Below are 57,671 nucleotides of genomic sequence, written 5' to 3'. Positions count from 1 at the left end.
CCAGCCAAACCCTTGAAAGTGAAGCCTGCCTGGTGCCTCCGGCAACCCAGGGGCAGCGCCAGTTTTCTTAACTTCACTCAAGTGACGATGGACATGGACAGTACTCACATTCAAGACGATCAAGCGGCGAGCACGCGCAGGCCGGTTCCCCATCTGGGGCCGGCATTCGTCACCGACCACGATGCCGCCCATTGGGCGCATCAACAGATCGGCAACCGGCGCGAGACGGTATTTGGCGGGCTGGTTTTCAAGCGTGATGACGGGATGTACCTGCCAACCGTACCGGTGGCCGGGACCGCCACTGCGTTCGACTTTCAGAGCGACCTGCTCACGGTTGATGCCAACAGGAACTTCCTGGCGTACGAGGGCCACAGCGTTCACGCCCTGTACAGTTCACGCGCCGGGGATGGCACCCGGCGCGCCACGCAGATCCAGCACTGGACAGACGCGCAGCGCCGCCTGGATCGCAGCTTTTTTCCCATCAATATCCTGCGCATCATTATTCAGCTGCGCATGCTGTGCACCCGTTACTACTTGTCCGGGTTCTATGGCTCGCTCATCCAGTATGAAAGCAGCGGTTCTGCGACTGAGGGCACGTTTTTGAGCAGGCTGATGGCGGCCAAGCCTGCGGCCGATTTCGACGACTACATCGCCTTTATCAATGAGACGGCCAGAGCCGGTTACCTGCGGGTCATCGTTGCCAACGCCGAGTTGGGTGGAAAGCCTGGCCAACTGCTGACGCCGTGGACACTCAATCAAACCCTGTCGCAGATCGGGCAGGAGGCACTGGCGCCCCTCGCCAGCCCAGTCAGCCGCCGGTGGCAGGACGCGGTGCGAGCGGTTTTGCCGCCGCTGGGGTTCGCACGGCAGGAGAGCCACTTTGGCTATCTGTACAAAAGCGCGTCGAACCAGTTCGTGGCCGAATTTCCGTCGGACGAACTCAAGGCGGCGTTTGCGCTGACCAGTGGCAAGTTGTTGCTGCCTAAAGTGCACAAGGCGGACAGTGAGTTTTTAACCTTCGGTATTTACTGCTCCCTATCGCCGCAGGCGAAACCCACCGTGGCGAAGGAGTCGTGGCTGGCCGAAAATTTCTTCCCGGCTTCTGCGTTGGCTGCCGTGGCGATGATGGCGGGGACCGACGACCTGGGCTTGCACTTTTACTTGCGTGCCAACGACGGCGCGCTGCTGATGTACCACTGCACAGGCTCGCAGGCGCAGTCCCGGTTGTTCGCCAATTACGGTGCGGAGATCGACAGGCGCTTGAAGGACGGTACCTTGAGCCCTTCCGAGTTTGTCCGGCAGGTGGCCGCTGTGGGTACGCTGACGGTGGTTGAGCCCGGACGGGTATGGGACAAGGCCGGAGTGGTAGGACCGCAATGGCGGGCCTTCGCGAAAGTCCATGCGTCGCTGAGCCCTGCCTTCGTCACCGCCGATGACGCTGCACGCTACCTGCATTACACGGTGGGTTCACCCCACGGCTCTTTTCTCCAGGCTTACATCTTCAAGCGCAGCGATGGGCTGTTTGTGGCCTCCAGGCTTTCAGACCCTGACACGTGGCGGTCGTTGTGGGGTGGGGCATTGCCCGCCGACAACGCTGTGACGCGGGTCGAGCTTGAAGGCCACCAACTGGTTGGCGAGTTCAATCGACCTGTCTACGACCTGGCCGAGGTGCGTGCCAACTATCCTCAAAAAACCTCGCGACAACTGGCGCTCCTGATCAGTACACCGTCGACTCAAGCAATCGACATGACGCTGGTTTTTTCCGATCAGATCAAGGTGCTTTACACCAGCGGAACGAACGGTACGTTGATCAAATACGCTGTCAGCGGCTCTCGGGCCGAGCGTGAATTCGGCGAGTACCTGGCGCGAGTTGAGCGCGATGGCCAAGGTGTGGCCCGCGTACAAGGTTTTGACGGCACTCGTGAAGGGCTGATCAAAGAGCTGGTAAAACTCGGTGAGTTGACGGTGCTGCTGGCGGATGAGACCTGGTACAACGTCCAGGGCCGAGTCCCGGCCACCTGGGAACCCGAAACGCCTTTCGCCGCCGCAGCCCCCATTAATGCGCCCCTGAGCTGGGTTTTCACTGACCTGGCAACCGCCGCCCGTTATGCCCATGACCGTATGCAGGCAACGGCGGATGGCCGGCGAGTCGGCTGCATCCTCAAACACTCGAGTGCAGAGCAGTATGTGGCCAGCGAACCTTCCGCACCGATACCCGCCGGCGAAGCCCTTTTCGAGTTGGCGAATGTTTTTCGCAATGCCGGCCTGCCGCCAGGCTTCGCCCTGCGTGGCTGGTACTGCCGCAGCGAACCGGACGCCACCGGCATCGCCGCCGAACCCTGGCTGTACGAGGCGTTTATCGACACCACGGATTTTGCCCAGGGGATTGCCGCGCTGCGCATCCACCCCGAGAGCAATCCGGCCTTCTACCTCAGCACGGCGGACGGCGCTCAGCTGGCTTATGACGCTTCCGGCTCGGCCGAGGAAAGCCAGCTCTACCAGGTGCTGCCCGATGGCCGGGTAACGGACAACGGGCTGGGAGATGAGTTGCGAGCCGCTACCGTGACGCCCCACGAGATGATCCAAAAGGTCGCCGGCGCCGGGGCGCTGTCGGTGTTGCAACCGGGCACGTTGTGGGATGTGGCGGGGCTGGTCGCCGACACCTGGCGACCTTACGCCCTGGCACCTCGCCCGCAACTGAGCCGCGGTTTTCTCCAAATAGAAGACGCGGCACGCCACGCTCACGGGCAAATCGGCAGCTGGCGTGAGGGCGAATACTGCGGCTATATCCTGCAGCGTCCGGACGGCCTTTATGTGGCCACCGAGCCATTGCCGGCCAGTGACGCCGGGCGCTTTGCCCAGGGCGTTGTCTACCCCCAGGACGTCAAGGGCCGCTCACTGCTCCCGCCCCGTCACGTGCTGAAGGCCGTATACGGTTCCAGCCGAGGGGTTTCGCTGCTGGAACCCGAGCGCCTGCAGCGCCCGGGCTGGTCGCGGGACGATGCCTGTCTGGAGGCGCAGATGTTCAGCGCCCTGGACGTGCACACGCTGATCCGCAAACGCCAGCAGGTGTCCGTGGCCTACCTGTCGGGCGCCGAAGATTGTTTGCTGGCGTATGACCTGATCGACTCACCCGCCCAGGCGAGCCTGTTCAAGGCGCTCGACCCCTCGCCCCAACGCAGCCCGGCGGCCCTCAACCTGGCCAACGGCACATTGACGGCGATGGAGTGGATTCGGCAAGTAGCGGCGGCCGGCAGTGTGCGGGTGGTGCTGGGCAACCCGTTGTGGGGCGCGCCGGGGCTGATCACCGAGCACTGGCAGCCACGCCTGCCGATACTCCGGCGCGAACGGCCGGAGCTGGTTGCCTATGGTCCGGTCTGCGCCAGTGCCGCCGACGCGGCTCAGGCACTGCACGCGCGCCTGGACCGTGAAGCGCCGACGCAAACCAGTTTCGGTTTCATGCTCAAGCATCGCGATCAGGACGCCTTTGTCAGCGCCGAGCTTGTACCGGCCTGGGATAAGGCCGGGCTGTTCGCCCTGAGCGCTGTGTTCGCGGTGGATGACGACGGCGAGTTCATTTACCCGGCGGGTTATCAACTGCACGCCTTGGTTTACCGGCGCAACTGGATGCCACCGGGGCTGACCACCGCCGAACATTGGCTGGCGCAGCATTTTATTTCGGCGGCGGATCTGGCCAGTGCAACGGTCGAGGCCAAGCGCCAACGGGAGACAGGCGCACTGACGGGCTTGCCGGTGTTTATCTCGACACTGGACCAGGCGTTGCTGCTGGTACAAACGCCGGTGGCATCGACGCTGTTCAACCCGGTGCGTCAGCCGTCGGGGGTCTTTGAAGACGTGCAGACCTTGATGACCAGCGGGCAGCTTTCGGCGGTCGGGTTTGTCAACGAAGTGGCGAAGTTGAGCTGGTTGAGCGTTTTGGTGCCGAGCGAATGCTGGGGGTTGGCGGGTAAGCTGGATGTCAGCCAAACCCCATGGACCGCTTTCGCCAACTTTATGCGCCGCTCATTGAGCCCGCTGTTCAGCAACCAGGCCGATGCGGTGCGTTACGCCCACCAACAACTGGGCACACAGCGCGACACGCTGCATGGCGGGCTGGTGTTGCAGCGCAACGGCAAGTTTGTCGCGACCCTGGCGGTGCCGGTGTCGAGTGAAGACTTCGACCCGAACGTCATCCTGCCGGGCCTAGACGTCAGCCAGGCGCTGCTGGCCCCCGGCTGGAAAATGGTCGCGCGCTACCGGTCACGTCCCGCCCGGGTGCTGGGGTTCTGGTTGCCCTCTGAAGAAAACGCGGTGTATCAAAACCTGTTCTCGACCAACGTGCTGGGGACTGCCCTGAAGTCAGGCCACCTGTGGACCCACGAATACCTGCTGACGCCCGATGGCTCACTCATCGGTTTCAGTACCCAGGACGTGGAGCGGAGCTTGCTCGCCCCGGCCCAGCGCAACGAAGCGACACAGTTGCTCAGCCACCTGGAAACCTCCCTGGCCCCCAACAGCCTGGCGCTGCACGACCCTTACAGCAATGCCGTCGAGCAGCAGATGCGCAGCGGCCGCAAGAGCCCCACCGAGCTGGTCAATCAGCTGGCGCGGGTGGGGACTTTGCAGGTACTGGAGGGCGGCCCGTTGTGGGGCACTGCCCAGCGTGTGCTGCCGGGCTGGATGCCCGGCCTGGCCTATGTTGCACCGCAGACGGCGGTCCATGCCGTGGCGGATCGGCAGCTGGGCCCGGTGTTCAAGCATGCCGACGACGCGGCACGCCATGGTCATCAATACGCCCAGGCGCGCACTGAACTGAGCTTCGGCGTGATTCTCAAGTCCTCCGACAATGGGCATTTTGTCGCCTGCGCGCCGGTCAAGGGGGATGACCTGGGCTTTGCTCTCGACCGGGCGTTCCTGCGCGGCCAGTTGCCCATCGGGTACAGCCTGCAAGGCCTGTATCTGAGGCTCCCGCAGCGCGCGGCGCCCGAGTTGCCCCAGGCCGAAGGCTACGCGCAACTGATGGCTCCGGCCGTGGTGCTGGCGGCGCTGAGCTTTTCGCGGGTGGCACAGAGCGAGCGTTTCCTGGCGTTGTATGTGTCGTGCCCCGATGGCTCACTGTTTCGGTATCAGGCAGTGCAGATCGATCCGGATTGGGATTCCAGCCGTCGGCAGGCGGCGTATCTGAAACACCTTAACAGTCGTGGCAGCATCGACAGTCATGTGCTGAAACTGGTGGAGTCCGGCGAGCTGCGGGTACTCGACAGCCGCCCGTTCTGGGACGCCTTGTTGCCACGCATAAAGCGCCTGGCCACGACACTGGCAGTGCTCGATACCCGCCTGGCCCTTGGCCCGTTGTGCGCGCACCCGGACGATGCGGCGCGCCTGGCGTGGCAACAGGTTGTGCCGCTGGCGCACCAGCCGCGGCTGGGGGCGCTGCTGGGCAACGGCGACAGCGACACCTTCATCGCCGTGCAACCGGTGGCAGACCCGGGCCCCTCGGTGGCCGTGGGACTGCGGCCGGATACACCGGCCTACAAGGCACTGTTCGAGGGCATCATGAACCTCGGCTATCCCAGCACATCGACCCGCTACCCGGCGGGCTACAAGGTGATGGGCGTCCAGCAGTTGTTCAAACTCGACACCGAGCGCCAGCATCTGGGGGATCGCTACGAAGAAGGCCTGGCCCACAACTTCATTGCCCAGAAGGAAATTCGCGGGTTCATCGAGATGCTGCGCCAGGACAAGATCGCGGGGGCGCGTTACTACTTCACCCCGGTGCACGGCGCGTTGATTGTCTATGAGCCCAGCTATCACGCGGACGAAAGCCAGTTGCTGCGGGATGACTGGATCGATGAAGACACGGGTGTGATGAAGGTCAAGCCCAGCGAGGTGATCCGTCGGTTGGCGACCTCGGGCAAGCTGACTATCCTGGAAACCGACCGCTTCTGGCAACCCCGCAGCCAGGTGGCGCGGCGCTTGTTGCAGGCTTTCAAGCAGGCCGACCAGGGTGTTTAACGCCGGCGCATCAAGCCGATAAAAAACAGCCCGCCGATGGCCGCCGTGGCCACACCGATGGGCAGGTCTTCGGGGGCGATCATCGTGCGGGCCGCCACATCGACCCAGACCAGGAACACACTGCCCAACAGTACGCACACCGGCAGCAAACGCCGGTGTTCGGCACCCACAAGACGCCGGGCAATGTGCGGCACCATCAGCCCGACAAAGCCGATGGAACCGCTGATGGACACCAGCACGCCGGTCATCAGCGAGGCGATCAAAAACACCTTGAGCCGCACATTGCGCGCGTTCAGGCCCAGGGTCACGGCGGTCTGTTCGCCGGCCATCAGCGCGTTCAACGGGCGTGCCATCCCCAACAGCAACACCAGCCCCAGCAACACCGTGGCGAAGGGAATTGTCAGCAGTTCCCAACGCGCCAACCCGAGGCCGCCGAGCATCCAGAACATCACCGCCGAGGCCGCGCGATGGTCGCCCATGAACAACAGCAAATTGGCCACCGCCATCATCACGAACGACACCGCCACCCCGCATAGCAGCAGGCGGTCACTCTCCAGCCGACCGTTGCGACTGGCCACCGCCAGCACCACGATCATGCTCAGCAACGCGCCGATGAACGCCGCGATGGGCAGGGTCAGCAGGCCGATCACTTCACCCACATGCAACACCACGATCACCGCGCCGAGGGTGGCGCCGGAGGTCACGCCCAGCAGGTGCGGATCCGCCAGCGGGTTGCGCGTCACCGCCTGCAACACCGCACCAATCAACGCCAGCCCGGCGCCCACCAGGGCACCGAGCAACATGCGCGGTACGCGGATCAGCCACACGATATGTTCCTGCCCGGCGCTCCAGTCCACCTCGCCCATGCCGAAGGCTTTATGCAGCAAGATCCGCCACACCACGTCCACCGGCACCCGCGCCGAGCCGAACCCCAGCGAGACCACGCATGAGATCAGCAACAACGCGCCAAGGGCACTCAGCAGCAGGGCGTAGCGACGGGTAATCATTCGCCGTGGAACCCCTTGGCCAGGGTTTCAACCGCCAGCACGTTGTCGATGCCCGGCGTGGCTTGCACGTAGGGGATCACGATAAAACGCTGGTTCTTGATCGCGTCCACCGATTGCAGCGCCGGGTTGTTCAGGAGGAACTGCTCTTTTTGATCGGCGGTGATTTCGCTGTAGTCGACGATCACGATGACTTGCGGATTGCGCTCCACCACGGTTTCCCAGTTGACCCGGGTCCAGCTGGCGTCCACGTCATCCAGAATGTTGCGGCCGCCGGCGGCATCGATCAGCGCCTGGGGCATGGCCAGGCGGCCGGAGGTCATGGCGCGGTCTTCGCCGCTGTCGTAGAGGAACACGCGAGGTTTGTCGACCGGCAGGTTTTTCTGCACTTCGGCCACCTGTGCCTGCATCTGTGCAATAAGCGCATTGGCGCGGTCCTGCACGTCGAAGATCTTGCCCAGGTTGCGCAGGTCGTTATAGGTGTCTTCCAGGGTGGCCGCCGGGCGCTTCATCACGAAGGCACAGGACTCCGTCAGCTCATAGACGTTGATGCCCAACGGTTGCAGGGTTTGCGGGGTGAGGTCGCCACCGACACGCATGCCGTAGTCCCAGCCGGCGAAGAAGAAGTCGACGTTGGCGTTGAGCAGGGTTTCCACCGACGGGTATTTGCTCGCCAGTTCCGGCAGGCCGTCGAGGATCTGCGCCATTTCCGGCGTCACGGACTTCCAGCCGGTCACGCCGCTGTAGCCGGCCATGTGCGACTTGAGTCCCAGGGCGAGCATCATCTGGGTCATGTTGATGTCGTGGCTGACCGCGTGTTTTGGCGCCTCGGCGAAGGTCACTTCGCGGTTGCAGCTCTTGATTTTCAGCGGGTAATGGGTCGCTTCGGCGAACGCTTGAGCAGTGCCGAGCAGCAACGCGAGAGACAGCAGGGAGCGCAGGATCATGGTTGGGTTATCCAGGTAATTCGGGGGTAGCCGGACAAGGGGTGAGTGTCGATCAATGCTTCAACGCCGAACACTTCGCGCAGCAATTCGGCGGTCAGCACCTCGTGAGGTGTGCCGCTGGCGACGATGCGCCCGTGGTTGATCACGTACAGCCGGTCACAGAACGCTGCGGCCAGGTTCAGGTCATGAATGCTGGCCAGGGTGCCGATGTTCAGGCGTTTGACCAGTTGCAGCAACTGCAGCTGGTAGCGTGGGTCGAGGTGGTTGGTCGGTTCGTCGAGGATCAGCAGTTGCGGTTGCTGGGCCAGGGCGCGGGCCAGGATCACCCGCTGTTTTTCTCCACCCGAGAGAGTCGCGAAGGCGTGGTCTTCAAAGCCCAGCAGGCCGACGGATTCGAGGGCCTGGCGGATCAGGTTGCGGTCTTCAACAGTGTCGCTGTCGAACAGCCCCTTATGAGGCGTGCGGCCCATGGCGATCACTTCATCCACCCGCAGGCCGAACGCATCGGGAAATTCCTGGAGCACCACGGCGATACGTTGTGCGCACCATTTCGAGGATTGCTTCCAGACGTTCTGGTGGTCCAGCAGCACCTCACCTTCGGCCGGTTTGCTGAACCGGTAGGCGCATCGCAGCAGGCTGGTCTTGCCGCTGCCGTTGGGGCCTATCAGCCCGACAAACTCACCGGCACTCACCCGCAGGCTGGCATCACGCAGTTGGAACTGGTGATGGCAGTGCTCGTGGCCGGGAGGGGCCCAGGCGAGGTCGGTGAGGTTGAGTGAGGTCATCTTTACTCTCAGGTCCAACACAGGACAAATGTGGGAGCGGGCTTGCTCGCGAAAGCGGTGTGTCAGGCACTGTATCTGTTACTGATCCACCGCATTCGCGAGCAAGCCCGCTCCCACATTTGGACAGTGTTGCGTTCAGTTAGAAGGTGTAGTCCGCCGTCACAAAGAACGACCTGGGCTCGCCCAGGATCCATTGCTGGCCGTCATTGTATTGGCTGACGGCGTAGGTGCGGTCAAACAGGTTATTCAATTGCAGGCCCAATGTCGTGTTGCGCATGGCTTTCCACGACACGCTGGCGTCGACCACGGTGTAGCTCGGCACTTCGCTGGTGTTGGCGGCGTTGGCGAAACGCGAGTCTACATAACGCACGCCGGCACCGGCGCGAACGTCGTCAGTGATGGCCTTGCTCAGCCACAGGTTGGCGGTGCGGCGCGGTACGTCGGTGGGGCGGTTGCCGTTGCGGGACACGGCCTGGCCGTTGACCACTTCAGAGAAGTCGTCGTACTGCGCACGTACGATGGCTGCGTTGGCTTGCAACTGCCAGGCGTTCGGCAATTGCAGGTCGAGGCTGGCTTCCAGGCCGTTGGAGGATTGCTGGCCGACTTGTTCCTTGAGGGTGGTGCCTGGGATGCTCACCAGCAGCTTCTTTTTGACGATGTGGTAGGCCGCCAGCGTCCATTCACCCCGCGAGTCCCAGAACGCCTGCTTGAGGCCGATCTCGGTCTGCTTGGCGGTGGACAGGCCGAACTGCTGCTGGCTCGGGCTCAGGGTAATCAGGCTGCCGACGCCGTCGGTGCTGGTGGCGTACTGGCCGTATACCGAGGTGTCCGGGGCGATCGCGTAGACCAGGCCGGCTTTCCAGTTGTTGCCGGTAAAGGTCTTGTTTGAGTCGCTGCCATCCACCAGGGAGTCACTGTCGATGTGCACGTAATCGCGGCGCACGCCGGTGATCAGTGACAGTTGATCGGTCAGTTGCAGGCGGTTTTCGGCGAACGCAGCCAGCTGTTTGGTGGTGCTGACGGACTGCGGGACGAAGGGGCTGGCGCTTTCAAACGGTTGCGGTACCGGGTGGTTGATGTCCACCGGTTGGCCGGCGTTCGTCAGGTCATCGAACGGCGAGTTGCTGGCCAGGCGAAAGCGAATGCGGTTGTACTCCACCCCCGTCACGGTCTGGCTGTCGAGGCCGAACAGGGTGTGTTTGAAGGTAAAGGTCTGGCGGTCGCCGACCTGTTCCTGGTTGTGCTTGATGCCCAGGTAGCTCTGGCGCACCAGGCCGCCGTCGACGTAGTTGTAGCTCTCGGCGTTCTGCCAGCGGCGCTGGTTTTTCAGGTAGGACAGTTCGTTGGTGGCGGTAACGTTGTCGTTGATCTGCCACTCGCTGGTCAGGCGTGTCCACTGGTCGTTGTAGTGCTGAATATCGTTGCTGACGTTGTAGTTCTTGTCCCGCAGGCCCTTGTGCAACTGGCCGTTGATCAGCGGTGTGCCGTAGTCGTTTTGCGGGGTCTGGTCGCCGTAGTCGGAGGCCAGGGTGAAGCTCAGGTTGTCCGCCGCCTGCCAGCGCAGGGCGCCGCTGACGAAGTCGCTGCCGGAGTCGCCACGGTCGATGAAGCCGTTGCTGCGCAGGCGGTTGATGTTCAGGCGATAGCTCAGGGTGTCGGTCAGCGAGCCGCCGCTGTCGAGGGCTTGCTGCTGGCGGTCATAGGAACCGTAGCCCAGGCGGACATGGTTCTCGATCTCGCCCTCGAAGGGTTTCTTCGCGATGGTGTTGATCACCGCGCCGGTGGCGCCCTGGCCGTACATCACCGAGGCCGGACCGCGCAGTATGTCCACCCGCTCCACAGACCAGGTGTCCACCGGGAAAGTGGAAGTGCCGGCGCCATCGAACATGCGGGCGCCGTCGTACAGTTGCAGCACCGAACTCTGGCCAGTGAAACCGCGTGCCGACAACGAGGTGCCGCCGTCGCCCGGCGTGCCGGTACGGCTGATGCCGGTGGCCCGGGAAATGGCGTCCTGCACCGTGGCATCGCCCCGTGCGCGAATCTGCTTGCCGGTCTGGCTTTCAACGCTGCCCGGGGTTTGCAGGGCTGTGAGGTTCAAGCGCGAACCTGCGGTGGTCGGGGTTTGCAGGTCGACGCGCTCGTCGTCGACGGCTGGGGCGGAGACGGCACTGGCGGGAAGCGTCAGGGCCTGGGCAGTGTTTTGCAGGGCGAGCAGGCACAGGCCGGACGCAAGGTACTTGTTCATCGGACGATAAATCGCTTCTTCGAGGCGGTACTCGCCGCTGGGCGCGGCGAGTGGGGGAACGCGTTAAGTGTTACAACATAACACTTTGTGCGATGTGGGCGAAAGCCCGCGTAAGACTACATAACGCCTCTAGGTAGGGCATCTCGTCTGTTTCACGCTGAACCTGAAGCAGATTCACGTTGGCCAAACAGACGTGAAAGCACCAGGCGATCCAACGCCCAGACCACGATCAATGAGGCGCCCACCAGCGGAAAGACAATCGCCAGCCCGAGCATGATCACCATCGCGGTTTTCCATTTCGGCAGGTCATGGCGCAGCGGTGGAACCCCCAGCCCACCCTGCGGCCGGCGCTTCCACCAGATCACCACACCGCTGATGGCACTGAGCAGGATCATCAGGCAAATCAGCAGCACGATGATCTGATTGACCACGCCAAACATCTTGCCTTCGTGCAGCATCACGCCGGACTCGGTAACCCGCGCCACGGTGTTGTAGTGCTCCCAGCGCACATCGGCCAGGACCTTGCCGGTGTATTGATCCACATGCAGGGTCGCGTCGTTGCGCGGGTCATTGGCGAACACCGAGAGGGTGAACACGCCTTCGGCGGTGGTGGGGAAGGTGACGCTGTAGCCGGGCTCGACCTTGCGTGAGTTGGCGAGGTCGACCACTTGCTGCAGGCGGATACTCGGGGCTGCCGGGCCCTGGCTCATGCCGGCGTGCTTCATGTGCTCGGCATGCTCGCCAGACATCGGCATCGGCGTGTTTTCCATGGCCCACGGCACGGTCTGTTGGCTCGCGGTGTTGAGGCTGCGGGCCTGCTGGTCGGACTGCGGTACGTTGTTCCACATCGCCGCCGGGAATTTATTCCACAGTTCGGCATATTGCTTGCCCCAGAAGCCGGTCCAGGTCATGCCGCTGAGCAGCATCACCAGCAGGAACGCCGCGCCCCAGAAGCCGGCGACTGCGTGCAAGTCCCGCCAGAACAGCCGGCCACGGCTGCCCAGCCGTGGCCACAAAATGCCCGCTGCCGACTTGTTTCGCGGCCACCACAAGTACAGGCCCGAGATCACCAGCATCACGCCCCAGCCGGCAGCCAGTTCCACCAGGCGATCGCCGACGGTGCCGATCATCAACTCACCATGCAGCGCACGTGCTATGGCTTGCAGATTGTATTTGGAATCCTGTTCACCGAGCACGGTGCCGCTATACGGGTCGACGAATACAGTCACTTCGTGCCCGTCGTTACGCATCACGAATTGCGCGCTGCTGGTGGTGTCGGCAGGCGGCAGGTATTTGCTGATCTTGCCTTGGGGATACGCGGCCTGGGCGCGTTGCAGTTGCTCGTCGGCACTCAGTGCGTGTTCGGCGCTTTGCACCGTCAGCAGGTTGCCGTACATCAGCGGGTCGAGCTGAGGCTTGAACAAGTAGATGATGCCGGTCAGGGCCAGCAGCACCATGAATGGCGCAACAAACAGCCCGGCGTAGAAATGCCAACGCCAGGCCAGGTTGTAGAAGGAAATCTTGGGTGGGTTCATCAGGGTGTGCTCCGCAAAGGCTTGGATTTTTTGTGTTATCGAGGACGCCATCGCGAGCAGGCCAGCTCCCACAGGGGAATGCATTTCCACTGTGGGAGCGGGCTTGCCTGCGATGCTCTTAGAAGCTCATGTCCACCTTGGTCCAGAGCGTACGCCCCGGTTCCTTGATGGCTTGCGGGTCATTGGCCGGGTAGCCGAACCCGGCGTTGCCGGCCAGGTTGAGGTGCTCGGCGTAAGCCTTGCCGAACAGGTTGTCGACGCCCGTGCTGACCTTGAAGTTTTTGTTGATGCGATACGCCGCGTTCAGGGAGAACACGCCAAACCCCGAGCTCTTGTCGAAGTCCTTGCCGACCACGTTGCCCTTGTTCTGGTCGATGCGGTTTTGCGCCGCGACCACCCGCCACAAAGCACCGGCACTCCAGTCGTCCTGGCTGTAGGTCAGCCCGAAGCGCGCATCCAGCGGCGGGATTTGCGGCAGCGGTTTGCCGTCGCTGCTGTTCTTGCCCCAGGCGTAGGCGAAGGTGGCATCGGCTTTCCATTTGTCGGTCAGCTTGTATGCCGCGCCCAATTCACCGCCCATGATTCGTGCGTCGACATTGCGCGCCTGGGAAGTGGTGCCCATCATTCCCGGCCGGTAGTCGAACAGGATGAAGTCGCGTACCTGGCCGACGTAGCCCGAGGCCCAGGCGTCAAGGTCTGCGGATTTGTATTGCAGGCCGAAATCCAGCTGGGTGGTTTTCTCGGGCTTCACACCATCAAAGGCATTCACTGAACCGACCGCCCCAGTGTTGGGGGAAAACAGCTCCCAGTAGTCCGGGAAACGTTCGGAGTGTCCTAGGCCGGCGTACAGGGTGGTCGGGCTGTCGGCCAGGTCGTGCTCGTAGCGCACAAAGCCCGACGGCAGGGTATCGGCGCGGGTGTTGCCGGCGGTGGGGTTGGGGCTGCTCATCATCCCGGAGCTGATGGTTTGCCGGAAATCCTTGGCTGAAGCGCGGTCGACGCGGGCGCCGGTGATCAGGCGGTCGCGGTCGGCGGCGTACCAGGTCAGTTCGCCGAACACCCCGTAGTTGTGGAAGTTGGCGTCCTTGCTGCGGGGCAGGTCCTTATAGGTGTCGACGCCCATGGCGCTGCGTTGGCGGTGCTCGTTGGTTTGCGCATCAAGGCCGCTGATCAACTGCACATCGGCCCAACGCCAGGTGGCCTTGATACGGGCCCCCAGAGTACGGCGATCGACGTTGGCCGCCATGGGACCGGCCATCATCCCGGTGCCTGAGGGGACGCGCAGGGTGTAGTTGTCCATCACATGGTCGGCGTAGTTGTAGTAGACCTGTGCCTCGACCTTATCCAGCACCTCGCCGATATTCGATTTCTCGAATCGCAATCCGAGGCTCTCGCGCAAAAACTGCGAACCGTCCATGCCACGCCCGGCGTAGCGGGCTTCGCCATCGCCACGGCCGGCGGTGAGTTCCAGCAGGGTGTCGGCGTCCGGGGTCCAGCCCACGGCCACGTCGCCGTTCCACTTGTCGTAGCGCGAGGCGACGGTGTCGTTGTTGCCGTCCTTGTAGTCATCGGCGTGGGCCTGGTTGCCTATCACCCGCACATAACCCAGCGGCCCGCCGGCTGCTGCGTCGACGACTTTGTCGAAACGCCCGTTGGAGCCCGCCAGGATGCTGGCGTTGACCCGCGTGCCCAGCTCGCCGAATTGCTCGGGCTCGCGCTCGAACAGGACCGTGCCGGCTGAAGCGCCCGGGCCCCAGAGCACGGTTTGCGGGCCTTTGATCACGGTGAGCTTGTCGTAGGTTTCCGGTGAGATATAGGAGGTGGGCGCATCCATCCGGCCGGGGCAGGCGCCGAGCATCATGCTGCCATTGGTGAGGATGTTCAGGCGTGAGCCGAACATGCCCCGCAGCACCGGGTCGCCGTTGGTGCCGCCGTTGCGCACCAGGGCGAAGCCGGGGATGGTCTTGAGGTAGTCGCCGCCATCGCTGGCGGGCACCGGTTGGCGCGGGTCTTTCGGGTTGGTGACGACGGTCAGCGGCGAGCTGGGGGCGATCGCGGTGATCACCGTCGGGCTCAGTTCGTTGTGGTCGGCATGTTCGTCGGCGTGGGCCTGTGGAACCAGCAGCGCGCCACACAGAACGGCGAACACGGGAGTACGTCCCAAACGGGTGTCAGCAGAAAACCTGGACATGAAAAATTCCATCAATCATTCGTAAACAACACGGCCAGCAGCCTGCGGCTGTCTGTCTAAAGTCGGCCGGGGTGAAGTAACGGTGTGAAGTGCTTACGCGATGACGGGCGGGGCGCGGCTACGGGCGCCGGGGAAGACGGTTTGCCGGGCATGGCCCAGGCGTGGGGCGGGGGTGAGGGCATTGGCGGGTGGCGGGCTGCCAAGGGTGACAAACGACACACTGCCCGGCAGCGCCGGGCAACTGAAAAGCAGGCTGCAATAGCCGCACTTTTCCCAGAGCACGTGGTGTTCGTCGGGGGCCTTGTTGTGGTCGGTCGCAGGCGATGCGTCGCCATGGCAGCTCGGCGCGTCCATGGACATTTCCATGGACATACCGGCGTGATGATCCATCGGCATCGCTTGGGAAATCAGCGGACCGATAAAGATCATCAGCATGGCGAACAGGCTGATCCAGCTGCCGCGCATAAGGCTCACAGGCTTACGGCGGTGCGGGGACAACCTGGCGCGTGGGGCGCCCATCAAGCGTTATCTATTGGGCGTGCATGTGCTCGTGGCCGGCCATGGGCGGTTGCTTCTGCACCGACACTTCCACCTTCACCGGCCCGGCCTTTTCAAAATTCAGGGTCAGCGGGAAATGCTGGCCGTCACGCAATGCGCTACGGTCCTTCAGGTCCAGCAGCATCACGTGGTAGGCCATGGGGGCGAACGTCAGGTCGCCTTTGGCCGGCACCGCGACGCTGGTCACCTGCTGCATCTTCATCAGATCGCCCTGCATCACATGCTCATGCAGCTCGGCCTTGGCGGCCACGGGCGTGTCGACGCTGAGCAGCCGGTCAGCGTTTTCGCCCTGGTTATGAATCACGAAATACGCCGCGACGGTTGGCGCGTTGGGCGGCAGTTCTTGGGACCAGGGTTCGCTGACCACCAGTTCGCCGACCTTGAAGTCTTCGGCATTGGCAGCAGCACACACCGGCAGCAACAACGCAGCCAGAAGCAGGGAAGATTTGAGCATGGCAGTTCTCCAGAACGGTTCTAAACGCAGTTCACTTGCGAAGAAATCAGACCGTTGGAGACGCGCGGGGGTTAAGGCTCGGCCATTGCTGGCGCGGGGTGGGGGATTGCAATGACGGCGGTGGCAAGTCTTGCACCGCGTCGAAACGAGCAAAGAACAGGCTTGGTGTGTGCCCGGGCAGCGCGACCAGAGGCGCCGAGCCCGAGCAACACCAGCAATGCTGCATGGTGGAGTGATCGTCCTGCTGCGGCGCCGGAATCTCCAGCTTGCCCAGGGCAATGGCTGTCAGTTTCGTGCCATTGGAGGAGCAGAAACTGCCCCAGAGCAGTTGGTCGAGGGCATTGTTCGAACGCTGCATCGCCCCGGCCATCGGCATGGCAAACGCATTGAACAGCACTGCAAAGCAGGCGATCCAGGCAAATGCAAAGCGTTGACGGGCCATGGCGGACAATCCGTAGGGTTAAGCGATCAGGTGGGTATTTAGCCTGATCGGGGGGGATAAGTAAAAAGGAGCGGTGTGGTTTGGTGTCGCAGTGCTGGATTCAGGATAGACGGGAATCAAGGATTTCCATTTTTTTCAAATGGGCTGCAATGTTCAGTGCGACAGCTGAACGCTGTGCCCGATTCGAATGTGGAGGTCATCCGCAGAAATTTCCGGCTGATCAGTGCGACGAATACAACTCATCAAAACAAAGAATTGGCGCCGACAAACCGATCACCGTAAAACTTCAAAAAAAAGGAAAGTACACTCCATGACCTTACTGATGTTTGTCCTGCTCAGCTTATTCGCCGGCTTCGCAGTGCCCTTGCAAGCCGGGACTAACGCAAAATTAGGCAGTCTCCTGGGCCACCCTTTGTGGGCAACCGCAGTTTCCTTGTTGGTCAGCCTGGTCGTTCTCATCGTTGTCATCATTGTTGTAAAAGCACCCCGTCCGAACTTGTCGGCGGTACAAGAAGGTCCGTGGTGGATTTGGATGGGCGGTGTCGCGGGTGTGTTTTACATCACCGTCGCCTTATTGATGGCCCCCCGGCTCGGCGCGCTGAACTTCATCATGGCGGTATTGGTCGGCCAGCTTATCGTTTCAATCGCGATTGACTATTTTGGCCTGATCGGCTTTCCCAAGCAGTCTCTTAATATTAATAAACTGGTCGGCGTAATCGTCGTCATTGGAGGTTTTCTTATTACTACGCGCACTTGAAAGCAAACGACGGGGTCACCGAAACAGAAGACTTCTTCATGTTCCCGAGTCAGGGATTGACGACAGCTATTATTTTTAAAAAGGTGAGGCAATGACTAACCAATCTGCAACTGCTACGTATGACGCCATTGGCGAACGCTTCGAGGCGTTCACGGACACGGCTTCCCAGCGCTCAGTAGAAACCGCGACGTTTTTCCATATGGTCGGTGATGTCAAAGGCAAATCCGTACTGGACCTGGCCTGCGGCTTCGGCTTCTTTGGTCGTGAGTTGTATCGCCAGGGCGCAAGCAAAGTGGTCGGGGTGGATATTTCCGCCTCGATGATTGACCTGGCTCGCAAGGAATCGGCGCGTAACCAGGAAGCGATCGAGTTCCACGTCAGCGATATCTGCGACCTGGGCATCCTCGGCAAATTCGACCTGGTGACCGCCGCCTGGCTGTTCAACTACGCCGACTCGCCGGCAAAACTGGACAAGATGTTCCAAGTGGTGGCCAAGAATCTCGCCCCTGGCGGCCGCGTCGTGGCCTACACCGTGGAGCCGACGTTCCAACTGCAACGCGGCAACTTCACCAAGTACGGCGTGCATGTGCTGACCGAAGAAGCCCACGAAGGCGGCTTTCGCCACCACGCTGAATTCGTCACCCAGCCGCCCAGCGCCTTTACCTTTCATCGCTGGAGCCGTGAGCGTTATGAACTGGCGATCATGAAGGCCGGCTTCTCGCGTCTGCAATGGCAAAAACCCCTCATCTCCGAAGCCGAGCGGGCCAAACATCCTAAAGGCTATTGGGATGATTTCGAGCGCAACTGCCTGCAAACCGGGCTGATCTGCACCCTATGAAAGCCGGGCACGCGGCACCTGGGTGCGCGTGCCTTTTCTTTACAGCAGCAGGAAACCAAGCGTTATGACTTCCAAGGGTTTCAACCATTGGCCGGTGTTCGACGGCCCCCTGACCGCCGAGATGACCGACCGATTTTTGATGGGCCTGCCTGAGCACTTCCAGGACGCGCTTAACCTGAAGCTGCCCCTGGCCGCCTGGCGCCAGGTCTCGGAAGAGTCCATCGAACAGTTGGCTGAACGCGTGGAAAACCCGGTCTCGCCACTGGCCTGGCGCTATGCCGCCGCCCAACTGCTGGCCCTGACCATGGACCCACGGCTCGACGTGCTCAACCCGGCAATGATTCACATCAGTGGCGGCCAGGTCGAAATCGGCCTGCCGGAATCGGCGGTGGATCAAGTCATGCACGACCTGCAGGGCCTCGGCCTGGACCGCGACTGGATCGCCAAGGAAGTACCGCGACATCCGGTACACCTGCAACCCTACGCCATTGGCAAATACCCGGTGACCAACCTCGAATACCGCGCCTTCCTCGAAGCCTCGGGCCAGGCGCGGATTCCCGAAAGCTGGGCGTTCGGCCAATATCCCAACGCGCGCGCCAATCACCCGGTGTTCGGCATCACCGCCGAAGACGCCGACGCCTACGCCGCCTGGCTCAGCGCAGCCAGTGGCCAGGCCTTCCGCCTGCCCACCGAAGCCGAATGGGAATACGCCGCGGCCGGCCCGGAAAACCTCGAATACCCCTGGGGCCCGACCTTTCTGCCGCAGCACGCCAACACCGCCGAAATGGGCCTGTTCGACACCACCCCGGTCGGCTTGTTGATCGAAGGCGCCTCGCCCTTTGGCTGCCTGGACATGGCCGGCAACGTCGAAGAGTACGTCAGCGATGACTATGCCCCCTACCCAGGCGGCACGGCTATCACCGACGACCTGGTCACCGTGGTCGGCAACCATCGGATCGCCCGCGGCGGCAGCTTCACCCGCTTTCGCGACCTGACTCGCAATTGCCGACGCCACGGCAAATACCCGCGACAGATTTATGTAATGGGTTTTCGCCTCGCCAAGACCCTGTAGACCCCTCGCTGTTTTACAACGAATAAATTCAAACAAAAACGCGTTAATCATTCAGCATGGAAGGAACCGCAAATGACCCGCCTAAGCGTACGCAATCACGTTGATATTCCCTTGGATGACACGTCGCATCCCGGTACTTTTTATACGTTCAGTGGATTGGAAACCGCCCTCGAACATATTGTCATTAAACTGGGGCCGGCTAATCCGGTCAGTCCGTTAGTGCGGATTCATTCCGAATGCCTGACGGGTGACGTATTCAGTTCACAGCGCTGTGATTGTGGCCCTCAATTAAATGAGTCCATCGACCGTATGCGAGAAGTTGGTGGCTATTTGATTTACCTGCGCCAAGAAGGTCGCGGTATTGGCTTATATGCAAAGTTGGATGCTTACCGCCTGCAAGATTCTGGCATGGATACCTTCGAGGCGAATGCACACCTTAACTTCCCCGAAGATGATCGCGACTTTTCCATGGCCGCCGGCATGTTAAAAGCGTTGGATATCAAGCGTTGCCAATTGATAACTAATAATCCGGAAAAAGTTCAGGCCTTGGTTGATAACGGCATTATCGTCGATAAAGTCATTCCCACCGGCGTATTTGTCACGCGCCATAACACCCATTACCTGCAAGCCAAAGTCGATAAAAAAAATCACGTGATCAAGCTGGTGAAATAACTCGCTTGCGCGGCCGAATCATTCAGGTCGCCCGCAATAAGCCAACCTCAACATTAAGGATAATGACGCATGAGACATTTTGGCCCTATCAGCGGTATTGCAACGTTCAACGATACCTACGTCGCCACCGCTGGCTATGACAACCAGGTCATCCTCTGGGACGCAAAAACCAAAACCCCGATCCAACGCGTACTCCACGACCACCTGGCCAACCAATGCGCGTTCAACGCCAGCGGCACGTTGCTGGTCAGTGCCAGCAGCGACTACACCGCCCGCGTCTGGGAAATTCCTTCGCTGCGCCTGAAGAGCGTGCTGGTCGGCCACGATGACGACATCGAAATGGCGGCCTTCTCGCCGGATGGCCAGACCATCGCCACTTGCTCCCGCGACCACACCATCCGCCTGTTCAACCTCAGTGGGCAAACCCAGAAGATCCTGACAGGCCATGAGGCCGATGTGATCTCGGTGTGCTGGTCCGCAGACGGCCAGACCCTGGTGTCGAGCAGCGATGACGGTTCGATCCGCCGCTGGGACGCCGCCTCCGGCGAGCAACTGGACATCATCGACCTCGGCGGTGTCGAGACCGACACCGTGGCCTTGTCCCGCGAAGGCATCATCTTTGCCGGTGACGACGAGGGCAAGATTTCGGTGATCAGCAGCAGCGGCACCTACCTGCAACCGGCCCACGCCGCCGGGATCAAACGCATTGTGTGGAACGACGCCCAGCGCCTCCTGGTCAGCCTGAGCTACGACCGCTGCGTAATGCTATGGAAACTGACTGCCGACAACCGCCTGGAAAAAACCGCACAGACCTCACTGCCAAGCATCATCTGGCCGCGCAGTTGCGCATTGCTCGGTGACCAGCGCATCGCCTTCGTGACCTTTGGTTCCACCTACGCCACCTGGGATTTCACTACCCAGCAATGGGACGTCAGCGGCATCGAGCCGGCCATCAGCCTGAACGCGGTGACGGTGGTCGGCGACGACATTTACAGCATCGGCGACGCCGGCATCCTGCAGATCAATGGCCAGCCCAGCACCAAGGCCGGCAGCCTGTGCAATTTCCTGCTGCCATTCGGCGACAGCGTGTTGACCGGCGGGCAAATGGGCACGGTGTTCGACGCCAAGACCGGCGACGTGATCTACCAGCACCGCTCACCGCTCAACTGCGGCACGACCTTTGAAAAGGACGGTGAGCTGCACGCCGCGATTGGTACTTACACCGGCGAAGCCTTGATCTTCAACCTGAAAGATCAGCAGCCGCAGTTCCTGCGCGAAGTGCGCATGCATGAAAATGCGATCAAAGGCATCGCGGCGGATGAACAGTATTTGTTCAGCGTGTGCGCGACGGCGGCGGCGGCGTTTTTCCGCATTGCCGACTTCGAGCTTGAGACCTACCTCGATAAAGCCCACGACCGCATTTCCAACGGTTGCACACAGATCCAGGGCGGCTTTGCCAGCATCGGTCGGGACCTCAAGCTGCGCCTGTGGCAGGCTGGCAACAGCGAAGTCTATGACACACCCCACAGCCACTCGATCAAGTGCATCGCCATCTCCAAGGACCGCAAGATGATCGCCACGGGCAGCTACGGCGGTACCGTGGCCGTGTTCGACCTGGCCAAGCGCAGTTGGGCAAAGGTGGAGAAGATTACCGCCAGCGGTATCTCCTGCCTGACCCACGACGCCGAAGGCAGCGGCTTCCTCGCCAGTGCCTATGATGGCCGCATCTACCCGATCAGCGCCCAGGCGTCGGCACGGCAAACGCGCCCATGACCCACTTCAGCGAAATCGACTTTCAACATATGCAGCATGCATTGTCGTTGGCCGAGCGCGGCAGTCACTCCACCTGGCCCAATCCTCGGGTCGGGTGTGTCATCGCCCACGGTACGCATATCGTGGGTGAGGGCTGGCATCGGCGTGCGGGTGGCCCGCACGCCGAAGTGTTTGCCCTGCGCCAGGCCGGCTCCCTGGCCAAGGGAGCCACCGCTTATGTGACGCTCGAACCGTGCAGCCATGTCGGCCGTACGGGGGCCTGCCATCAAGCGCTGATCGAGGCCGGCGTGGCGTGCGTGATCGTGGCCCATGAAGACCCGTTCAAGCAGGTCGACGGGCGCGGCATCGCCGAACTTCGCGCCGCCGGGATCGAGGTCAAGGTCGGCTTGCTCAACGTCGCGGCGTGGGAACTGAACCGGGGTTTCTTGTCCACGGTCAAGCGCAAGCGGCCCTGGGTGCAGTTGAAGATGGGCATGAGCCTGGACGGCCGCACCGCGTTGAACAATGGCAGTTCGCAGTGGATCACTGGCGCCCGGGCGCGCGCCGATGTGCAGTACTGGCGCGCGCGCAGTGCGGCGATCCTGACCGGTAGCGGCACCGTGCTGGCGGATAACCCCTCGCTGACCGTGCGTGAAATGGCGTCCGCCGAGGCCATCGCGCCAGTACGGGTCATCCTCGACAGTCAGGCGCGCGTGCCGCAGACCGCACGGGTGTTCGACGACCGGGCGCCAAGCCTGCATGTAATGCACGAGCGCCATGTACCGCAAGACGCCAACGGCGAACGCCTGCTCGGCCTGCCGGGCAATCAGCAGGGTCTGGATCTGCATGCCCTGATGGCTCACCTGAGCGAGCGCGGCCTGCATGACGTCATGGTGGAAGCCGGCCCGACACTGGCCGGCAACCTGTTGCGCGCAGGCCTGGTCGACGAGTTGCTGCTGTACGTGGCACCGCGTCTGCTCGGCGACCTGGCACGGCCATTGGTGCATTTGCCGGAGCTGGAACACCTGACGCACTCACTGGACTTTGCCCTGTACGACGTCACCCAACTGGGGCAAGACCTGCGTTTACGCCTGCGCCCCGATCAATCGACCAGTACGGTATGAGCCACCACTTGCTTGACTTGATCGCGCAACCACGCATGTGCCGGATCGTCACAGAAACGCTGGTGCCAGATCTGCACAAACGGAAAGCGCGGAATGCTGAACGGTGGCGGCAATTGCACCAGGTCCGGGTTAAGCAGGGTGTCCTCCAGGGTTCGCGTCGCGACGGTGAGGATCAGGTCAGTGTTGTGCAACAGGCTTGGCGCGGTGCGCCAGTGCGGCACGCTCACGGCGATACGACGGCGCAAGCCCTCGGCGCGCAACACGCTGTCGACTTCGCCATTGGCGCCACCGTCCATGGACACCTGGATATGCGGGCGCTCCAGGTAGCTCTCCAGGTCCAGCATGCCTTCCTTGGACAAGGTCCGCCGGTCGAGCAGGCAGGAAAAACTTTCCTCGAACAACACTTCCATCGACACATCGGGCGTCAGGCTGGGGAACACCCCCAGGGCCAGGTCGATCTTGCCCTGCGCCACTTGCTCGAACATCCCGTGCCGACTGCCCTGGGTTACCACCAGGGTGGTGTTCGGCGCCTCTCGACGCAGTCGCACCAGCAATTTGGGCAAGATAATCGCCGCGCCATAATCCGACATCGCCAACTGGAAGGTGCGTTGAGAGCGGGCCGCGTCGAAGTCGATGGACTTGCCGAACAGCGTTTCAATCTGGCTGAGAATCTCGCGCAGCGGGTCCTGGATGTTTTGCGCCATGGCGCTAAGCATCACCTCATTGCCCTTGCGGATCAGGATCGGATCGTCCAGCAGCACTCGCAACTTACTCAGGGAATGACTGATGGCCGGCTGGCTCAAATTCAGCCGCTCCCCCGTGCGGGTGACGTGTTTTTCGGTCAGCAGTGCATGGAGCACCACCAACAGATTCAAATCGATGTTGCGCAGTAAGACGGTGACCATGCGATGAATTCCATTTCAGGGAGCAACCCTTTAAAAAGGAGCAAAACATGCCTCAAATCAAACGAATTATTGAGACCGCGCTGTACGTGGATGACCTTGAGCGCGCCAAAGCGTTTTACAGCCAGCACCTGCAACTGGAAGTGATGGTTGAGAGCAGCGTGCTCGTCGCGTTCAACGTTGGCCAACAGAATACTCTCTTGCTGTTCAAACGGGGCGCCTCTGTACACACCAAGTATTTGAGCGGCGGCGAGATCCCGCCCCACGACGCCAGCGGGCGTATTCATATCTGTTTTGCCATCGATGCCGAAGACCTGCCGACCTGGGAGAAGCGTCTGGGCGCGGCCAATATCGCCATCGAAGGGCGTACGCACTGGCCCAAGGGCGGATCGAGCGTTTACTTCCGTGACCCGGATGCGAACCTCGTCGAACTGCTGACACCGGGCTGTTGGCCCATTTACTGATTGCTCTTCAAGGAATGAAGCTTATGCCTCACGTCAGCACTCCGGGACGTGCCGTTTCCCGAACCACCGTGGCATTGCTGATCGCCGCGCTCCTGTTGCTCGCCCTGGCCTGGGGCTTATGGCGCTGGAGCCATCCGGCCGTTGCCTCCTATGCCCCGGCGCCGATAAAAGTCGCGATTGCGCCGGTCAGCGATGCACCGTTCACCCGCTACCTGGAGGCCATTGGCGAACTGGAGGCGGTGCAACAGGTGAGCGTGCCCGCCGAAGTCGGCGGGCGCGTTGTGCAATTGCCGGTAGAGTCCGGCCAGCGTGTCGAGCGGGACCAAGTGCTGGTCAAGCTCAACGACGCGCCACAGCGCGGTAGCCTGATGCGCCTGCAAAGCGAGCTGGAAAACGCCAAGGTCAAGCTGGAACGTTCGCGCAGCCTGGTCAAGGTCAGCGCTATCTCCCACGAAGCCTTCGACAATGCACAGACCGAGTACACCACGGCTCAAGGAGCCCTGCAGGAACTCAAGGCGCAGATTGATCAACTGACCATTCGCGCCCCTTTTGCCGGCACCCTGGGGATTCGCAAGGTGCACTTGGGGCAGTACGTCAATCCGGGCGACAGCCTGATCAACCTGGTCGGCGACCAAGGCCTGTACGTCAATTTCAGCGTGCCGGAACAAGCGCTGGCGCAACTCAAGGTCGGCAACCGCGTGAACGTGCAGCTCGATGCCCTGCCGGGGCAACACTACACCGCGCGCATCAGCAGCATCGACCCGTTCCTCGATCGCGCGCGCACGTTGAGTGTCCAGGCGCTGCTGCAAGCGCCGACGCCCGGCGCCTTGCCGCGCATGTTCGCCAAAGTGCGCCTGCCCCAGCCGCTGCCGAGCAGTACCCTGACCGTGCCGGAAACCGCGATCACCTATAACGCCTATGGTGAAGATGTGTTTGTGGTGCAACCCTCGCCAGACGCCAACACCCCGCCGGTTGCACGGCGGGTGCTGGTCAAGACCGGCGAACGCCGGGATGGCCGGGTAGTGATCGACTCGGGGTTGAATCCGGGTGAACAGGTGGTGATTTCCGGGCAGATCAAGCTCAGCGACGGCGCCGCCATCGAACCCCTTGAGCGCACGGTGTTGAACGACGCCAACACGCCCGCGCGGCTGAGCATGTCCGGAGAGCAACCGTGAAATTCACCGACCTCTTTGTGCGCCGCCCGGTGCTGGCCCTTGTGGTCAGTCTGCTGATCGTGCTGGCCGGCCTCAAGGCTTACCTCGACCTGCCCGTGCGCCAGTACCCGCTGCTGGAAAGCTCGGTGATCAGCGTCACCACTGACTATCCCGGCGCTCCCGCCGAGCTGATGCAAGGCTTTGTGACCCAGCCGATCAACCAGTCCCTGGCCTCGGTGGAAGGCGTGGACTACGTCAGCTCGACCTCGGTGCAGGGACGCAGCCAGATCACCTTGCGCATGGCCCTTAATCAGGATTCGGCCAAGGCCCTGAGCGATGTGATTGCCAAGGTCAACCAAGTCAAATATCGCCTGCCGGAACAGGCCTACGACCCGGTTATCGAGCGCTCCGCTGGCGACGCAACGGCCGTGGCCTATGTGGGATTTTCCAGTGATTCGCTCAGCGCTTCGGCCTTGAGCGATTACCTCAGTCGCGTGGTGCAGCCGCTGTTTTCCACCATCGAGGGTGTGGCCAAGGTCGAGACCTTCGGCGGCCAGCGCCTTGCGATGCGCCTGTGGCTCGATCCGCAGCGCATGGCAGGCCACGGTATCAGCGCGGCTCAGGTCGAACAGGCCATCCGCGACAATAACTTCCAGGCAGCACCGGGGCAGATCAAGGGCCAGTACGTGGTCTCCTCGATCCAGGTCAATACCGACCTGAGCAGCCTGGATGAATTTCGCAACATGGTCATCAGCAACAATGGTGACCACCTGCTGCGCCTGCGCGACATCGCCACCGTCGAGCTCGGTTCGGCCGCCTATGAAACCAGTGCCTTGATGGATGCCAAGCCGGCGGTACATCTGGGTCTTTACGCAACGCCCAAGGGCAATCCGCTGCTGATCGTCGCCGATATCAAGCGCCTGCTGCCGGCCATCGAGAAAACCTTGCCGCCGGGGGTCAAGGTGGCGCTGGCGTTCGAGACCGCGCACTTTATCGAGGCGTCGATCATCGAAGTGATCGAGACCCTCATCGAAGCGATCCTGATCGTGGTGGTGATCATCTACCTATGCCTGGGCTCGGTGCGCAGCGTGATCATCCCCATCGTCAGCATCCCGCTATCGATGCTCGGCGCTTTGGGGCTGATGACGTTGTTCGGGTTCAGCATCAACCTGCTGACGCTGCTGGCGATGGTGCTGGCCATCGGCCTGGTGGTGGATGACGCCATCGTGGTGATGGAGAACATCCACCGTCATCTCAAGGAAGGCCGCACGGCCCTGCAAGCCGCGCTGTTCGGCGCACGGGAAATTGCCTCGCCGGTGATCGCCATGACCATCACCCTGGCCGCCGTCTATATGCCCATCGGACTGATGAACGGCCTGACCGGTGCGTTGTTCAAGGAGTTTGCCCTGACCCTGGCCGGCGCGGTGCTGGTCTCCGGGGTCATCGCCCTGACCCTGACCCCGGTGATGTGCGCCAAGCTGCTGCCCAGCCAGGAGCACGAAGGGCGCATGAGCCGCCTGGCCGAGCGCTTCTTCCAGCGTCTGGCGCGCCTCTACCAGCGCGCGCTGCTCGGCTCGTTGCGCAGGCGAGGGCTGATCCTGCTGCTGGGCGCACTGGTGCTGATCAGTCTGCCCTGGCTGTACGGGCAGGCCAGCAAGGAACTGGCGCCGAATGAGGACCAGGGCAACCTGCTGCTGGCGATCAAGTCACCGCAACACGCCAACCTCGATTACGTGGAGCGCTATGCCTATCAGTTGAGCGAGATTCTCGGCCAACTGCCGGAGACCGTCAGTACCTGGATCATCAATGGCAACGACGGGGTGGCGGCCAGCTTCGCGGGCGTCAACTTCAGCGAGTGGTCGCAACGTTCACGCAGCGCCGCGAGTATCCAGGCCGAACTGCAACAGAGCGTGGATGCGGTGGAGGGCAACTCGATCTTTGTGTTCCAGTTGCCGCCACTGCCCGCTTCGACCGGCGGTTTGCCGGTACAACTGGTGATGCGCAGCACCGAGGACTACCGCTCGTTGTACCAGGCCATGGAAGAGCTGAAGACCCAGGCACGGGCCAGCGGCCTGTTTGCGGTGGTCGATAGTGACCTGGCCTTCAACAACCCGGTGACCCAGGTGCGCATCGACCGCAGCAAGGCCAACAGCCTGGGGATCCGCATGCAGGACATCGGCAGCACCCTGGCGGTGTTGATCGGCGAAAATTACACCAACCGCTTCGCCTTGCAGGGCCGTTCTTATGATGTGATCCCCCAGAGCCAGGCGTCGCGCCGCCTCACGCCCCAGGACCTGAATGCCTTCTACCTCGATACCGACGCCGGCCAGCAGGTGCCGCTGTCGACCGTGGTCAGCCTGCACAGCGTGATCGAGCCGAACAAGCTCAAGCAGTTCAATCAGCAGAACAGCGCGACCTTCCAGGGCATCCCGGCGCCGGGGGTCAGCCTGGGTCAGGCGGTGGCGTTTTTGCAGGCGCACAGCCAACAGCTGCCGGCCAGCTTCAGCCATGACTGGCAGGCCGATTCGCGCCAGTTCATTCACGAAGGCAATGCGTTGATGCTGACGTTCCTGTTTGCGCTGATCGTGATCTATATGGTGCTGGCCGCGCAGTATGAAAGCCTGACCGATCCGCTGATCATCCTGATCACGGTGCCGCTGTCGATCTGCGGCGCGTTGATCCCGCTGGCCCTGGGTTTGGCCACGATCAACATCTACACGCAGATTGGCTTGGTGACGTTGATCGGACTGATCAGCAAACACGGGATCCTGATGGTCGAGTTCGCCAACGAGTTACAGCTGCTATACCGCTGCACACCGGCTCAGGCGATCATTCGCGCGGCGCGAATTCGTCTACGCCCGATCCTGATGACCACCGCCGCGATGGTGGTTGGCCTGGTGCCGATGCTGTTCTCGTCTGGCGCCGGCGCCAGCAGTCGATTTGGCCTGGGGCTTGTGATCGTTATCGGGATGCTGGTGGGCACCTTGTTTACGCTGTTCGTGTTGCCGTCGGTCTACACCCTGCTGTCACGAGCGCATAAGCCGGTAACTGATTGGGAGGTGATAGAAAAAACAGCCGCAGGCTTCAAGCCTCAAGCTTAAAAGCAAACGGGCGTCCTGAGGACGCCCGTTTCAGTCAGTGCCTGTAGCCGATGGAATCTGCACCGAAGACCTGTTGATCAACCTCATTGAAGCACTGGCCTCGGCCAACGCGCTGAGTTGCGACTTGGCGTTTGTTCGTATCAGGTCATAACGACTGTAATGCTTGCAGTACCGAGTTGACGGTCGTGAACTCCCGGTCCACCTCCGGCAACACCGGCCGCTTCAACACCAGCACCGGCACCCCACGCTCCCGCGCCACTTCCAGCTTTGGCTCCGTGGCGCTGCTGCCGCTGTTCTTGCTGATCAGTACATCAATCTGCCGGCGCTCAAACAACGCCCGCTCATCCTCGATCAAAAACGGTCCACGGGCACCGATCACTTCACAACGTTCATTGCCCGGATATACGTCCAGCGCGCGCAGCGTCCAGAACTGCTCGGCGGGGATTTCGTCGAGGTGCTGCAACGGTTCGCGGCCCAGGGTGAACAGCGGCCGCTTGAAGGGTTTCAAGGCTTTGATCAAGTCCGCCCAGTCACTGACCTCGCGCCAGTCATCACCGGCCTGTGGCTGCCATGCCGGGCGGCGCAGGGCCCAGCAGGGAATGCCGCACACACCAGCGGCGCGGGCCGCGTTGGCGCTGATCTGCGCGGCATACGGATGAGTCGCGTCCACCACCCGTTCGATGCCTTCGTCGCGAATAAACTGCGCCAGGCCATCAGCGCCGCCATAGCCGCCGACGCGCACTTCACAAGTAAGGTCGGTCGGCACCCGACCAACACCCGCCAGGCTGTAGATATGCTCCGGCCCCAGTGTGCGGGCAATGGCCAGGGCTTCCGTCACGCCGCCCAGCAGCAGGATGCGTTTCATAGCGGCTTGATCACTTCCAGCAGGGTGATCGGCAGCGCCTGGCGCCAGGTATCAAAGTCCCCCAGTGGCTGGGCCTGGGCCACATGAATGCGGGTCAGTTCGCCGCCGTATTGTTCGCGCCAGGCCATCAGGGTCATTTCGCTTTGCAGGGTCACGGCGTTGGCCACCAGCCGGCCGCCGGGGCGCAGGTGTTGCCAGCAGGTGTCGAGCACGCCGTCGCGGGTGACGCCTCCGCCGATGAAGATGGCGTCGGGCGCTTCCAGGCCAGCGAGTGCGTGGGGCGCGGTGCCGCGAATCAACTGCAGGCCTGGGACGCCGAGTGCGTCACGGTTGTGTTCGATCAACAGTTGCCGACCTTCATCGGCTTCGATCGCCAGCGCGCGGCAACTGGAGTGGGCGCGCATCCATTCGATCCCGATGGAGCCGCTGCCCGCGCCCACGTCCCACAGCAGTTCGCCGGGCATCGGCGCGAGGCGGGCGAGGGTCATGGCGCGCACGTCACGTTTGGTCAGTTGGCCATCGTGCTTGAAGGCCGAGTCCGGCAGCCCCGCCAGGCGTGACAGGCGGGCTGTGTTGGCGTCGGCCACGCAGTCGATGGCCATCAGATTCAACGCGGCAATCGGTTCACCTGGCCAATCCCGGGCGATGCCGTCGATGCGCCGCTCATCCGGCCCGCCGAGGTGTTCAAACACCCTCAGGCGACTTGCACCAAAGCCACGCTCAGCCAACTGCGCCGCCATGGCCGCCGGGCTCTGGCCGTCATTGCTCAGCACCAGTAAACGCACGCCGCTGGCCAGGTGCGCATTCAGCGCCGCCAACGGCCGGGCAACCACCGACAGCGTCACTACGTCTTGCAACGGCCAGCCCAAACGCGCCGCCGCCAATGACACCGAAGAAGGCGCCGGCAGAATCAGCAGCTCATCGGCGGGCACCTGCCGCGCCAGGCTAGCGCCTACGCCATAGAACATCGGATCGCCGCTGGCCAGCACGCACATCGCTTCACCGCGCCTGGCCAGCACCGGTTCCAGGGAAAACGGGCTCGGCCACAGCTGGCGTTCGCCACGGATACATACCGGCAACAAGTCCAGCTGGCGCTGGCCGCCAACAATGCGCGAGGCGCGCAACAGGGCGTGCCGGGCGTTTCTGCCCAGGCCCTTGAAGCCGTCTTCACCGATGCCTACTATCGTCAGCCAGGGCGACATATGAATTCCTTGAACGACATCCGACGGGCAGGCTTTTCATGCCGCCGGACAAAGCAGGCATAATACCGCGCCTTTACCCGTGAACCGGTAGCCCTGTGAAACCAATACCACCGTCCAATACCTTGCGTCCCTCGGCCTGTCCGGGGTTGCTGCGTATTGTCCAGGCGTTGGACGGCGGGATTTGCCGGATCAAGTTGGCCGGTGGTTCGATCCTCGCCGAGCAGGCCCTTGCCGTGGCCGATGCGGCCCAGGCCCATGCCGGCGGCGTGATCGAGGCGACCAACCGCGCCAACCTGCAGATTCGCGGAATAGGTGCCGAACAGGACGCATTGATCGCCGCCTTGCTGGCCGCTGACCTTGGGCCCAGAAGCGCCGCCGGTGACGATGTGCGCAACCTGATGCTCAGCCCCAGCGCCGGTATCGACTGCGAGATGCTGTTCGACACACGGCCGCTGGCCGACGAAATCCTCACCACACTGGAAACCCACCCGCGTTTCCATGAGCTGTCAGCCAAGTTCGCCGTGCAACTGGACGGCGGTGAAGCCCTGGCGATGCTCGAGCATCATCACGACCTGTGGTTGTCGGCGTTCGACGCCAATGGCCAGACGCTGTTGGCATTCGGCCTGGCAGGCTGCCCGGCGCAGGACGCGCCATTGGCCGCCGTGCCTTTGGCGCAAGGGCATGCACTGGTGGTGGCGGTTCTGGAGCTGTTCCTTGAACTGGCCCGGCCCGATCAAACCCGCATGCGCCACCTGCTGGCTGAAACGTCTGTGGATAACTTTCTGCGGCAGCTAAACCTGCCCTTGCAGCCGGTTGACGGCTTTTCACGCCATTCCAACCCCGCGCCGCTGCACCTGGGAAGTTATCCACAGCGCCAAAAAAACCAGTACTACGTCGCCGCCGTCGCACCCTTGGGCCGCCTGGATTCGGCGATGCTCAGGGGCGCCGCGCAGCTGGCCGTCGATCATGGCGACGCCACCCTGCGTGTCACGCCATGGCAGGGCCTGCTGCTGCCCAATATCCGTGACGCGACGGCTGTCATTGAACGCCTCGAACGGCTTGGCTTTTTGTGCTCGGTGGACCAACCCCTGGCGCGCCTGATCGCCTGCACCGGCTCCAGCGGATGCGCCAAAGGCCTGGCCGACACCAAGGCCGACGCCCTGCAATTGGCAACGCTCGCTCCCGGCCACAGCGTGCACCTGTCCGGTTGCCCACGTTCCTGCGCCGCCGCACACACCGCGCCCGTCACCTTGCTGGCGGTAAGCCCCGGCCACTACGACCTCTATTTCCGCGACGCAGGCCAGCCCGGTTTCGGCCGCCTGAACGCGCGCACTCTTTCTATTGAAGCGGCGGGCGCCTTGCTGCGCGCCCACCCACGGAGCAACACCGATGATTGATTACATCCGCGACGGTCAGGAGATCTATCGCAACTCCTTCGCGATCATTCGCGCAGAAGCCAAGCTGGATCGCATTCCTGCCGACCTGGAAAAACTCGCCGTGCGGGTGATTCATGCCTGCGGCATGGTTGACGCCATCGACGGCCTGCAGTTTTCTGAAGGTGCCGGCAAGGCCGGGCGCGAAGCCCTGGCCGCCGGCGCGCCGATCCTGTGTGATGCGCGGATGGTTTCCGAAGGCGTGACCCGTACGCGCCTGCCGGCCAACAATCAGGTGATCTGCACCCTGCGCGATGACAGCGTGCCGGCGTTGGCCCGCGAGCTGGGCAACACCCGTTCCGCCGCCGCCCTGGAGCTGTGGCGCCCGCACCTGGAAGGCAGCGTGGTGGTGATCGGCAATGCGCCGACAGCGCTGTTCTACCTGTTGGAAATGCTCGACGCCGGCGCGCCAAAGCCCGCGCTGATTCTCGGTTTTCCGGTGGGCTTTGTCGGCGCCGCCGAATCCAAGGCGATGCTGGCGGCAGACAGCCGCGGCGTCCCGTTCGTGATCATGCAGGGCCGCCTGGGCGGCAGTGCGATGGCCGCCGCCGCGGTCAACGCCTTGGCCACGGAGGTCGAATAATGCCGGCACGCGGACGTTTGATTGGCCTGGGCGTAGGCCCCGGTGACCCGGAACTGATTACCCTGAAAGCCCTGCGCCTGCTGCGCGAGTCGCCGGTGGTGGCGTACTTCGTGGCCAAGGGCAAGAAGGGCAATGCCTTCGGCATCATCGAAGACCATTTGGTGCCCCAGCAAACCCTGATGCCGCTGGTTTACCCGGTGACCACTGAAGTGCTGCCCGCGCCGCTGTCCTACGAGCAAGTGATCAGTGATTTCTACGACACCGCCAGCGTCGACGTTGCCGCACACCTGGATGCCGGGCGCGATGTGGCGGTGATCTGCGAAGGCGACCCGTTCTTCTACGGTTCTTACATGTATTTGCATGACCGCCTGGCCGAGCGCTACGACGCTCAGGTGATCCCGGGCGTGTGCTCGATGCTCGGCGGGGCGTCCGTGCTGGGTGCGCCGCTGGTGTATCGCAACCAGAGCCTGTCGGTGCTCTCTGGCGTATTGCCCCATGACGAACTCAAACGTCGCCTGGCGGATGCCGACGCGGCGGTGATCATGAAGCTGGGCCGCAACTTCACCAAGGTGCGTCAGGTATTGGAAGAGTTGGGGCTGGCGAGCCGGGCGTTGTATGTCGAGCGCGCGACCATGGCCAATCAGAAAATCGTCGCTCTGGACCAGGTCGATCCAACGTCCTCGCCGTATTTCTCGCTGATCATCGTTCCTGGTGAAAGGTGGCAAGGCTGATGACGGCTCCCGCGATTGTCATTCTGGGGCAGGGCAGTCTCGCCACTGCCCGGGCTATCCAGCAGGTGTATCCCGACGCACTGATCCACGGCCTGGCCGGACGGGTTGAAGGTGCGGATCAGGCCTATAACGAATTCGGCGCCAGCGTGCGCCAGTTGTATCAACAGGGCACGCCGATCATCGCCCTGTGCGCGGCCGGAATTGTGATCCGCACCCTGGCGCCGCTGCTGCTGGAGAAGGGCGTCGAGCCTGCCGTGCTGGCAGTCGCCGAAGACGGCAGCGCGGTGGTGCCGCTGCTCGGTGGCCTGGGGGTGTGAACGTAATGGCGCGGGAAATCGCCGCCGCCTTGGGCGTTGCCGCTGCGATCACCACCAGTGGCGAACTGCGTTTCGGCACCTGCCTGCTCAACCCGCCCAGCGGTTATCAGCTCGGGGATCTGGAACTGGGCAAACGCTTTGTTTCCGATTTGCTGGCGGGTGAATCGGTGCGCATTGAAGGCGCGGCGCCATGGTTGGATCAGGCCAACTTGCCCCAGAACCAGCAGGCGCGTCTGGCGATTCACGTCGGCAGTGCCGAGCGTACGCCCGCCGCTAATGAACTACTGATTTATCCGAAAAACGTGTTGGTCACTTGCCAGTCGGGGCCGCAACTGGCCGCACGCATTCGTGCGGCGTTGCAGGATGCAGGGCTCGCCGTGCAGTCGCTGGCGTGTTTGCTGGCGTCTGAAACCGAGATGGCCGATTCGTCGCTGCATGAAGCTTCAATCGAGTTGGGCGTACCGTTGCGCTTCGCCAGTTTGGCGACCCAAACGGACATCGCCATCACGGTGGCCGATGCACCGCTGGACCTGTCCCTGGTCGGTCGTCCCCGTGGCCGCCTGGCGGTCATCGGTTTGGGCCCCGGTGCTGCCGAACTGATGGTGCCAGCGGTAAAGGCTGAACTGGCCCGCTGCACCGACGTGCTGGGTTACGAAACCTATGTGCGCATGGCCGGGCCGTTCCGCCCGGACCAGATCCAGCACTGCACCGACAACCGCGAAGAGATGCAGCGCGCCCGTCACGCCTTTGAGCTGGCGGCGCAGGGGCGTTCGGTGGTGGTGGTGTCTTCGGGTGACCCAGGCGTATTCGCCATGGCCGCTGCGGTGATCGAAGCCTTGCACGAGTCCAGCGACCCGGCCTGGCATCAGGTCGACCTGGAAATCCTGCCGGGTGTGTCGGCATCCCTCGCCACGGCGGCGCAGGCGGGGGCGCCGCTGGGGCATGACTTCTGCGTGATGTCGCTGTCGGACAACCTCAAGCCCTGGTCGATCATCGAGAAGCGCCTGGACCTGGCTTCCCAGGCCGACCTGGCGCTGGCGTTCTACAACCCGATTTCCCGTGCTCGGCCCTGGCAGTTGGGGCGCGCCCTGGAGATCGTCGCGCAGCACCGCACGGCCGAGACGCCCGTGGTGTTGGGCCGCGATATCGGTCGGCCGGGCCAGACCCTGCGAGTCACCACCCTGGGGCAACTGACCCCGGAGCAGGTGGACATGCGCACGATGGTGCTGATCGGTTCGTCCACCACCTGTGTATTCCCACGGGCCGGGGGCGGCGAATGGGTGTATACGCCACGTTGGTATGGCGAGAAACCCGCGTCCTGAACAGAGGTGGCCCCGCAATGGGGCCGCTTTGAAAGAGTCGCCAGGTGATGGAAGAAAGGTCTGCTTGCCGGGTGGTTCTTGCAGCGGGTCGAGTCTTATCCTTCGCTTCTGGTTGAAGAAAAATACGGCCTCTTTTCGCACCGCAGGTTGATCCCCAACGTTTACTCACCGTCGCCGCCAGCAGTGATTTTTCCTGCGCACCGCAGCGCGTTTTGCCTTCGATTTCCAGCACCTCAAAATCCCCGGCAACTCGACTAGTGTTGGCGTTAAGCCCCATGTTGGGGGTTATGGAGAAATGGCTATGGAGCGAAATAACAGACGGATCAACAGCGCAAAAAGGAGGAAGCTGATTGCCGCATACCGGCTTCCGGGCGCGTCCAGCTTGTCGCCGGGGTTGAGCGCGCCGGTGAAGCTCGAAGGTGATGATGAGCTGAACGCGGCAGTGGTGAACAACAGTGTCATGTCGTTTGTGGAAGGCATGACGAGCCTCAACAAGGAGTACACCCGCAAAAGCTATTTGCTGGCGAGCAGCTACGTCAGTGATGTATTGCGGATCGCCCGGGGAACAGAGGCCTGGTACAACGAATTCATCAAGGTGATGAGCAGCCTGGGCTGGATGCCGGTCAGGAGCAGTTTCGAGCGGGTATACACCACTCGCAAAGGGCTGTCGGTGCAGTTGGCGGCGCTGAATCTGGTGGCGGCCACGGTGGCCTCGACGTTCCTGTCCGGGCCATTGATCAGTGCACTGCCCAAGCGGGTGGGGGAGGCTATCGAAGCCTTGAAGCAACTCCCGGCTTCATTTGAGTTATTCAAACGAAATACCACGACCCATGAGGGCGGAGATTTCGGCTTGGCGTCCTGTTCGGAAACGGCGGGGGAAGTGTCGATGGTGCTGGTGACCTACAGTTCCCACGGCGTCAGCAAGCAGTGGGGCATGCCGTTTCTGGAGTGGGACAGTGCGTCCGTTGAAGCCTTCAGTGGCCGCACCTGCCTGGTGCTGAACAGTTCGGTGGTCAACGAAGCCACGATTCAACTGATGCGCGACAGCGCAGGGGACAAGGTCCGCCTGGCTATCGCCCAATACAGGATTTGACCTACGGCACCAGGTAACCGCGTACCCCGGTGAAGATGATTTGCGCTGCCAGTGCACACACAAACAACCCCATCAAGCGGCTGACAATCTGCAAGCCCTGGTCGCCGAGAATGCGTTCGATACGGTTGGACAGGTACAGCACCACACCCACCGTAAGGCTGGCCAGGGCGATGCTGAGGATGGCGGTGATCTTATCGTCCCAGTGCGGCTGGCTGACGCCCATCACCAGCAGCGCACCGATGGTACCGGGGCCGACGGTCAGGGGGATGGTCAGCGGGACGATGGTCACGTCCTGCTGCACGTTATCGGTCTGCACCGCCGACTTGCCTTGGGCCATGCCCAGGGCCGAGATGAACAGCACACTGCCGGCGCCGATGCGGAAGGCGTCGACGGTGATGCCGAACACACTGAAAATCACCCGGCCGAACAGGTAGAGCAACACGCTTGATACCAGGGTGGCGAGGGCCACTTTCCAGGCCAGGCGCCGCCGCTCCTTGCTGGAGTAACCGCGAGTCAGGCTGATAAAGCAGGAAAGCACGAAGAAGGGGCTGTAGAGCACCAGCATCTTCAGGTAAACGCTGAATAGCACATGGAGCATGGGCGCGGCTCGCGGCGGGGACGTGTGGAGAGTCTATCAGGCGCCACGGAACAAATGTGGGAGCTGGCTTGCCTGCGATGACGGTGTATCAGCCAAAAAATCAGGTGTCTGATGCACTGCTATCGCAGGCAAGCCAGCTCCCACAGGGAGAGCGTATTTCAGGTCAGGTAGGTGCGTGCTCAGGGCGCTGTTGGCGCTGCGCCACCCAGTACTCCACCAGCTCGCGCAATTGCGACAACTCCACTGGCTTGGCCATGTGCCCGTCCATCCCGGCCTGGCGCGCACGCTCTTTGTGTTCCGAAAGAATGTGCGCCGTCAGCGCCACCACCGGGGTACGAATGCGCTGGTTGCTGACTTCCCACGCCCGCAGTTGCTGGGTGGCGGAGAAGCCGTCGAGGATCGGCATTTCACAGTCCATCAACACCAGGTCATACCGCTGGGTTTTCATCGCTTGCAACGCTTCTTCACCATTGCTCGCGGTATCCGGCTGCAGGTTGAGCTTGCCGAGCATGCCACGAATCACCTTGGTGGAGATGCTGTTGTCTTCGGCCACCAGAATCCGAAAGTCATTCGGCACGGTCACCGGGACCGGTGCGCTGATCGCCGCCTGGCGTGGTTGCACAGTGCCCTTGCTGCGTTGGGTCAACTCGTCGGCAAGGGTGGTCTTGAGGGTGTAGCCGGCCACGGGTTTGGCGAGGATGCGTTTGATCCCGCAGTTGCGCGCGATGATCTTGCTCGGCGCATTGCTGATGCCGGTGAGCATGATCAGCAAGATGTCGTGGTTCAGGCTCGGGTCTTCCTTGATCTTCGCCGCCAGTTGCATGCCGGTCATGCCGGGCATGTTCTGGTCCAGCAGCACCACATCGAAGTAATCCCGCAGGTGCGCCTTGGTGCGCAGCAGCGCCAGGGCTTCCTTGCCCGAAGGCACGGCACTCACGTTCAGGCCCCAGGCCGTGCATTGCTGCACCAGCACTTTGCGGCAGGTGTCGTTGTCGTCCACCACCAGCACGCGCGCGCCCTTGAGCGGGCCGTCGAGGTCGGAGGTTGGATGCTCGAGACGTTCCGGGTCCAGTGGCAAGGTCAGCCACAGGGTGCTGCCTTGTTGGCTGCCACTCTTGATGCCGAACTCGCCGTTCATCAACAGGATCAACTGGCGGGCAATGACCAGGCCCAGATGGCCGCTCAGACGTGTGGCAGACAGGAAATTCTTGCTGTGCAATTCGCTGTGCAGCAGGGCGTCGCGCTCGGCGGGCTCCATCGGCAGGCCGCTGTCTTGCACCGCAATGCGCAGGCGCGGCTTGCTGCTGCGCTCGTCCAGCGCCACGACGATCAGCACTTCGCCTTCATCGGTTTTTTGCAGGGCGTTTTCCAGCAGGCTCAACAGTGCCTGGCGCAGACGCGTCGGGTCGCCGCTGATGACTCGTGGCACCTGGGGCTGGATAAAGCTGATCAGCTCGACGTTTTGCTGCTCGGCCTTGGCGCGGAAAATACTCAGGCAGTCTTCGATCAACGCGTTGAGGTCGAACTGCACGTCGTCCAGTTCGATCTGCCCGGATTCGAGCTTGGAAATGTCGAGAATCTCGTTGATCAGCGTGAGCAATTCGTTGCCGGCGCTGTGGATGGTTTGCACGTAGTCGCGCTGCTTGACCGACAGCGGCGTGCCCAGCAGCAGTTCGGTCATGCCCAGCACGCCGTTCATGGGTGTGCGGATTTCGTGGCTGATCTTCGCCAGGAACTCAGCCTTGGCGGCGATCTCGGCATTGCTCGCCGCCAGATCGCGGCTGAGGCTGAAGTTGTCTTCGGTGATGGCGCGCTGGCGTTCGCCCAAGGCCAGGCTCATCAACAGGCCGCTGAGGCAGATAAAACCGAGCAGGGTAACGATCAAGCCTTGGGGCGCCACCAGTGTCAGGCCCAGCAAGGCCGGCAGGATAATCAGCGTGCCGATGTTGAATATCACCATCGCCACCATGAACAGGCGCGCCGGGCGATAACCTTTTTGCCAGTGATAGGCCGAGACGAACAGCATGCTCAGGCCGGCCAACGCCACCAGGGCGTAGGTGATGATGTTCAGCGGCAACGTATTGACGAACAGCAGCAAAAGCCCGCTGAGGACGATCAACAGAATGTCGGCCATCAGCAGTTTGTTCAGCGGATGCGGGCCAAGAGGCGCAAAGAAGCGATAGGCAAACATCAGCCCGCACGGCGCCGTCAGCAGCAGGGCGAGGTACGCGCCGGGGGTTTGTACCGCGTGCCAGTTCGGCAGCCACGGGCCGACCACATTGAGCAACAGCGCCAGGCTGAGCAGCAGCAACACTTCGCAGGCGGCGAGCCACAGGCTGCTGCGGGAGCGATGGTAGGCGTAGCGGGTCAGGTTATGCAGGATCAGCATCACCAGGCAGCCGAACAGCAGCCCGTAGATCAGCGTCTGGTTCTGGTTGGCCGCGGCGAGTACGGCGGGCTCCAGGGTGATGTAGGGGCGCAGCTCGTGTTCCGAGACCATGCGCAGGTACACGTCCAGCGGCTTCTGGCTTTGGGGCATCGGCAGCATGAAGTCGCTGCTGGGCAGCGGGCGCTCGGCCTGGGGCTGGCGGGTGCCGGTGGCTTGCTGCTCCACCAGGGTGTCGCCGTCGAGCACGTACAGGTTCAGATGTGCCAGGTCTGGGGCGAATACCCGTAGCACTTGCTCGTGCTTGCCGGGTTGCAGCCTGAAGCGCACCCACAACGCACCGTCCGGTTGCGCGGCGGTAATCCGGTCCAGTTCGATGGGGCTGAATTGATTGATGTAGCGGGGCGAGCGGATGTCGCTCAGTTGCAGATCGGCCTGTTCGTCAAGCAATACCGCCCAGCCACTGCCTTGTGCCGCGGCCTGGGCCGGAAGCAAGCAGAGCAAGGTCAGCAGACTGACAGTGAAACCTATGGCGATCCTGAGCCAGCGCACGGCGAAATCCCTTCGTAGGTTGATGCATGGGTATAACTATGCGCGGGGCCACAAGCGTAGGGCAAGGGCCAAGGGCCCCTGCCTAACCGAACGGATAGCTGTTTACTGACTTTCGCCACGCTCACGGGCAATGGCGCGGTAGCCAATGTCCGTGCGGTAGAAGCAGCCTTTCCAGTCGATCTTCGCCGCCAGCTTGTAAGCCTGTTGCTGGGCGGCATCTACGCTACTGCCCATGGCGGTTGCGCACAATACGCGACCACCGGCGGTGACGACCTTGCCATCCTTGAGCGCGGTGCCCGCGTGGAACACCTTGCCTTCCAGCGTAGCAGCCGCATCCAGACCTTCAATCACATCGCCCTTGGCGTAGTCGGCCGGGTAGCCGCCGGCGGCCAGCACGACGCCAACGCTTGGGCGCGGGTCCCACTGGGCTTCGACCTTGTCGAGGGCCTGGGCCAGCGCCGCCTCCACCAGCAGTACCAGGCTCGATTGCAGACGCAGCATCACCGGCTGGGTTTCCGGATCGCCGAAGCGGCAGTTGAACTCGATAACTTTCGGGTTACCGGCTTTATCGATCATCAAGCCGGCGTACAGGAAACCTGTGTACACGTTGCCTTCATCGGCCATGCCGCGCACGGTTGGCCAGATCACCAGGTCCATCACGCGCTTGTGGACTTCGGCGGTGACCACTGGCGCCGGGGAGTAGGCACCCATGCCGCCGGTGTTCGGGCCGCTGTCGCCGTCGCCCACGCGTTTGTGGTCCTGGCTGGTGGCCATCGGCAGTACGTTCTTGCCGTCGACCATCACGATGAAGCTGGCCTCTTCGCCGTCGAGGAATTCTTCGATCACTACGCGCGAACCGGCTTCACCGAAAGCGTTGCCGGCGAGCATGTCGCGCACGGCGTCTTCGGCTTCGGCCAGGGTCATCGCGACGATCACGCCTTTGCCGGCGGCCAGGCCGTCGGCCTTGATCACGATCGGTGCACCGACCTCACGCAGGTAAGCCAGGGCTGGCTCGATCTCGGTGAAGTTCTGGTAGTCGGCGGTCGGGATCTTGTGGCGTGCCAGGAAATCCTTGGTGAAGGCTTTCGAACCTTCCAGCTGGGCAGCACCGGCGGTTGGGCCGAAGCAGTCCAGGCCACGGCTGCGGAACAGGTCCACAACACCGGCTACCAAAGGCACTTCCGGACCGACGATGGTCAGGGAAACGTTTTTCTCGGCAAAGTCCGCCAGTTGCTCAAGGGCCAACACGTCGATGGCGACGTTTTCGCATTTGGCTTCAATGGCGGTACCGGCGTTGCCGGGCGCAACGAAAACTTTCTGGACGCGCGGGTCCTGGGCAACTTTCCAGGCCAGGGCGTGTTCACGGCCACCGCTGCCAATGATCAAAACATTCATTTCAAAAACCTCGGATGACGCTGAATTCTGATCGTTCCCACGCTCTGCGTGGGAATGCCTCTTGTGACGCTCCGCGTCACGCTTTGGGACGCGGAGCGTCCCGGGCTCCATTCCCACGCCGAGCGTGGGAACGATCATCTGTTAGTGACGGAAGTGGCGCATGCCGGTAAACACCATGGCGATGCCGGCTTCATCGGCCGCTGCAATCACTTCTGCGTCACGCATCGAGCCGCCTGGCTGGATCACCGCTGTCACGCCAGCCTTGGCCGCATTGTCCAGGCCGTCGCGGAACGGGAAGAATGCGTCGGACGCCATCACCGAACCCTGTACCTGCAAGCCGGCATGCTCAGCCTTGATTGCAGCGATACGTGCCGAGTTCACGCGGCTCATCTGGCCGGCGCCAACACCGATGGTCTGGCGATTCTTGGCGTAGACGATGGCGTTGGATTTAACGTACTTGGCGACTTTCCAGGCGAAGATCAGGTCGTTGATTTCCTGTTCGGTCGGGGCGCGCTTGGTCACCACTTTCAGGTCTGCGCTGCCGATCATGCCGATGTCGCGGCTCTGTACCAGCAAGCCGCCGTTGACGCGCTTGTAGTCCCAGGCAGCGGCACGCTCAGCCGACCACTCGCCGCAGGCCAGCAGGCGCACATTGGCCTTGGCAGCAACGATGGCGCGGGCTTCTTCACTGACGGATGGGGCAATGATCACTTCAACGAACTGACGCTCGACGATCGCCTTGGCGGTCTCGGCGTCCAGCTCACGGTTGAAGGCAATGATGCCGCCGAAGGCCGACTCGGTGTCGGTGGCGTAGGCCAGTTCGTACGCCTGGCGGATACCGCCTTCAGCGTCCGGGCTCACGGCCACGCCGCACGGGTTGGCGTGCTTGACGATCACGCAGGCTGGCTTGACGAAGCTCTTCACACATTCCAGCGCGGCGTCGGTGTCGGCCACGTTGTTGTAGGACAGCTCTTTGCCTTGCAGTTGGGTCGCGGTGGCGATGCCGACTTCAGCAGGCTTGGCCTCAACGTAGAACGCCGCGCTCTGGTGCGGGTTCTCGCCGTAGCGCATTTCCTGGGCCTTGATGAACTGGCTGTTGAAGGTGCGCGGGAACTGGCTGCGACCTTCAGTGCTCAGGGTTTCAGCCGCTTGGTTCACGGTGCCCATGTAGTTGGCGATCATGCCGTCGTAGGCGGCGGTGTGTTCGAAGGCCTTGAGCATCAGGTCGAAGCGCTGGGCGTAGGTCAGGCCGCCGGCTTTCAGGCTTTCCAGTACGTTGGCGTAGTCGCTGGCGTTAACCACGATGGCCACGTCTTTGTGGTTCTTGGCTGCCGAGCGAACCATGGTCGGGCCGCCGATATCGATGTTTTCGATGGCGGTCGGCAGGTCGCAGCCTGGCTTGTTGATGGTGGCTTCGAACGGGTACAGGTTAACGGCCACCAGGTCGATCGGCTTGATGCCGTGCTCGCTCATGATGGCGTCGTCGATACCGCGACGACCGAGGATCCCGCCGTGGATTTTCGGGTGCAGGGTCTTGACCCGACCGTCCATCATTTCTGCGAAACCGGTGTAGTCCGCCACTTCCACTGCGGCCACGCCGTTGTCCTGCAGCAGTTTGAAGGTCCCGCCGGTGGAGAGAATCTCCACGCCCAGGGCTTCCAGCTCCCGGGCAAATTCGAGGATCCCGGTCTTGTCGGAGACACTGATCAAGGCACGGCGGATCGGCAGGCGGGTAGTCTGGTCGGTCATTTCAATTTCCATCAAAAGCAAAGGAGTCAGCAAAAAAGGCGTCCGTTTTTACGCGGGCGCCTTTCTGGTTTGATTGAATGCTTACAGCAAATCGTACTGCTTGAGTTTCTTGCGCAGCGTGCCACGGTTCAGACCGAGCAGCTCACTGGCCTTGGTCTGGTTGCCCTTGACGTAGTTCATTACGCTTTCGAGCAACGGCGCTTCGACTTCGGAGAGCACCAGGTTGTACACGTCCGTGACGGCAGCGCCCTCAAGGTGGGCGAAATAATTGTGCAGCGCCTTCTCGACACTCCCGCGAAGGGTCTGGCCTTCTTCGCTCGGCGTGTTGAGGTGCTGTTTCAAATTGACGTTGTCGCTCACGGGTGTTGTTCCACTCACTAAAGTCTCGGTCATCATCGTCATGCGGCCACCCCTTCTCCGTCCCCTGTCACCAGGCTCTTGTAACGCTCGGTGAAGAACTCACGAACGTTGGCGCACTGTGCTTCCGTATCATCCAAACGATTGAAGTGGGCGCGAAACTCCTTGGCGCCCGGCAAGGTTGCGAGATACCAGCCCACATGCTTGCGAGCAATGCGTACGCCCATCACGTCTCCATAGAAGGCGTGCAGGGCGGCCAGATGCTCTAGCAGAATACGTTCCACCTCGATCAGCTCCGGTGCCGGCAAGGTTTCGCCGGTACGCAGAAAATGCTCGATCTCACGAAAAATCCACGGCCGCCCCTGGGCAGCCCGGCCAATCAACAGGCCATCGGCGCCGGTCGCGTGCAGCACGCGCCGGGCTTTCTCGGCTGAATCGATGTCGCCGTTGGCAAAGACGGGAATCGACACCGCCTGCTTGATCGCGGCAATGGTGTCGTACTCGGCTTCACCGGTGTAAAGGTCGGCGCGGGTGCGGCCATGCACCGCCAGCGCTGTAATGCCCGCCTGCTCGGCGATCTTCGCCACCGTCAGGCCATTCTTGTTGTCCCGGTCCCAACCGGTGCGGATCTTCAGGGTGACCGGCACATCCACTGCAGCGACCACGGCATGCAGGATCTCGCTCACCAACTGCTCATCCTTCAACAGGGCAGAACCTGCGGCCTTGTTGCAGACCTTCTTGGCCGGGCAACCCATGTTGATATCAATAATCTGTGCCCCCAACTCCACGTTGGCCCGGGCCGCATCCGCCAGCATTTGCGCATCACCGCCGGCGATCTGTACCGAGCGGGGCTCGGGATCACCTTCGTGGATCATGCGCATCCGCGACTTGCGGGTGTTCCACAAGCTCATGTCGCTGGTGACCATTTCCGAGACTACAAGCCCTGCGCCCAAACGCTTGCAAAGCTGACGAAAGGGTTGGTCGGTGACGCCCGCCATCGGGGCGAGGATCAAGCCGTTGTGCAATGTGTATGGGCCGATGCGTACCGCCGACATAGGACTTCCCTGTTGTGGGGCCGGATCATTAGAGTTCGAAAAAGGGTTGGCATGATACCCGCTCTCGATGACTGGATAAAGGCTGAATTGGATAAAATCTGAACAGTTATTTTCTTATCGCCGCTGGTTTGGTCAAGGGCGGTGCAGTCAAGAATCCGCCGTCAAACCTTACCCCGTGTGCCGGATCACTCGGGAGAGTGGAAGCTCAGGCTGTAATTCACCGCTTTGTTGCCCGGGTCGAGGATGTCCAGGGCAATGTGGATCGGCGTCTGGGAGGGCATCTCGGTCACGCCGGCCAACTCGCCGCTGAGGTATTCGGCGGGTTTGAAGCGACGACTGGCGATCATATTCCCGTTCATGTCGGCAAAGCGTAGCTCCAACAGCGGGAACGGTTGGGAGAATGTCGCGCGGTTATAGATGATCGCGTCCACCACCAGGGCGCCCGCGAACTCCGGGTGGCTGCGCACGACCAGATTGCTGCTCTTGATGTGGGCGATATCGACCCGTGAGGGCACGGTGCAGCCCAGTTTCGGGCACAGTTCCTGAAACCACGGGCGGTAGGCGTCCTGGCGTGCCAGGTCGTCGAATTGGTAGGCGACGTATTGTCCCGCCAGGCCGGCGGCGGCCAGCAACACCAGCAAGCCCCAGAACAGGCGGCGACCCCAGCCGGAGGCGCGCTTCTGGGAGTAGAGGTGCAGCGGATCGTCTTCCAGATCCGAAAGCAGGTCGTCATGGGCGCTGGCCTCGGGGCGAGGGCGCTTGCGTTTGGGCTGCGGGCGTTCGGGTTGTTCGGCTTCCGGCTCTTCTGCTACGGCGGTTACCGGTGGATCGAGTTCGTCATCGGTGGTGTTCGCGTGCAGCACTGGTGCGTCGTCGAGCTCGACCGCTTCAAACGACATCGACGGTTCGGTGCGCTTGGGTTTGCCGGGGCTTGCCTTGGCCGGTTGCGGTTCATCATCGGCCGGTTGCGGGGCTTGCGCTCGTTCATCCCGTGGCTCACTGAACAGGCTGGCGGCCCATTGCTCTTCCTCGGCCTTGGCCGTATCGCGGCTGGCGCTGAGGGCGTCTTCCTTTTGCCGACGGTCGGTGCCGGGCTGGCGACGGTCTGCACCCACAGGCTGGGTGTGTTGAATCTCGCGACGTTCCAGCTTGGCCAGTTCTTCGTCGAGGTCCAGGTTATCCAGGTCAAGCTCTTCGGCGTTCCATTGCTTCTGGCTGATGGCCCGCGGTGCTTCGGGTGGCGGTTCTGCTGCTGGTGGTGGCTCTACCGCTGTTGGTGCCTGGGGCACGGGCGCACTGGCGCGCTGCTCCAGCAGTTGGCGAGCGGCATTGAACACTTGCAGGCATGAGCCACAGCGCACCACGCCACGGGCCACGCTCAATTGAGCGTGGTTGACGCGAAAGCGTGCTTGGCAATGTGGGCACTGGGTGACGAAACTGTCGGTCATGCGGCCATCCGATTCATGCAGGCGCTCATTCTAGCGCCGACGACCACTGATGCGTACCCAGCCATCGCGGTTGGCGATCGGATCCAGCTCGAAATCCTGGGCGTAGGCAGCGGCAACGTCTTCGCCTTGTTCGGCGAGGATGCCCGACAGCGCCAGGCGGCCGCCCGGCTTGACCAGGCTCGACAGCTGCGGTGCCAGGGCGACCAGCGGCCCGGCGAGGATGTTGGCCACCAGTACGTCGGCTTGCACCTGGGGCAATTGCTCCGGCAGGTACAGCGGGAATTTCTCTTCAGCGATGTTATTGCGCCCGGCGTTATCGCGGGAGGCTTCCAGGGCTTGCACGTCGATATCGGTACCGACGGCTTCCTTGGCACCCAGCAGCAGGGCGGCGATGGCCAGGATCCCCGAACCGCAGCCGAAGTCCAGCACGTTGCAGTCTTTCAGGTCCTGGCCGTCGAGCCATTCCAGGCACAGGGCGGTGGTCGGGTGAGTGCCGGTGCCAAACGCCAGGCCCGGGTCCAGCAGCAGGTTGACGGCGTCAGGCTCGGGGGCGGCGTGCCAGCTCGGCACGATCCACAGGCGCTGGCCAAAACGCATCGGCTGGAAGTTGTCCATCCAGCTGCGTTCCCAATCCTGGTCTTCGATGATTTCGCTGTGGTGTTCCGGCAGTGGACCGCCGGTCAGCAGTTCCATATGGGCCAGTACGCTGGCGGCATCGGTGCCGTCTTCGAACAGGGCCAGCAGATGGGTGTGGGACCACAGCGGGGTGGTGTTGAGCTCGGGCTCGAAGATCGGCTGGTCTTCGGCGTCCATGAAGGTCACCGACACGGCGCCCACTTCGAGGAACGCGTCTTCGTAGGTTTCGGCTTGTTCTGGGCTGATGGCGAGACGGACTTGCAGCCAAGGCATGGCGGGCACCTTTGAAAAAATGAGTGTGCAGCGGGGTAGGGCTGCGAAAGACGCGCAAGTTTACGCGAGCGAACAGCAGAAGACGACTGTACTGCTGGGGTACACAAAACAAAAATGTGGGAGCGGGCTTGCTCGCGAATGCGGTGTTTCAGTCATGGATGTGTTGACTGGCATACCGCATTCGCGAGCAAGCCCGCTCCCACAAGGGGAATGTATCCATCCAGGAAAGACGGGTGGGCACAAACAACAAAGCCGCCCGAAGGCGGCTTTGTTGGGTGGATCACTTCGCTTACTGATTAGCCAGCTTGTGTTCCAGGTAGTGAATGTTCACACCACCTTCGCAGAAGCCTTCATCGCGAACCAGATCCCGATGCAACGGGATGTTGGTCTTGATGCCGTCTACCACGATTTCGTCCAGGGCATTACGCATACGGGCCATGGCCTCGTCGCGGGTGGCGCCCCAGGTGATCAGCTTGCCGATCAGCGAGTCGTAGTTGGACGGAACCTTGTAGCCGCTGTACAGGTGCGAATCCACGCGTACGCCGTTGCCGCCGGGCGCGTGGAAATGCTTGACCAGGCCAGGGCTTGGGATAAAGGTTTTCGGGTCTTCGGCGTTGATCCGGCACTCCAGGGAGTGGCCGTGGATCTTCACATCATCCTGGGTAAACGACAGCTTGTTGCCAGCGGCGATGCTCAGCATCTCCTTGACGATGTCGATACCGGTGACCATTTCCGAAACCGGATGCTCTACCTGCACACGAGTGTTCATCTCGATGAAGTAGAAACGGCCGTTCTCGTACAGGAACTCGAAAGTGCCCGCGCCACGGTAGTTGATGTCGATGCACGCCTTGACGCAGCGAGCCAGTACTTCCTGGCGAGCGGTTTCATCCAGGCCCGGTGCTGGCGCTTCTTCCAGTACCTTCTGGTGACGACGTTGCAGCGAGCAATCGCGGTCGCCCAAGTGGATGGCGTGGCCCTGGCCGTCGGACAGTACCTGCACTTCCACGTGACGTGGGTTGGTCAGGTACTTTTCCAGGTAGACCATCGGGTTGCCGAACCAGGCGCCCGCTTCGGAGCGGGTCTGCTTGGCGGCTTCGATCAGGTCTTCTTCCTTGTGCACCACGCGCATGCCGCGACCACCACCGCCGCCGGCGGCCTTGATGATCACCGGGTAACCGACTTCGCGACCAATGCGCAGGGCGGTTGCCTCGTCTTCAGGCAGCGGGCCGTCGGAACCTGGAACGGTTGGCACGCCGGCCGCGATCATGGCGTCCTTGGCCGATACCTTGTCGCCCATCAGGCGAATGGTTTCAGCTTTCGGGCCGATGAAGGCAAACCCGGATTTCTCCACCTGTTCGGCGAAATCGGCGTTTTCCGCGAGGAAGCCGTAGCCCGGGTGAATACCATCGGCACCGGTCACTTCAGCGGCGGCAATGATGTTCGAGACTTTCAGGTACGAGTTCGTGGCCAGTGGCGGGCCGATGCAGATGCTTTCGTCCGCCAGTTTCACGTGCATCAATTCGGTATCGGCCGTCGAGTAAACAGCGACGGTCTTGATGCCCTCTTCCTTACAGGCGCGCAGGATACGCAGCGCGATCTCGCCGCGGTTGGCGATCAGGACTTTTTGCAGTTTCTTCGCAGGTTTCAACATCGAAGGCGCTCCGCGGTTCAAACGATGGTGAACAGCGGCTGGTCGTACTCAACCGGCTGACCGTTTTCTACCAGGATGGATTCGATAACGCCGGCTTTTTCAGCCGTGATGTGGTTCATCATCTTCATCGCTTCAACGATGCAGATGGTGTCGCCCACTTTCACGGTTGCGCCGACTTCAACGAAGGCTGGCGAGGTCGGTGCCGGGGTGCGGTAGAACGTACCGACCATTGGCGACTTGACCACGAAACCGTTCAGTTTTGGAGCAGCCGGGGCTTCGGCAGCAGCCGCAACCGGAGCAGCAGCCACTGGCGCAGCGGCCGGAGCCGGCGCTTGCATCTGAGGTGCGTAGAACTGTTGGGCCGGGGTCTTGCTGTGACGGCTGATCCGTACGGATTCTTCGCCTTCCTTGATCTCCAGCTCGTCGATACCGGATTCTTCCAGCAGTTCGATCAGTTTCTTAACTTTACGGATATCCATGAATCATCAACTCCCAAAGGGTCGGTCAGGGGCGCTTGGCCGTGTCTTCAAGCTGTTCCAGGGCGGCCTCCAGGGCCAGTCGGTAACCGCTGGCGCCAAGGCCGCAGATCACTCCTACCGCAACGTCGGAGAAGTAAGAGTGATGGCGGAAAGGTTCGCGTTTGTGCACGTTCGATAAATGCACTTCGATGAATGGGATGCTCACCGCCAGCAGCGCGTCACGTAATGCAACGCTTGTGTGCGTAAAAGCGGCTGGATTGATCAGGATAAAGTCCACGCCTTCGCTGCGCGCGGCATGGATGCGATCAATCAGTTCGTACTCGGCATTGCTTTGCAGGTAGAGCAGATGGTGGCCGGCATCACGTGCCCGTCGTTCCAGATCGAGGTTGATCTGTTCGAGGGTCACTGACCCGTAGACGCCCGGTTCGCGGGTGCCGAGCAGGTTCAGGTTGGGTCCGTGAAGAACCAGTAAGGTCGCCATCGGCTGTTCCTTGTTATTGATGTGGGCACGGTAGAACCCGGCGACTATGCCGCAAAGGCTTTGTGACTGTCCAGTTCTATGCAGTAGGCAGCACGATTAGCGAGGATTGCGCAAAATATGTGACCGCAAGACTGAATCCGGTCAGTGTGGGAGCGGGCTTGCTCGCGAAGGCGGTGGTTCAGCCGCCACATGCGTTGACGGGTGCGCCACCTTCGCGAGCAAGCCCGCTCCCACATTTTGATCTTCATAAGACAGGAGAGCCGGTTAGACGCGGAATGCCTGCACGGCGGTATTGAGTTGCCCGCCAAGTACCAGCAAGTGCTCTCCCTGGCGGCGTCCCTGGCCAATTCGCAGCAAGTTGTCCTCGCCCAGCTGGTGAATCCGCTCACTGTTATCGCGGATTTCGCTCACGGCACCACTCTGCTGGGCGGTGACATCGGCAATCCGCACCGCAGTGTCGGAAATGGTCTGGATCGCCCCGACGATTTCATCCAGTGCGCCGTCAGCCGCCTGGGCCTGCTCGGCGGTGGCTTCGGCGTGTTCGACCTGGGCGCGCATGCCTTCCACCGATTGCCGGGCGGCGGTTTGCAGGCCGGCGATCAGGTGCTGGATTTCGGCGGTGGCGCCAGCGGTGCGTTGGGCCAGGGAGCGCACTTCATCGGCCACCACGGCGAACCCGCGCCCGGCCTCACCGGCCCGGGCGGCTTCGATGGCGGCGTTGAGCGCCAGCAGGTTGGTCTGGTCGGCAATTGAGCGAATCACCGTGAGTACGCCGCCGATGGTTGCGGATTCCTCGGCGAGTTTCTCGATCATCTGCGCATTTATCTGCACTTCGCCGACCAAGGCGTGCAACCCGGTCAGGCTCAGGCCGATCACCCGTTGGCCCTGTTCCACGGCTTGGCCTGCACTGCGGCTGGCCTGGGCGGCCTGGCTGGCGTCGCCGGCAACCTGCTGGATCGTGGCTTCCAGTTCGCCCAGGGAATCGCGAATCTGCGCGGTGTCACCGGCCTGGCGCTCGGCACCGTCGTGCATGCCGCTGCTCAATTCGGCCAGGGCGCTGCTGCTGCCGGCCACTTGCTCGGCGTTGCCGCGGATGGTGCCCACCAGGTCCACCAGATAAGCACGCAGGCGATTCAGGGACTCTTCGATATCGTGCAGTTCGCGGTTGGTCTTGCCCAAGGCAATGTGTTGGCTGAAGTCGCCTTCGGCCCAGGTGGACAAGGCGGGCGCCAGGTTGGTCAGCACCCGCGCCAGGCGCCGCTGCAAGGTGTCGATCAACAGCGCGATCAGCAAAATCAGGCCGATCATGACGCCTTGCATCAGCCGCACTTCACCCTGGATCTGCGCATGCTGGGCCCGCACCACCGGCTCCAGCCCGGCAATGGCTTGCTGCACCGCGTTGATTTTCAGGTGGGTGCTACTGGCCAGTTCGGTGCGTTGCTGGATTTGTTCGCGGGTGCGTTTCAGCTCGGCGGGGTAGCGAGTCAGCAGGCTGTTGAGTTCGCGCTTGAGGTCGACGCCGGTGTCTTGGGCCACGGCTTTTTCAGTGTTTTCCAGGCCCATCATGGCCGAGAAATCGTCGGTACTGGACTCGCTGCTGGCGGTCACCCCCAGTAATGGCAGTTGCCCCAGCAGGTCAGCCTGGCTGCGGATATTGCTGACTTCGCGCTCCACATCGTCAGCCAGTTCGCTGCGCCCGCTGCTTACCAGCTTGTCCCGGGCCAGGGAGAGTTTGGCCAGGTGCTGGGACGCCGCGAGCAACGGCGGCAGATAACGCGCCGCGTCGGGGGAGGTGACACCGCTGGCGTACTGATTCATTTGCTCCAGATTGGCGCCGAGCTCGCGTTCGGCTTGCAGCAGCAAGGCCTGCGGGTCGCCCGCCAGCTTGCCGGCGGCCAGCAGGTCGGTCTTGCTGAAGTTATCCAGGTCTACCAGGCTGGGGCGCAGGTTTTGCGCCAGGTCTGCGGGTAACTCATCCAGATGCTGCAACAGGTTTTCCAGGCTCTGGCTGGCGCTGCTCAGGCGCAGGGCGTCGCCGCTGGCGAGGTAATCGTCGATATTGCGCGCGGCCTGGTTTTGAAAGGTCTGCGACAGGCCCAGGTAGCGCTCCATCAACAGATAGGGCCGCTCCAGGGCGCGTTGCGACCACCAGAGCGTCGCGCCCAGGGCCAGGCAAACGGCGACCAGAAGGAGGGTGTTCAGATTCGTCAGCAGCTTCAGGCGCATGCGTGGTTTCAACCGACAGCAGAAGTAAGTGCCTGAAGTTATTGCGTTTCTATTACAGAGTTATGACGGATTCGGTGGATTCCGGTGAAAAGGTGGCACTTTGCTTTGATGCGCGCGCCGACATCACCCGGTTACGCCCCGCATCCTTGGCGCGGTACAGCGCCTCGTCGGCCTGGGCCGCCATCATCAGGCTGTCGGAGCCATCACACAGTTCCACCACGCCGGCGCTGAAGGTGCACCACAAATCCTGGGGCTGGGCGGGGTAGTGAATCTCGGCAAAGCGCCCACGGATTTCGTCGAGCACTTTGCAGGCGGCGTCGAGATCGGTGTCGGGCATCACGATGGCAAATTCTTCACCGCCGTAACGGCCTATATAGTCGGTCTTGCGCAGGCGCTGCTTGAGAAACAGCGCGAGGCTCTTGATCACCCGGTCGCCCATGGGGTGGCCGTGGCTGTCGTTGACCCGCTTGAAGTGGTCGATGTCGAGCATCGCAAAGCTCAGTGGCTTGCTCTCGCGGCGTGCGCGGAAGCTGCAGTCTTCGAGCAATTGCAGGATGTGCGTGTGGTTGTACAGCCCGGTGAGGCTGTCGCGCACCATCCGCGCTTTTAGGTTGCGCGCCCGCGCCGCACGGTTGCGTACGGTGGTAATCAGGTGCCGCGGCTTGATCGGCTTGGTGAGGAAGTCGTCGCCGCCTTCGCTCATGGCGTCCAGTTGCTTGTCCAGGTCGTCTTCGGCCGAGAGGTAGATGATCGGCACGCTGACGTAGCGGTCATTGTGGCGGATCACCTTGGCCAGCTCGGTACCGGTGCAGGCCGGCATATACATGTCGAGGATGATCAGGTCGGGCTGGAAATCCGCCAGCTCGGCCATGGCCTGGATCGGTTCGATCAGCGTGCGGGTGACGATGCCGGCGCTGTTGAGCAGGCGCTCGGTGTGCATCGCCTGGGCCCGCGAGTCGTCGATGATCAGCACTTTATAAGGTTCGTACTGGGCGACGCAGGTCAGTACTTCGATTTTTTCCAGCAGGCTCGACGCCTCCAGGGTTCCGGTGAGGAACTCCTGGCCGCCGGCGCGCACGGCGGCCAGGCGGGTGGGGGTGTCGGTTTCGTGCAGGCTGAAAAACAGCAGCGGCAGTTTTTGCTCCAGGCCTTCCTGGGCTTCGGCGGCGAGTTTCAAGCCCAGGCCGGTGCCGCAGAAATCCACATCCATGACGATGGCTGCCGGCAATCGCTCGGCCATCGATGAGCGAAATGCTGCCACGCTGTCGAGGGACTGGGCACTCAAGCCAAAAAACTCCAACTGCTTGGCCAGGCGCTCGGCGCGGTCGTGGTCGGCCAGCATCACGTAGATCGGCTTGCGCATCGGCGGCAGGAGGGTTTGTTCCAAGTGGTCGCCCTGGCGCAGGCCGGTACGGGACAGGCGCTGCATCAGGCGATTGAGTTCGGTGATCAGGTGGCTGCTCAGGCGGCCGCGGTTGTCGTCCACCGCCTTGAGTGAAGCGTTGATCTGGTGCGCCAGTTGGCCGTGCTCCGGCTGCTCGAAGCGTTCGGCAAAACGCAGCAGGCGCAGGTTGGCCTCGCCGAGTTCGGTCAAGTCGGCGGTCGACCATTCGCTGCGTTGCAGGCGCTGCCAGATCTCAAGAATTTGACGTGCCTGATGAATTACCCGCTGGGCAAAATGGTGCTTGAGACGCTCACGGCTGGGGTCTTCTGGCTCGGTCATATCCTGACTACTAGTTAGGCTGCATGCTGAGGTCGAACTGATGGCTCTATGCTAGCACCTCTTTTCCGTTGCACGAGTGTCATACGTCAATTAACTGCAAGGTCGCAGAGATTCATTTATCGACCATGCAGTCGCGCGGGCGTAAACAGCGTGCATCCTTTATAGTCGAACCGCGTACTCGCGCCACCCTGGCTAAAAGCGCCGCACTGCTCGGCACGATGGGGCAGGGTTGTGGTCGTAGCTATTGAACTCAAGTGATTGAAAGGATATCGCCATGCTGGACTGGAAAAACCGCGCAGGCAGTGCAAAGGGCCCGGCCCCTGAAACCAAGTCGGCCCCCCGCAGCTATTTCCGTAACCTGCTGATGAGCCGCGCGTTGCTCTCGCTGGTTGCGTTGTACCTGTTGGTCACCGGTGCCCTGGGTTGGTACTGGAGCGAAGAGCCTGCGTTGTTCCCGGTCCAGCAGAATGCGCAAATTGCCGCCGAGAAGGATGGCAAGCAGATGGTGGTGGGCTTTACCACCGTCGAAACCCTCAAGACCGTGGTAGGCACCCTGCTGAACAAGCCGGGTGGCTACATTTCCAACGACCGTTTCCCGCCAGGCCTGTGGATGGACAACATGCCGAGCTGGGAATACGGCGTGCTGGTGCAGGTACGTGACTTGACCCGTGCCTTGCGCAAAGACTTCGCCCGTTCCCAGTCGCAGTCGGCGGAAGACGCGGACCTGGCCAAGGCCGAGCCGCGCTTCAACTTCGACAACAAGAGCTGGGTGCTGCCGTCCAGCGAGTCGGAATACCAGGAAGGCATCAATTCCCTGAGCCGCTACGAAGCGCGTTTGTCTGACCCGAATCAGCGCGGCGCGCTGTTCTATGCCCGTGCCGACAACCTGAACAACTGGCTGGGTGATGTGGCGACCCGTTTGGGTTCGCTGTCGCAACGGCTGTCGGCCAGTGTGGGTCGGGTCAAGCTCAACACCGCGCTGAAAACCGAAGCGCTGGCCCCGGGTGAAGTGCCGCAGGTCGATGAAGAAGTGGTGGAAACCCCATGGATGCAGATCGACAACGTGTTCTACGAAGCCCGCGGCCAGGCATGGGCCCTGTCCCACCTGCTGCGCGCCATCGAAGTCGACTTCGCTGATGTGCTGGCCAAGAAGAACGCCACCGTCAGCGTGCGCCAGATCATTCGTGAGCTGGAAGCTTCGCAGGAACCCGTGTGGAGCCCGATGATTCTCAACGGCAGTGGTTTTGGCATCCTGGCCAACCATTCGCTGGTGATGGCCAACTATATTTCCCGGGCCAACGCTGCAGTGATCGACTTGCGTCAGCTCCTGAACCAGGGTTGATGATGGACGCTTCCACCAGGGAGGCTGCGCACCGCGCCGCCTCCGACGCCGAACTGATTGCCTGGGTCGACGAGCAGGACAACCTGCTCGGCAGCCTGGTGCGCTCCGACCTGCGCCAGCGCGGGCTGATCGGGCGCTGCACCTTTATCTTCCTGTTCAACTCTGCCGGTGAGCTGTGTGTGCACCGGCGCACCCTGAGCAAAGCCATGTACCCGGGGTTCTGGGACACGGCGGCGGGCGGAATGGTGGCGGCCCACGAGTCCTACGCCGAATCGGCGGCCCGTGAGCTGGAAGAGGAACTGGGTGTCAGCGGCGTCGAACTGACCGCCCACGATCACTTCTACTTCGAAGACGGCGACAGCCGGCTCTGGTGCACCTCGTTCTCGGCCGTATGGGACGGGCCCCTTCGGATCCAGCCGGAAGAAGTCATGGAGGCGCGCTTTCTGCCCCTGGCGACGGTGCTGGAGGAGGCCGAGCAAAAGCCCTATTGCCCGGATGCCCAGGAAGGCTTGCGTCGTTATTTGGCCCTGCGTCGCTAAAGTTGCATAAATTGGCGCCATTTGGCTCTTAGCAAGGGGCCTTTTTGCCGTTACACTGCGCGACTTTTCAGGCTGAACCGCTCTCGCGGTTCAGTAGCGCTGCCCCTGCCTGAGTGGGGCTTCGCGGTCGATGACCCCATCGATCAGTCTTTGTCCTCCCAAGAGGATTGCCGGTGGCCAAAAAAGCCGCATCCTTCGCCGCCCTTGGTGGCCTGGTATTTTCCACCGACGCAGGTCGACACTGCCCGGACTGTCGCCAGCCCGTGGACGCGTGTACCTGCAAAACAACCCTGATTCCCGAAGGCGATGGTATTGCCCGCGTCCGTCGCGAGAGCAAGGGCCGTGGCGGCAAGACGGTGACCACCATCACCGGCGTGCCCCTGGCCGAAGACGCCCTGAAGGCGTTGGCCACGACGCTGAAAAAGCGCTGTGGCACCGGGGGTGCCTTGAAAGACGGCATCATCGAGATTCAGGGCGACCACGTCGAGTTGCTGTTGGCCGAGCTGATCAAGCTGGGTTACAAGGCGAAGAAATCCGGCGGCTAGCAGCCTCTGTGAAAACCACCCCGATGACCCGCTTGCTGAACGCGAACTGTCGTCTCCATGGTTTTCACAGAGCCTGTTCCTGACCGGTGTCTAAACTCTGTCCTGCAAGTGGGGTCTACCCCTCTCACAGGCAAATCGTCATTTTCATTCTTTAGACTGCGCCAGCCTCTGATCAGGCTGGTGCACTTCGACTTCATTTATAGGGGACTTCGATGTCCGTACGACGCACACGCAAAGACGATGGCAGCCAATGGACAGTTGCGGACAGCCGCAGTGTTTACGGGATTCGCCATTGGGGGGCCGGGTATTTCGCGATCAATGATGCCGGTCGCGTTGAAGTCCGTCCGAACGGCCCGAACAGCACGCCTGTCGACCTGTACGAGCAAGTCGACGAGCTGCGCAAAAGCGGCCTGTCCCTGCCGTTGTTGGTGCGCTTCCCCGACATCCTGCAAGACCGCGTGCGCCAGCTGACCGGTGCCTTCGACTCTAATATCGAGCGCCTGGAATACCAGAGCCAATACACCGCGCTGTACCCGATCAAGGTGAACCAGCAGGAAGCGGTGATCGAGAACATCATCGCCACCCAGGACGTGTCCATCGGCCTGGAAGCCGGCTCCAAGCCTGAGCTGCTGGCCGTGCTGGCCCTGGCCCCGAAAGGTGGCACCATCGTCTGCAACGGTTACAAAGACCGTGAGTTCATCCGCCTTGCGCTGATGGGCCAGAAGCTCGGCCACAACGTGTTTATCGTGATCGAGAAAGAATCCGAAGTCGGCCTGGTGATCGAAGAAGCCGCCAACCTCAAGGTCAAGCCACAGGTGGGCCTGCGGGTGCGCCTGTCGTCCCTGGCGTCGAGCAAGTGGGCAGACACCGGTGGCGAGAAATCCAAATTCGGTCTGTCGGCGGCGCAACTGCTGTCGGTGGTCGAGCGCTTCCGCGCGGCGGGCCTGGACCAGGGCATCCGCCTGCTGCACTTCCACATGGGTTCGCAGATCGCCAACCTGGCCGACTACCAGCACGGGTTCAAGGAAGCCATTCGTTACTACGGCGAACTGCGCAACCTCGGCCTGCCGGTTGACCACATCGACGTGGGCGGCGGCCTGGGCGTGGACTACGACGGTACCCACTCGCGTAACGCCAGCTCCATCAACTACGACATGGACGACTACGCCGGCGTGGTCGTGGGCATGCTCAAGGAATTCTGCGACGCGCAAAGCCTGCCGCATCCGCACATTTTCTCCGAGAGCGGCCGTTCCCTGACCGCCCACCACGCCATGCTGGTGGTGCAAGTCACCGACGTCGAGAAACACAACGACGACGTGCCGCTGATCGAGAACAAGGAAAGCCTGCCGGAAACCGTGCAATGGCTGGTGGACCTGCTGGGTCCGACCGACATTGAAATGGTCACCGAAACCTACTGGCGCGCCACTCACTACATGAGCGACGTGGCCACCCAGTACGCCGACGGCAAGATCACCCTGGCAGAAAAAGCCCTGGCCGAGCAGTGCTACTTCGCCGTCTGCCGCCGCCTGCACGACTCGTTGAAAGCCCGCCAGCGTTCCCACCGCCAGGTGCTGGACGAACTCAACGACAAGCTGGCCGACAAGTACATCTGCAACTTCTCGGTATTCCAGAGCCTGCCGGACACCTGGGCCATCGGCCAGGTGCTGCCGATCCTGCCGCTGCATCGCCTCGACGAAGAGCCGCTGCGCCGTGCGGTGCTGCAGGACCTGACCTGCGACTCCGACGGCAAGATCAAGCAGTACGTCGACGAGCAAAGCATCGAGACCAGCCTGCCGGTGCACGCCGTGAAAGAAGGTGAGGACTACCTGCTGGGGATCTTCCTGGTGGGCGCCTACCAGGAAATCCTTGGCGACATGCACAACCTGTTCGGTGACACCGACTCGGTGAACATCTACCAGCGCGAAGACGGTTCGGTGTACAGCGCCGGGATCGAGACCCACGACACCATCGAAGACATGCTGCGCTACGTGCACTTGTCGCCGGAGGAGTTGATGACTCACTACCGTGACAAGTGCGCCAGCGCGAAGATCACGGCGGCGGAGCGGACTCAGTTCCTGGATGCGTTGCGTCTTGGTTTGACGCGTTCGTCGTACCTGTCCTCGTAAGTACACCGCTCCCAGGCTGACTAAGATCTCAACGTGACAGAGATCCAGTGTGGGAGCGGGCTTGCTCGCGAAGGCGGTGTGTCAGTCAATACATGTGCAGACTGATACACCGCCTTCGCGAGCAAGCCCGCTCCCACATTTGGATCGCCGCAAGTCCTGCAGTTTTTATAGGGCCTGAATAATGTCGAAAAAGCTCCTGCAAGTGTTCACCCTGGCCATCGCGACTCTGCTCGCAGCCTGCTCCCCGATCAAAGTGCTCAACGCACTCACCCCCACCAGCACCTTCACCAAAACCTCCTCCATCGCCTACGGCGATGACCCCCGCCAGAAACTCGATGTCTACCGCCCCGTCACCGCCTTGCCCGACGCGCCCGTCGTGGTGTTTTTCTATGGCGGCAGCTGGAACAGCGGCTCAAAGGATGACTACGGTTTCGTCGGCGAAGCCCTGGCTTCGCGCGGCATCGTGGTGGTGATCGCCGACTACCGGCTTTACCCACGAGTGCGCTACCCACTGTTTTTGCAGGACGGCGCCCAAGCAGTTGCGTGGGCGCA

The 57,671-nt window shown here is 62.1% G+C and carries 43 protein-coding genes and 3 pseudogenes (1 of these 46 only partly in view); 21 read left to right on the top strand and 25 right to left on the bottom strand.

The features are described 5' to 3' along the window. The first annotated feature begins 93 nt into the window (after window positions 1-93). Window positions 94-6,015 carry a hypothetical protein gene (locus JFU58_RS29865; protein ID WP_201142991.1) on the top strand — a complete coding sequence of 1,974 codons (5,922 nt, stop codon included), beginning with the start codon at window positions 94-96 and terminating at the stop codon, window positions 6,013-6,015. Here JFU58_RS29865 and JFU58_RS29860 read toward each other — a convergent pair. The 9 genes from JFU58_RS29860 to JFU58_RS29820 form a co-directional block, all read right to left on the bottom strand. After that, window positions 6,012-7,022, bottom strand: a complete 1,011-nt coding sequence (locus tag JFU58_RS29860) for a FecCD family ABC transporter permease (protein WP_177025933.1) — start codon at window positions 7,020-7,022, stop codon at window positions 6,012-6,014. The two genes, JFU58_RS29865 and JFU58_RS29860, sit on opposite strands and share 4 nt — an antisense overlap. Continuing rightward, window positions 7,019-7,966, bottom strand: a complete 948-nt coding sequence (locus JFU58_RS29855; RefSeq protein ID WP_201142990.1) for an ABC transporter substrate-binding protein — start codon at window positions 7,964-7,966, stop codon at window positions 7,019-7,021. The genes JFU58_RS29860 and JFU58_RS29855 overlap by 4 nt, the downstream gene beginning before the upstream one ends. Further along, window positions 7,963-8,751, bottom strand: coding sequence for an ABC transporter ATP-binding protein (locus tag JFU58_RS29850; protein WP_201142989.1), 789 nt, complete (start codon window positions 8,749-8,751; stop codon window positions 7,963-7,965). Before JFU58_RS29850 ends, JFU58_RS29855 begins: the two co-directional genes overlap by 4 nt. A 139-nt stretch (window positions 8,752-8,890) precedes the next feature. Next, window positions 8,891-10,996 (bottom strand): TonB-dependent receptor, encoded by a 2,106-nt coding sequence (locus JFU58_RS29845; RefSeq protein ID WP_201142988.1) that lies wholly within the window; start codon window positions 10,994-10,996, stop codon window positions 8,891-8,893. A gap of 152 nt (window positions 10,997-11,148) precedes the next feature. Then, a complete protein-coding gene (locus tag JFU58_RS29840; protein WP_201142987.1) occupies window positions 11,149-12,531 on the bottom strand; it encodes a PepSY-associated TM helix domain-containing protein in 1,383 nt (460 codons plus the stop codon). A 118-nt stretch (window positions 12,532-12,649) separates the two neighbouring features. Continuing rightward, window positions 12,650-14,722 carry a TonB-dependent copper receptor gene (locus tag JFU58_RS29835; protein WP_201142986.1) on the bottom strand — a complete coding sequence of 691 codons (2,073 nt, stop codon included), beginning with the start codon at window positions 14,720-14,722 and terminating at the stop codon, window positions 12,650-12,652. Between the two features lie 93 nt (window positions 14,723-14,815). Beyond that, on the bottom strand, window positions 14,816-15,187 hold the full coding sequence (locus tag JFU58_RS29830; RefSeq protein ID WP_177070018.1) for a DUF2946 domain-containing protein: 372 nt from the start codon (window positions 15,185-15,187) through the stop codon (window positions 14,816-14,818). Window positions 15,188-15,251: 64 nt separating this feature from the next. Beyond that, window positions 15,252-15,734, bottom strand: coding sequence for a copper chaperone PCu(A)C (locus JFU58_RS29825; RefSeq protein ID WP_063033343.1), 483 nt, complete (start codon window positions 15,732-15,734; stop codon window positions 15,252-15,254). A 46-nt stretch (window positions 15,735-15,780) separates the two neighbouring features. After that, window positions 15,781-16,176 carry a DUF2946 domain-containing protein gene (locus tag JFU58_RS29820; protein WP_063033342.1) on the bottom strand — a complete coding sequence of 132 codons (396 nt, stop codon included), beginning with the start codon at window positions 16,174-16,176 and terminating at the stop codon, window positions 15,781-15,783. Between the two features lie 310 nt (window positions 16,177-16,486). On the opposite strand from JFU58_RS29820, the gene JFU58_RS29815 reads away from it, so the two are divergent. The 6 genes from JFU58_RS29815 to ribD all read left to right on the top strand — a co-directional run bounded on the left by JFU58_RS29815 (window position 16,487) and on the right by ribD (window position 22,391). Continuing rightward, the gene (locus JFU58_RS29815) at window positions 16,487-16,933 is read left to right on the top strand and encodes a DMT family transporter (protein WP_017478404.1); all 447 of its coding nucleotides are present in this window, start codon (window positions 16,487-16,489) and stop codon (window positions 16,931-16,933) included. Between the two features lie 91 nt (window positions 16,934-17,024). After that, complete coding sequence (locus JFU58_RS29810) at window positions 17,025-17,771, top strand: class I SAM-dependent methyltransferase (protein WP_063033341.1); 747 nt, start codon at window positions 17,025-17,027, stop codon at window positions 17,769-17,771. Between the two features lie 64 nt (window positions 17,772-17,835). Then, entirely contained in the window at window positions 17,836-18,843 is a 1,008-nt protein-coding gene (locus JFU58_RS29805; protein WP_201142985.1) for a formylglycine-generating enzyme family protein, read from the top strand. A 72-nt stretch (window positions 18,844-18,915) separates the two neighbouring features. Further along, complete coding sequence (locus JFU58_RS29800) at window positions 18,916-19,515, top strand: GTP cyclohydrolase II (RefSeq protein WP_063033339.1); 600 nt, start codon at window positions 18,916-18,918, stop codon at window positions 19,513-19,515. Between the two features lie 69 nt (window positions 19,516-19,584). Further along, window positions 19,585-21,288 carry a WD40 repeat domain-containing protein gene (locus tag JFU58_RS29795; protein WP_063033338.1) on the top strand — a complete coding sequence of 568 codons (1,704 nt, stop codon included), beginning with the start codon at window positions 19,585-19,587 and terminating at the stop codon, window positions 21,286-21,288. Continuing rightward, window positions 21,285-22,391 carry a bifunctional diaminohydroxyphosphoribosylaminopyrimidine deaminase/5-amino-6-(5-phosphoribosylamino)uracil reductase RibD gene (gene ribD / locus JFU58_RS29790; protein ID WP_201142984.1) on the top strand — a complete coding sequence of 369 codons (1,107 nt, stop codon included), beginning with the start codon at window positions 21,285-21,287 and terminating at the stop codon, window positions 22,389-22,391. The genes JFU58_RS29795 and ribD overlap by 4 nt, the downstream gene beginning before the upstream one ends. Here the strand turns inward: ribD and JFU58_RS29785 are convergent. Next, window positions 22,370-23,296 (bottom strand): LysR family transcriptional regulator, encoded by a 927-nt coding sequence (locus tag JFU58_RS29785; RefSeq protein WP_063033336.1) that lies wholly within the window; start codon window positions 23,294-23,296, stop codon window positions 22,370-22,372. The two genes, ribD and JFU58_RS29785, sit on opposite strands and share 22 nt — an antisense overlap. A 47-nt stretch (window positions 23,297-23,343) precedes the next feature. Between JFU58_RS29785 and JFU58_RS29780 the strand changes: the two genes are divergently transcribed. The 4 genes and pseudogenes from JFU58_RS29780 to JFU58_RS32725 all read left to right on the top strand — a co-directional run. Next, window positions 23,344-23,757 (top strand): VOC family protein, encoded by a 414-nt coding sequence (locus JFU58_RS29780; RefSeq protein ID WP_201142983.1) that lies wholly within the window; start codon window positions 23,344-23,346, stop codon window positions 23,755-23,757. 23 nt (window positions 23,758-23,780) lie between these two features. Beyond that, window positions 23,781-24,932 (top strand): efflux RND transporter periplasmic adaptor subunit, encoded by a 1,152-nt coding sequence (locus JFU58_RS29775; RefSeq protein ID WP_063033334.1) that lies wholly within the window; start codon window positions 23,781-23,783, stop codon window positions 24,930-24,932. After that, window positions 24,929-28,012: a MexW/MexI family multidrug efflux RND transporter permease subunit gene (locus JFU58_RS29770; RefSeq protein ID WP_201142982.1), complete on the top strand. Its 3,084-nt coding sequence runs from the start codon at window positions 24,929-24,931 to the stop codon at window positions 28,010-28,012. Before JFU58_RS29775 ends, JFU58_RS29770 begins: the two co-directional genes overlap by 4 nt. Window positions 28,013-28,049: 37 nt before the next feature. Beyond that, window positions 28,050-28,145 (top strand): annotated as a pseudogene (locus tag JFU58_RS32725) (DUF6124 family protein); the annotation flags it as partial. 12 nt (window positions 28,146-28,157) lie between these two features. Here JFU58_RS32725 and JFU58_RS29765 read toward each other — a convergent pair. Both JFU58_RS29765 and cbiE read right to left on the bottom strand, forming a co-directional pair. Continuing rightward, window positions 28,158-28,877, bottom strand: a complete 720-nt coding sequence (locus tag JFU58_RS29765) for a cobalt-precorrin-6A reductase (RefSeq protein ID WP_201142981.1) — start codon at window positions 28,875-28,877, stop codon at window positions 28,158-28,160. Then, entirely contained in the window at window positions 28,874-30,079 is a 1,206-nt protein-coding gene (gene cbiE / locus JFU58_RS29760; protein ID WP_201142980.1) for a precorrin-6y C5,15-methyltransferase (decarboxylating) subunit CbiE, read from the bottom strand. The genes JFU58_RS29765 and cbiE overlap by 4 nt, the downstream gene beginning before the upstream one ends. Window positions 30,080-30,174: 95 nt before the next feature. Between cbiE and cobG the strand changes: the two genes are divergently transcribed. The 5 genes and pseudogenes from cobG (at window position 30,175) to JFU58_RS29735 (ending at window position 35,558) form a co-directional block, all read left to right on the top strand. Next, complete coding sequence (gene cobG, locus JFU58_RS29755) at window positions 30,175-31,476, top strand: precorrin-3B synthase (RefSeq protein ID WP_342215333.1); 1,302 nt, start codon at window positions 30,175-30,177, stop codon at window positions 31,474-31,476. Next, the gene (locus tag JFU58_RS29750; RefSeq protein ID WP_063033330.1) at window positions 31,469-32,095 is read left to right on the top strand and encodes a precorrin-8X methylmutase; all 627 of its coding nucleotides are present in this window, start codon (window positions 31,469-31,471) and stop codon (window positions 32,093-32,095) included. The genes cobG and JFU58_RS29750 overlap by 8 nt, the downstream gene beginning before the upstream one ends. Then, window positions 32,095-32,826, top strand: a complete 732-nt coding sequence (locus tag JFU58_RS29745; RefSeq protein ID WP_063033329.1) for a precorrin-2 C(20)-methyltransferase — start codon at window positions 32,095-32,097, stop codon at window positions 32,824-32,826. The genes JFU58_RS29750 and JFU58_RS29745 overlap by 1 nt, the downstream gene beginning before the upstream one ends. Further along, a pseudogene (gene cobJ, locus JFU58_RS29740) lies at window positions 32,826-34,465 on the top strand (precorrin-3B C(17)-methyltransferase). The gene JFU58_RS29745 and the pseudogene cobJ overlap by 1 nt, the downstream one beginning before the upstream one ends. Before the next feature lie 301 nt (window positions 34,466-34,766). Then, a complete protein-coding gene (locus JFU58_RS29735; protein ID WP_063033327.1) occupies window positions 34,767-35,558 on the top strand; it encodes a hypothetical protein in 792 nt (263 codons plus the stop codon). A 1-nt stretch (window position 35,559) separates the two neighbouring features. Here the strand turns inward: JFU58_RS29735 and JFU58_RS29730 are convergent, their stop codons facing one another. The 13 genes and pseudogenes from JFU58_RS29730 to JFU58_RS29670 all read right to left on the bottom strand — a co-directional run bounded on the left by JFU58_RS29730 (window position 35,560) and on the right by JFU58_RS29670 (window position 52,567). Beyond that, entirely contained in the window at window positions 35,560-36,156 is a 597-nt protein-coding gene (locus tag JFU58_RS29730; protein ID WP_003217330.1) for a MarC family protein, read from the bottom strand. A gap of 163 nt (window positions 36,157-36,319) precedes the next feature. Further along, window positions 36,320-39,094 carry a hybrid sensor histidine kinase/response regulator gene (locus JFU58_RS29725; RefSeq protein ID WP_063033326.1) on the bottom strand — a complete coding sequence of 925 codons (2,775 nt, stop codon included), beginning with the start codon at window positions 39,092-39,094 and terminating at the stop codon, window positions 36,320-36,322. A gap of 102 nt (window positions 39,095-39,196) precedes the next feature. Beyond that, window positions 39,197-40,489: a phosphoribosylamine--glycine ligase gene (gene purD / locus JFU58_RS29720; RefSeq protein ID WP_063033325.1), complete on the bottom strand. Its 1,293-nt coding sequence runs from the start codon at window positions 40,487-40,489 to the stop codon at window positions 39,197-39,199. Window positions 40,490-40,630: 141 nt separating this feature from the next. Then, a complete protein-coding gene (purH, locus tag JFU58_RS29715; protein ID WP_003217323.1) occupies window positions 40,631-42,238 on the bottom strand; it encodes a bifunctional phosphoribosylaminoimidazolecarboxamide formyltransferase/IMP cyclohydrolase in 1,608 nt (535 codons plus the stop codon). A gap of 81 nt (window positions 42,239-42,319) precedes the next feature. After that, the gene (gene fis, locus JFU58_RS29710) at window positions 42,320-42,640 is read right to left on the bottom strand and encodes a DNA-binding transcriptional regulator Fis (RefSeq protein WP_003186237.1); all 321 of its coding nucleotides are present in this window, start codon (window positions 42,638-42,640) and stop codon (window positions 42,320-42,322) included. Continuing rightward, complete coding sequence (gene dusB / locus JFU58_RS29705; RefSeq protein WP_017478423.1) at window positions 42,637-43,650, bottom strand: tRNA dihydrouridine synthase DusB; 1,014 nt, start codon at window positions 43,648-43,650, stop codon at window positions 42,637-42,639. Before dusB ends, fis begins: the two co-directional genes overlap by 4 nt. A gap of 185 nt (window positions 43,651-43,835) precedes the next feature. Next, window positions 43,836-45,098 carry a DUF3426 domain-containing protein gene (locus tag JFU58_RS29700; RefSeq protein ID WP_201142979.1) on the bottom strand — a complete coding sequence of 421 codons (1,263 nt, stop codon included), beginning with the start codon at window positions 45,096-45,098 and terminating at the stop codon, window positions 43,836-43,838. A 30-nt stretch (window positions 45,099-45,128) separates the two neighbouring features. Then, on the bottom strand, window positions 45,129-46,007 hold the full coding sequence (gene prmA / locus JFU58_RS29695; RefSeq protein ID WP_017478425.1) for a 50S ribosomal protein L11 methyltransferase: 879 nt from the start codon (window positions 46,005-46,007) through the stop codon (window positions 45,129-45,131). Between the two features lie 289 nt (window positions 46,008-46,296). Continuing rightward, window positions 46,297-47,658, bottom strand: coding sequence for an acetyl-CoA carboxylase biotin carboxylase subunit (gene accC / locus JFU58_RS29690; protein WP_010174033.1), 1,362 nt, complete (start codon window positions 47,656-47,658; stop codon window positions 46,297-46,299). A gap of 17 nt (window positions 47,659-47,675) precedes the next feature. Continuing rightward, window positions 47,676-48,137 carry an acetyl-CoA carboxylase biotin carboxyl carrier protein gene (gene accB, locus JFU58_RS29685; RefSeq protein ID WP_003217309.1) on the bottom strand — a complete coding sequence of 154 codons (462 nt, stop codon included), beginning with the start codon at window positions 48,135-48,137 and terminating at the stop codon, window positions 47,676-47,678. A gap of 25 nt (window positions 48,138-48,162) precedes the next feature. After that, the gene (aroQ, locus tag JFU58_RS29680; protein ID WP_017478426.1) at window positions 48,163-48,618 is read right to left on the bottom strand and encodes a type II 3-dehydroquinate dehydratase; all 456 of its coding nucleotides are present in this window, start codon (window positions 48,616-48,618) and stop codon (window positions 48,163-48,165) included. Window positions 48,619-48,882: 264 nt separating this feature from the next. Then, window positions 48,883-49,377, bottom strand: a pseudogene (locus tag JFU58_RS32720) (methyl-accepting chemotaxis protein); the annotation flags it as partial. Between the two features lie 1,519 nt (window positions 49,378-50,896). Then, window positions 50,897-52,567, bottom strand: coding sequence for a response regulator (locus tag JFU58_RS29670; protein ID WP_063033322.1), 1,671 nt, complete (start codon window positions 52,565-52,567; stop codon window positions 50,897-50,899). A gap of 274 nt (window positions 52,568-52,841) precedes the next feature. Between JFU58_RS29670 and JFU58_RS29665 the strand changes: the two genes are divergently transcribed. From JFU58_RS29665 to JFU58_RS29645, 5 genes are all read left to right on the top strand, one after another. Next, the gene (locus JFU58_RS29665; RefSeq protein WP_063033321.1) at window positions 52,842-53,909 is read left to right on the top strand and encodes a DUF2333 family protein; all 1,068 of its coding nucleotides are present in this window, start codon (window positions 52,842-52,844) and stop codon (window positions 53,907-53,909) included. A gap of 2 nt (window positions 53,910-53,911) precedes the next feature. Beyond that, window positions 53,912-54,448, top strand: a complete 537-nt coding sequence (locus tag JFU58_RS29660; protein ID WP_063034071.1) for an NUDIX hydrolase — start codon at window positions 53,912-53,914, stop codon at window positions 54,446-54,448. A gap of 173 nt (window positions 54,449-54,621) precedes the next feature. Further along, entirely contained in the window at window positions 54,622-54,993 is a 372-nt protein-coding gene (locus JFU58_RS29655; RefSeq protein ID WP_177070029.1) for a translation initiation factor Sui1, read from the top strand. A gap of 212 nt (window positions 54,994-55,205) precedes the next feature. Next, window positions 55,206-57,119, top strand: coding sequence for an arginine decarboxylase (speA, locus tag JFU58_RS29650; RefSeq protein ID WP_017478431.1), 1,914 nt, complete (start codon window positions 55,206-55,208; stop codon window positions 57,117-57,119). Window positions 57,120-57,300: 181 nt separating this feature from the next. Continuing rightward, window positions 57,301-57,671, top strand: the 5' portion of a protein-coding gene (locus JFU58_RS29645) for an alpha/beta hydrolase (protein WP_201142978.1). It continues 493 nt past the right edge of the window; 371 of the gene's 864 nt are visible here — the first part of the coding sequence; it begins with the start codon at window positions 57,301-57,303; its stop codon lies beyond the right edge, outside the window.

Source organism: Pseudomonas sp. TH34 (genome assembly GCF_016650865.1).
In the GTDB taxonomy this organism is placed as follows: Bacteria; Pseudomonadota; Gammaproteobacteria; order Pseudomonadales; family Pseudomonadaceae; genus Aquipseudomonas; species Aquipseudomonas yamanorum.
Note: the sequence above shows the minus strand (reverse complement) of the source record. Positions and strands in the feature narration are given on the sequence as shown.

What these genes read in the sequence shown, in the direction of transcription:
- JFU58_RS29775 (WP_063033334.1), top strand. Translation starts at nt 23,781, where the DNA reads ATGCCTCACGTCAGCACTCCGGGACGTGCCGTTTCCCGAACCACCGTG.
- JFU58_RS29765 (WP_201142981.1), bottom strand. Translation starts at nt 28,877, where the DNA reads ATGAAACGCATCCTGCTGCTGGGCGGCGTGACGGAAGCCCTGGCCATT.
- JFU58_RS29850 (WP_201142989.1), bottom strand. Translation starts at nt 8,751, where the DNA reads ATGACCTCACTCAACCTCACCGACCTCGCCTGGGCCCCTCCCGGCCAC.
- fis (WP_003186237.1), bottom strand. Translation starts at nt 42,640, where the DNA reads ATGACGATGATGACCGAGACTTTAGTGAGTGGAACAACACCCGTGAGC.
- JFU58_RS29810 (WP_063033341.1), top strand. Translation starts at nt 17,025, where the DNA reads ATGACTAACCAATCTGCAACTGCTACGTATGACGCCATTGGCGAACGC.
- JFU58_RS29780 (WP_201142983.1), top strand. Translation starts at nt 23,344, where the DNA reads ATGCCTCAAATCAAACGAATTATTGAGACCGCGCTGTACGTGGATGAC.
- dusB (WP_017478423.1), bottom strand. Translation starts at nt 43,650, where the DNA reads ATGTCGGCGGTACGCATCGGCCCATACACATTGCACAACGGCTTGATC.
- JFU58_RS29785 (WP_063033336.1), bottom strand. Translation starts at nt 23,296, where the DNA reads ATGGTCACCGTCTTACTGCGCAACATCGATTTGAATCTGTTGGTGGTG.
- JFU58_RS29800 (WP_063033339.1), top strand. Translation starts at nt 18,916, where the DNA reads ATGACCCGCCTAAGCGTACGCAATCACGTTGATATTCCCTTGGATGAC.
- JFU58_RS29815 (WP_017478404.1), top strand. Translation starts at nt 16,487, where the DNA reads ATGACCTTACTGATGTTTGTCCTGCTCAGCTTATTCGCCGGCTTCGCA.
- accB (WP_003217309.1), bottom strand. Translation starts at nt 48,137, where the DNA reads ATGGATATCCGTAAAGTTAAGAAACTGATCGAACTGCTGGAAGAATCC.
- accC (WP_010174033.1), bottom strand. Translation starts at nt 47,658, where the DNA reads ATGTTGAAACCTGCGAAGAAACTGCAAAAAGTCCTGATCGCCAACCGC.
- ribD (WP_201142984.1), top strand. Translation starts at nt 21,285, where the DNA reads ATGACCCACTTCAGCGAAATCGACTTTCAACATATGCAGCATGCATTG.
- purD (WP_063033325.1), bottom strand. Translation starts at nt 40,489, where the DNA reads ATGAATGTTTTGATCATTGGCAGCGGTGGCCGTGAACACGCCCTGGCC.
- prmA (WP_017478425.1), bottom strand. Translation starts at nt 46,007, where the DNA reads ATGCCTTGGCTGCAAGTCCGTCTCGCCATCAGCCCAGAACAAGCCGAA.
- JFU58_RS29845 (WP_201142988.1), bottom strand. Translation starts at nt 10,996, where the DNA reads ATGAACAAGTACCTTGCGTCCGGCCTGTGCCTGCTCGCCCTGCAAAAC.
- speA (WP_017478431.1), top strand. Translation starts at nt 55,206, where the DNA reads ATGTCCGTACGACGCACACGCAAAGACGATGGCAGCCAATGGACAGTT.
- JFU58_RS29855 (WP_201142990.1), bottom strand. Translation starts at nt 7,966, where the DNA reads ATGATCCTGCGCTCCCTGCTGTCTCTCGCGTTGCTGCTCGGCACTGCT.
- JFU58_RS29665 (WP_063033321.1), top strand. Translation starts at nt 52,842, where the DNA reads ATGCTGGACTGGAAAAACCGCGCAGGCAGTGCAAAGGGCCCGGCCCCT.
- JFU58_RS29750 (WP_063033330.1), top strand. Translation starts at nt 31,469, where the DNA reads ATGATTGATTACATCCGCGACGGTCAGGAGATCTATCGCAACTCCTTC.
- JFU58_RS29830 (WP_177070018.1), bottom strand. Translation starts at nt 15,187, where the DNA reads ATGCGCGGCAGCTGGATCAGCCTGTTCGCCATGCTGATGATCTTTATC.
- cbiE (WP_201142980.1), bottom strand. Translation starts at nt 30,079, where the DNA reads ATGTCGCCCTGGCTGACGATAGTAGGCATCGGTGAAGACGGCTTCAAG.
- JFU58_RS29795 (WP_063033338.1), top strand. Translation starts at nt 19,585, where the DNA reads ATGAGACATTTTGGCCCTATCAGCGGTATTGCAACGTTCAACGATACC.
- JFU58_RS29735 (WP_063033327.1), top strand. Translation starts at nt 34,767, where the DNA reads ATGGAGCGAAATAACAGACGGATCAACAGCGCAAAAAGGAGGAAGCTG.
- aroQ (WP_017478426.1), bottom strand. Translation starts at nt 48,618, where the DNA reads ATGGCGACCTTACTGGTTCTTCACGGACCCAACCTGAACCTGCTCGGC.
- JFU58_RS29660 (WP_063034071.1), top strand. Translation starts at nt 53,912, where the DNA reads ATGGACGCTTCCACCAGGGAGGCTGCGCACCGCGCCGCCTCCGACGCC.
- JFU58_RS29730 (WP_003217330.1), bottom strand. Translation starts at nt 36,156, where the DNA reads ATGCTCCATGTGCTATTCAGCGTTTACCTGAAGATGCTGGTGCTCTAC.
- JFU58_RS29835 (WP_201142986.1), bottom strand. Translation starts at nt 14,722, where the DNA reads ATGTCCAGGTTTTCTGCTGACACCCGTTTGGGACGTACTCCCGTGTTC.
- JFU58_RS29700 (WP_201142979.1), bottom strand. Translation starts at nt 45,098, where the DNA reads ATGACCGACAGTTTCGTCACCCAGTGCCCACATTGCCAAGCACGCTTT.
- JFU58_RS29840 (WP_201142987.1), bottom strand. Translation starts at nt 12,531, where the DNA reads ATGAACCCACCCAAGATTTCCTTCTACAACCTGGCCTGGCGTTGGCAT.
- JFU58_RS29865 (WP_201142991.1), top strand. Translation starts at nt 94, where the DNA reads ATGGACAGTACTCACATTCAAGACGATCAAGCGGCGAGCACGCGCAGG.
- JFU58_RS29670 (WP_063033322.1), bottom strand. Translation starts at nt 52,567, where the DNA reads ATGACCGAGCCAGAAGACCCCAGCCGTGAGCGTCTCAAGCACCATTTT.
- JFU58_RS29745 (WP_063033329.1), top strand. Translation starts at nt 32,095, where the DNA reads ATGCCGGCACGCGGACGTTTGATTGGCCTGGGCGTAGGCCCCGGTGAC.
- JFU58_RS29820 (WP_063033342.1), bottom strand. Translation starts at nt 16,176, where the DNA reads ATGGCCCGTCAACGCTTTGCATTTGCCTGGATCGCCTGCTTTGCAGTG.
- purH (WP_003217323.1), bottom strand. Translation starts at nt 42,238, where the DNA reads ATGACCGACCAGACTACCCGCCTGCCGATCCGCCGTGCCTTGATCAGT.
- JFU58_RS29825 (WP_063033343.1), bottom strand. Translation starts at nt 15,734, where the DNA reads ATGCTCAAATCTTCCCTGCTTCTGGCTGCGTTGTTGCTGCCGGTGTGT.
- JFU58_RS29860 (WP_177025933.1), bottom strand. Translation starts at nt 7,022, where the DNA reads ATGATTACCCGTCGCTACGCCCTGCTGCTGAGTGCCCTTGGCGCGTTG.
- JFU58_RS29805 (WP_201142985.1), top strand. Translation starts at nt 17,836, where the DNA reads ATGACTTCCAAGGGTTTCAACCATTGGCCGGTGTTCGACGGCCCCCTG.